The sequence below is a fragment of the Mesorhizobium sp. STM 4661 genome (assembly GCF_000359125.1).
GTDB lineage: Bacteria > Pseudomonadota > Alphaproteobacteria > Rhizobiales > Rhizobiaceae > Mesorhizobium.
Genome location: NZ_CAAF010000038.1, coordinates 112,937 through 170,607 on the forward strand (window position 1 = coordinate 112,937; position 57,671 = coordinate 170,607).

Below are 57,671 nucleotides of genomic sequence, written 5' to 3' on the forward strand. Positions count from 1 at the left end.
ACAGAACCGTTCAGGTCGACGCTGGCGGGCAGATTTCGCTTGCACTTATCGGAACCATAACCGCGGCGGGAAAGACCGTCCGTCAATTGGAGAAGGAAATCGAAACGGCCTACGGCGCCAAATATTTGCAGTCGCCCGATGTGTCGGTTTTCGTCAAGGAGTCGATTGGCCAGCGCATTACTGTCGACGGTGAAGTCACCAGGGGCGGCATCTTTCCTGTATCGAGCAACTCCTCTCTCATCGATGCGATCGCCCTTGCTGGAGGGTTCAATGCCGTTGGAGATGCAAGAAAGGTCTTTGTCTATCGCAATATCGGCTCGAATACGCTGGTTGCTAATTACAATGTGGAGGAAATTCGTGCCGGCAAGAGCCGCAATCCGCGCATCTATGGCGGCGACAAGGTTGTCGTCTTCGCCTCGAAATCGAAAATTGCGATGAACAATCTCAAGGACGCCCTCGGTGTCGCCTCGAGTGCAGCCCGAATTGCGGTGGTTCCGGGACTATAGCCGCAGTCGGTCAGAATTCAGTCTACGGACGAACTCAGGATTACCTCGCGCCATGCTCGATCGTAACAGACAGCATCAAATTGCAGGCCCAGGACACGGTCAGGCCTTGTCCGCGGACCTGTATTATGACGGTGCTCAAAACTATAACCCGTACGGTCGCGATCAACCGGAGCAGGAAGAGGGCTTTAATCCGCTCAAGCTGTTTTTCTACGTCGTCCAGTATCGGTGGCTGATCGTCATGATGGCGGCGGCGGGGCTTGTCGCCGGCGTCATCGTTACCATGATGCAGACGCCAAAATATCAGGCGACAACGCAACTGGAAGTGCTGGTTCCCTCGGCAAAGGTCTTCCAGGACATTGAAGTGGTTTCCGAAAACAGCGACGTGCGGGCTTTTCTAACGGCCCGCGAGAAGCTGAAAAGTCGCGCATTGGCGCAGCGCGTGGTGTTCCAACTGGGTCTCAGCGAAAAGCCGGACTTCCTGTTTCCAACGCCTAACTTCTCACTCAGCAATATTTTCTATCGTGCGTTCGGGATCGCCAAATCCCCCTCGGTTCAGGAGAAAACCCCCGAGGAACGCGAGTCGATTGCGATCGATCGCGTTCTAAAGGACCTTACGGTCAGTCTGGTCACCAACACAAGCCTGCTGTCGATTACGTTTGCCGACCAAAACCCGAAATATGCAAGTGATGTAGCCAATCAGGTCGCGCAGAGCTTTATCGACCAAAGGCTCGACCAGACCAGCGAGACATCAGACCTGGCACGGCAATTCATCCAGGAACAGGTTTTGCAGGTGAAGCAAAAGCTTCAGAAGTCCGAAGAGGAACTGGTCGCCTATGCAAAGGATGCAGGCATCACGGTAACCGGCGACGACAAATCACTGATAGGGTCGAACATCGAGGCTCTGAACACCGCGCTGGCGACGGCCATCCAGGAGCGTCTCGACGCCGGACGGGTCGTGGAACAAATCGACAAAGGTCGCGGCTCGAGCCTTGGCCCAGTGCTGGAAAGCGAAGGTCTGCAGAAGCTCAGCGACAAGCTGGCGGATTTGACCAGCCAGTATCAGCAAAAACTGGGCATTCTGAAGCCTGGTTTTCCGGAAATGCAACAGCTTCAGTCGCAAATTAAGGAATTGCAACGGCTCTATAACAACGGCGTTTTGACGATAACCGATTCTCTGCGGCAGAGATACCAGGAAAGTCAGAACAAGGAGGCCGACCTTAAGACCAAACTTGCTGAGATGGAGAAGCAGCAGGTTATCTTCAACGACAAAAACATCAAATACACGATCCTGAAGCGCGAAGTCGATTCGAACCGGTCGCAGTATGATAACCTTATTGCCAAGCTGAATGAAGTTGGCGTGAGTTCTGAGCTAAAGACACAAAGCGCTGCAATCGTTGATTTCGCGACACTGCCCGTTCGTCCTTATTCTCCGCGCCTGACTATCAATCTTGCGATCGCCTTGGCTCTTTTCATGGCTCTGAGCGCGTCAATAATCTATATCATCGAGTTGTTGAACAACACCTTCACCAACCCCGAGCAGATCGAAAAGGAATTGGGATTGGCGATGCTGGGCATCCTGCCGCTCGTCGACGACCGGGAACTCATAGCCAGCATCGCCGATCAGAAGTCAGGACTGTCCGAAGCCTACCGATCGCTTCGAACATCGTTGCAGTTCTCCGGCGCCGAGGGCGCGCCGCGATCACTGCTGGTCACGAGTTCGGAGCCCTCGGAAGGCAAGTCGACCACGTCGTTCAAGCTTGGGCAGGATTTTGCCGCGCTTGGTGCAAGAGTTCTCATTGTCGACGGCGATCTTCGCAAGCCCAATCTTCATCGGCTGTTTGGGCTCGACAACACGATCGGGCTCAGCAACCTCCTGACAAACACCGTTCGCAAGGAGGATCTTGCGAGTATTTTCCGGGCGACGAAATATCCGAATGTGACCGTTTTGACGTCCGGAACGATCCCGCCGAACCCTGCGGATCTGCTCTCCTCGCCCAAGATGGCACTGATCATCACCAATCTCGGCAAGCGCTTCGACCTTGTCATCATCGATGCTCCGCCGGTCGTCGGCCTTTCGGATGCGCCTATCCTCAGTCGGCTTGCCGAAGGCACGTTGATGGTCATCTCCACCAATCAGGTCACACGCAAGTCGGCTAAGACAGCGTTGAAGCGCCTGCGAGCCGCCGGAGCGAATGTGGTCGGAGCCGCGATGTCGAAATTTGCGGTGAACAAATTCGACTACAACTACGCCTACAAATATATGAACTACCAGTATTACGACTACGGCACGAGTACCCCGAAACTTGAGGGCAAAGTGGATGACGGAGCAGGCCAACCCGCTTATGCAAAATCTCCGGCGTTCAAGCGTTTGGTTCGTCGCATCCGTTCTAGTGTTGGCGGCTTCGTCGATCGGTCTAAGTCGGTTTCTTGAGACCGAAACGCCGGCCGTTTCGCTCGCGCTGGATCCGTTGAATGTCGACGCGGTGATCGGTGAAATTACCCACGACCTGAACGACACAAACAATACTCCTGACCTTGATGCCTTGCTTGCCAAGGCCGAAGGCGCGCTTCGCTTTGATCTGGTGGACGCTCGCCTCTACAGCCTGATCGGTGAGATCAAGTATCGTCAGGGTGAAAAAGACCAAGCCTATGAGCTTTTTGATCAAGCTCGGAAATTGTCCAAGACGGAGATTCATGCGCTTCAGAGATCAATCGGCCACTCGATTGAAACGGGCGATCTGTCAAAGGCTGTTGGCGAGATCGATATATTGCTGCGGCGATGGCCGGATCGGTTTCCTGAGATCGCCGAGGGCCTGCCGACAATCCTCTCGAACCCCGATGGATACCAGGCGGTGCTGGCAGCTATCAAGGCGGAGGCGCCCTGGCGAGCCAGTCTGTTCGTCGCTCTTGGCAACGCCCCCGAGGGGCTCGTTTTCGCGAATCGGCTGCTGCTCGATTTGATCGGGTCAAGCGCACCACCGAAACCGGGCGAGTTGTCCTTTGTAATCAACGGCTATATTCGCCAAAAGCAATATGAGCCAGCATACCGGTTATTTCTTTTCAGCCTTTCTGATGAAGAAAGGAAGTTGGGCGGGTATATTTTCAACAGTACCTTTGAACCGGTGTCCAGCGGCAAGCCTTTCGATTGGCAGATCCGCGATCAGTCGGGGATGGAAGTCTCGTTCGCCACATCCAAGGATGCGGTCGAAGGTGAGGGCGGGGCGACGGTCCGTTTCCTGAATACACCGGTCAAGAACTCCGCTCTTCAGCAGTATATTGAGCTCCCGCCGGGATCCTACAAGGTTTCTCTGATTGCATCCGCAAGAAACCTGAAGCTTCCAAAGGAGTTATTCTGGTCCCTAAGATGTCCGGCTGGCGAAATTGCACGGTTCAATATTCCAGAGGGTACATTCAATCGTCAATCCCTGAGTCAGGATTTTTTGATTGGTCCGGAGACCTGTCCCATGCAATTGTTGAGACTGGACACTGCCACCATCGCTGACAGTTGGCGGTTTCGGTATGTCGGCACGTTGGTAATGCACAAATTGAGCATCGAGAGACTTCCATCTTGAGCGACCGGCCAGCGGAATGGGATAAATATCTCCTCGGGTCGGTCTTGTTTGTATCGCTGCTGATCGGTGGGGGGACCGCAGCCGGCCTCTACACGGACACATTGATTGAAGTCGCGGCGATTGTCTCGGCGGCGGCTGTCCTTTCACAGCCATTTGGCCAACGGGTTCCCCGTTCTGTGTTGTGGCTGCTTGTGTTCGCCGTGGCCTTGGTGATTTTGCAAATAGTCCCGCTGCCGGCATCCATATTCAACGGCTTGCGGCCAGAACTGTTGCTCGCCGATTCCTCGTTCGTTGGAGAAACCCGATTTCGCTTCGTCAGCCTCGGCGTGGGACGCACGATCGAATGCCTGTTGTATCTGGTGGCGGTGGTAGCGTTTTTCCTGAGTGTTTTGCGTTTGCGAACCGAGCAGATCCAGGCGCTTCTGCCGTTCTTTTTCATGGGCGTCATCTGCAATGGGCTGGCGGGAGCGATTCAATATTCGCTCTCCGACGACATCGCCATCAAGGGGTTGCTGCCGTTTACAATCAACGCCGGGCTGTTTGCCAACCGCAATCATTTTGCAGCCTTGCTTTTTGTCTCTATTCCCTTCGTCGTCTATCACGGGCTGTTTCGCGGAAATCTCTTGTCTGGATTGCTCGGACTGGTCACGCTTTTGCTGCTTCTTTTGGCAGCCGGTTCGCGTGCTGGTGTGCTGATTGGGTTGGCGATTACAGTCCTGTCCGTTGTCTTTCTTTCAGCGCGCTCCAGGGCGAGCGGATGGGGCATCCTGCTGGTTTTCATAGGGATTTCAGCCTACACGATAGGCGTTTGGACGAAGATCGATGTTGATGCGATTGATCCGGCTTTTGGGCGCGGAGAATTTGCGCGGACCACTATTGAGGGAATTAAGGAGAATTGGGCGACTGGCGTCGGATTTGGAAATTTCCAAAAGGCCTATCAGATATACGAAAAGGAAGGAATGATTTTCAAACAGTTCGTAAATCATGCCCACAATGACTATCTGGAAATAGCCTTCGAGGGCGGAGTTCTCGCCATTCTGCTGATGGCATTATATTTTGTGTTGCTTTTTGCTTCGTTTGCCAGAATCCGCCGCGACCCACTTCAGAAGGCGGCATTTCTGTCGGTATCCTTTCTTCTCATCCACTCACTGGTTGACTATCCGCTACGGACCGCAGCGCTTGCAATGACCTTCGCCTATATGAACGCCATTATCTTTCACAAGGGATTTGCAGACCGTTTGCGTCAGAAGAGCGAAATGATCGAGATCGACCACAACGGCGACAAGTTGTTTGTTCCCATTGGAAAGTCGTCGTGATGCTTGTAGAAGCCTGCCTTCGTGCTTGAATCCGGACGCGTCGCGCTTTAGAGGCATCGTCGCGACGATCGAGGTCGTTTGAGCGAAACCGCTCTGGCTACGATCAGCTGCCCAGCCCAGAACTTTCCAACCTGTGAAAAGCCGGCGAGCCCCTTGCCCGCCGGCTTTTTCATGCCGTATCGAATGTCTCTGCCTTAGCACGAACCATTGACCTTGGATTTCAGCTGTTTCGAGCCTGCGCGAGCTATTTGGGCCCACGTCGCGATCTCATTTTGACAGGTTGATGTCCCCATCTCGCTCTACCAGAGGATGCGGCAGCGATTGACAAGCTGCCTTCCGAAACATAAGCACGCTCAAATCGCGCCGGGGGGAGCGAAGGCAGTTTAGGAGAGCTTGTTGAAAGGCATTATCCTGGCCGGGGGCAGCGGAACCCGGCTCTATCCGCTGACACTGGCGGTTTCCAAGCAAATCCTGCCGATATACGACAAGCCGATGATCTACTATCCGCTGAGCGTATTGATGCTCGCGGGTATCCGTGAGATTCTGGTCATCTCGACCCCGCGCGACCTGCCGGTTTTTAGGGATTTGCTCGGCGACGGTTCGGAGTTCGGGCTGGACATGTCCTATGCCGAGCAGCCGCATCCCAACGGCCTCGCGGAAGCCTTCATCATTGGCCGCGACTTCATCGGCAACGACAGCGTCTCGATGATCCTCGGCGACAACATCTATTTCGGCGAAGGGCTATCGCAGCTCTGCCGCAAGGCGGCCGTGCGCAAAAGCGGTGCCTCGGTGTTCGCCTACCATGTCGAGGATCCGCAGCGCTATGGCGTGGTTTCGTTCGACAAGGTCAGTGGCTCCGCTTTGACGATCGAGGAAAAACCGCAAGCGCCGAAGTCGAATTGGGCTATCACCGGCCTCTATTTCTACGACAACGATGTCGTGAACATAGCCCCGACGATCCGGCCCTCGGCGCGTGGCGAGCTCGAGATCACGGCGGTCAACAACGTCTACCTCGAACGCGGGCAGTTGCAGGTTCATCAACTTGGCCGCGGCTATGCCTGGCTCGACACCGGCACCCATGACAGTTTGCATGAAGCCTCTTCCTTCGTGCGCACCATCGAACATCGCCAGGGCATCAAGGTCGCCTGTCCGGAGGAGATCGCTTTCGAGCAGGGCTGGCTGACGGCTGACAAGGTTCTGCAGCGCGCTGCCCGCCTGGGAAAGAACGACTATGCCGCCTATTTGCGCCGGCGCGTCGTCGAACTGACGGAGAACTAGGTGCTGGAGATCAGGCCGCTCGGTCTCGATGGCGTGCTGGAGATCGTCCCGAAGCGCTTCGGCGACGCCCGGGGGTTCTTTGTCGAAACCTACAATGAAGAGCGTTTTTCAGAGGCAGGCATCGATCTGCGTTTCATCCAGGACAATCACTCCTATTCCGCCGCCGCCGGTGTTTTGAGGGGGCTTCACTATCAACTTTCCCCACGCGCCCAGGACAAGCTGCTGCGCGTTGTCCGCGGCAGGATTCTTGATGTCGCGGTCGACATTCGCCGCAGCTCGAAGACATTCGGAAAATGGGTCGCCCTGGAGATCTCCGCCGAAAAGGGCAATCAAATCCTGGTGCCGAGAGGCTTCGCGCACGGTTTCGTCACGCTCGCACCGGATACCGAGGTGCTGTATAAGGTCACCGAACTTTATTCGCCGCAGCATGATCGATCCATCCGTTTCGACGATCCCGCCATCGGCATCGAATGGCCATCGCTATCGGGCGGATTTCAACTGTCGGACAAGGACCTCAAGGCGCCGACACTCGCTGCCGCGGAGGTGTTTGCATGAGGGGTGCTCGCCCTCCTAATGCATGTCGCGCAAAAGTGCGCAGCGGTTTTGCGATAACGACATGCATAAGAACAAGAACTTAAAGCGCGTCGCATGAATCCGTTCAATCGCGACGCGCTTTAGGGTGATGGCATGAGGAGTGAGGTATGAATTTTCTGGTGACCGGGGGTGCCGGTTTCATCGGCTCGGCCGTGTGCCGGCATTTGTGCGCCAATCCGGCCTACCGCTTGACCAATCTCGACAAGCTCACCTATGCCGGGAACCTCGCCTCGCTGCGGTCGATCGAGCGCGCGCGCAATTACAGATTTGAACACGCCGACATCTGTGACGACAGGACGATCCTGGAGGTGCTGCATCGCGACGATATCGACATCGTCATGCATCTCGCCGCCGAGAGCCATGTCGACCGGTCGATCGACGGGCCGGGAACATTCATCGAGACCAATATCGTCGGCACCTACCGAATGCTCAACTCGGCCCTGGAATATTGGCGCGGACTTCCCGACGCTAAGAAAGGCCAGTTTCGCTTCCATCATGTTTCGACCGACGAGGTGTTCGGCGACCTGCCTTTCGACGGCGGCGTCTTCACCGAACAGACGCCCTATGCGCCATCTTCGCCCTATTCGGCGTCGAAGGCCGCGTCCGATCATCTGGTGCGCGCATGGCACGACACCTACGGCCTGCCGGTCGTCCTGTCGAACTGTTCCAACAACTACGGTCCGTTCCATTTCCCCGAAAAACTGATCCCGCTCGTCATTTTGAACGCGCTCGACGAAAAACCGCTACCGGTCTACGGCGCCGGCGCGAACGTCCGCGACTGGCTTTTCGTCGAGGACCATGCGCGCGCCCTGGCCATGGTCGCGACGCGCGGCGCGGTCGGCGAGAGCTACAATGTCGGCGGCGGCTCGGAACGCACCAATCTGGCGGTGGTGGAGGCGATCTGCGATAGTCTCGATAACAGGCGGCCGCGCTCCGCCGGCCGGCGCTATCGCGATCTCATCACCTTCGTCGCTGACCGCCCGGGCCATGACCGGCGCTACGCGATCGACGCCTCGAAGATCGAGCGCGATCTCGGCTGGACGCCGCGCGAGAGCTTCGACAGCGGCCTCGCCAGGACGGTCGACTGGTACCTGCAGAACGAATGGTGGTGGGGCCCGATCCGCCGCGAGCGCTATGCCGGCGAGCGGCTGGGCGACGCGCGCAAGGGTGCCGCGTGAGGCTTGTCGTCACCGGACGCGACGGGCAGGTCGTAAGAAGCCTCGTCGAGCGTGCGCACGCGCACACGGAGTTCGAGGTTATTGCGCTCGGCAGGCCTGAACTCGACCTGGCGAAGCCGGAGACGATCGCACCGGCGCTGGCAATCGCCAGGCCCGACCTGGTCGTGTCCGCCGCCGCCTACACCGCGGTCGACCATGCCGAGGACGAACCGGACCTTGCCTTTGCCGTCAACGGCGCCGGCGCCGGTCATGTCGCCGAAGCCGCGGCAGGGCTTGGCGTTCCCGTCATCCATCTGTCGACCGACTATGTCTTCGACGGAAGCGGCGAGGGGGCCTATAGCGAAGATGATGAACCCGCTCCGCGCAACGTCTACGGCGCCTCGAAGCTGGCTGGCGAGCAGGCGGTCGCCAAGGCCAACCCGCGTCACCTCATCCTGCGCACGGCATGGGTCTACAGCCCGTTCGGCAGGAATTTCGTCAAGACGATGCTGAAGCTGGCAGCGGATCGCGACGAGATAGCGGTGGTGGCCGACCAGTGGGGAAATCCCACTTCGGCCCTCGATATTGCCGACGCGCTCCTGCATTCGGCGGCGATGCTGCGTGGCAACAAGGGCTTTGCTTCCTTCGGCGTCTATCATCTGGCGGGAACCGGCGAGACCAACTGGAGTGGCTTCGCCCGTCATATCCTGGACACAAGCCAGGCGTTTGGCGGCCCCTATGCGCGGGTTCGGGATATCGCCACTGTGGATTATCCGACCAAGGCGCAGCGCCCCCGAAATTCGCGCCTGGCGACGCAAAAATTCGCGACCGCATTTGGATGGGTAGCTCCGGGCTGGCGCGAGTCGACAGAGGAGGTGGAACGATGTCTTCTTCGGCCTGCTTGAGAATTGCCCGTTGTGGCAACAATGCGCTTACCGGGGCCTGAAAGACAGCGATGATTCCTTTCACTTCGACGACATTCAGATTTCCTGACCTCGTAGCTCCGTCTGCATGGGTGGAGCATGTTCCATTCATGTTCTGGCTGATCGATGCGCTCCGACCGCTCCGGTTTGTCGAGCTTGGCACGCATGCAGGGGTCTCCTATTGTGCCGCCTGCCAAGCCATCGAGCTGTTGGGTCTCCACTGCAGTAGCTATGCAATCGACACCTGGAAGGGTGACGAGCATGCTGGGTTTTACGACGAGGAGGTCTACTCCAATCTGGCCGCCTACCACGCTCCCAAATATGCGGCTTTCTCCAGTCTCGTACGGTCGACTTTCGACGCGGCCGTTGACCATTTCGAGGACGCCAGCATCGACCTGTTGCACATTGACGGTCTCCACACTTACGACGCTGTTCGCCATGACTTCGAGACCTGGCGGCCAAAGTTGACGCAAAACGCCATTGTGCTCTTTCACGACACGAATGTGCGCGAGCGCGATTTCGGCGTCTCTCGTCTCTGGAGCGAAGTCTCGGCGGGTCGGCCGCATTTCGAGTTCCTGCATGGGTACGGCCTGGGTGTGCTGGGAATTGGCGACAGCTACCCAAAGGCGATCGAGGCGTTATTCGCTGCCGGCGACCAAGATGATGCTCGCGAAGCTGTACGAACCGCTTTCGCCCATCTCGGGCAGGCAGTCGCCCGACGCGGGGATACGGCCTATGCGCTAAGGCAGGCGGAAGCGCAATTTGCGTTCAGCCGCGAAGAATGGCAGCGAGAGATCGAGCAGCGCGGCATCGAGATCGCTACGTTGGAGACCGAGCGCGAGCAGGTGACCGCACAGGCGCGCGAGCGCGAGGCCCAGTTTGCACTGGATCGAGAAGAATGGCAGCGACAGGTCGAAGGCCGCGACAACGAGATTGTACGGTCGCAAGCGCTGGCGAGCGCTCTTGAGGCAAAACTAACGCAAAGCGAGCTCGCTGCCCAGGAACTCAAGGACTCAACGAGTTGGCGAATTACTGGCCCGTTGCGAACGCTTTCAATGAATATCAGGTGGTTACTGCGGAATGTACGTCGGGCGGGTGGCTAAATTTAGAATAAACATCTAGGAGGTCTTTCGCCTTTCCAGAAACCGTTCGAAAAAGTACCGGACAAAGGTAGTCAATCGCGGATAACGGCGCACAAGGTGGCTCAGATATCTCGCCGTTCTCCAGCTTTTCGAAGCCCTGATCGCCCTCAATCGGCTTATTTTTGCATTGATGATAGAAGCGAATTCTCGCGCCTGATCGGTCAAATTTTTGCTGTGGATTCGGGCTTGCTCGGCCAGCGCCTCGCGTTGTTGCGCCAGGGCGGTTTCAAGTTCGCGAAGACGATCCTCCAGTGGCATCAGCGACGCGAAGGGGAGCCGCATGCCATTCTCGAGATCGCGATCGTTGTCAAGCCAACGTCCATGGAACCAGGAGTCCAAATTGTCGATGTGCATGACCTCTGGTTTCAGTTCAGCTTTTCGAAACGCGTAGTTCATCGATAACTGATCGCGTCGAGCATATCGTTGAACATGCGCGTTCCATATCTCCAGCATGTTGCACACAGTCGGGTCGGTATGGTCGCGCAATAGGATTCCGCCCCAAAACGGCTTTTCCAGCAGCACTTCCGGACACTCAATCTGATAGTGATTGAGCTGTTCAAAGATTCGGCTCTGATCGTCCAGACCAAGCCGAGACACCTCGACAAATTCGTCCAGTACAGTTTCTCGAAAACTGTGAGCGGCAACGCTGAACCCGGATTCACTCCAATATCGTTCAACGATCGTTTCCGGCGTTTCCTTGAGAATTACGGTGTTATCGATATAGAGTGACCCGTCGAAATCGGGCAAGTGGAGGTGAGGGCGAAGCTTTAGGTCACGCTGGCTTCGAATTGGGTCCATCCCGAAGGTGGGCAAAACCAGTCGAATTTGCCATGTATCGCTCTTCAGATCGGGATCATCGGTTAAGCACACAAAGGGAATTTTTGAACACGACGCGACCGGCTGATCGTTGAGCTGCTCGTACTTTCCTATCATCGTCATATAGACACAAAATGACTTTGTGACTTGACGTTTCATCGAGCCACCTTCACCGAGCCGGAGTGATCGGAATCCTCTGAACTTCGATCAAGCCGAATCGAAACCGGCGTTGGCGAGACGCGCACTGGCGAGACACAGATCAAAATGTTCTCCCTTCTCGTCGGTTCTGGATCTCTTCCAAGGGACATGGGACATGCTTATGAGCGACCGACAGGCTCCGCTCAAGCGCATAGGCTCCGAAGCGGGTTTGTATCTGGTGATGATCATTGGCCATCTTGGCGTAAAGAGCCATATCCGGTCGATCAACAGGTCGGACGCGCCCACCGATGCCTATGTCTTGGAAACCGCCGAATGCTCAATCACCCCGGACTTGCCTTTGCCACTGCCAGCGTCGATACCGGTCGCGTAGCCGTTGCGGCCGCAAGCACCCGCGCGCCGGCGATCCTCCGCCATTGTATCTTCGCCGAAGTGAGGAAGTCCTATCTCGGCCCTTGATATTGCCTTCAAAATCCTCCATGTCGCCGCGACCATGCAAGACGACGCGAATTTTGGCCGTTGCGGCTCCTGCCGCCTGGCGGGAGCGGTGAGATCAACTTGAGCGGATTCACGTGTCATATCCTGGACACAAGCCAAGTGCTTGATCGTCGTTACTGCGTCGTGAAGGACATATCCACAGGCGACCATCCGACCAAGGCACGCAGCCCCGCAACTCCGGCCCGTCAACGGCGAAATTTATCACGACATTCGGATGAAATGCGCTCGATCGGCGGCAATCGTCGGAACAGGTTGTATATCGTCGCCTCGTCGAGGAGGCTTGGCAGGCTTCGAACATGAACAAGCTTCAGTCACCGGAAAATCTGCCCAATCCTGCACCCTGCCCGCAAGCAGCTAGCGTAGCGGCGCCGAAAGCGAAGTCGCTGGCTTCCAGGGTTTACGCCTATCCCAGGGTGTTCGTGGTTTCCGTTCTGCACAGATTATATGTTTATTATCGTCGCTTGCCGATAGGTATTGAGAAGCGCCGAGCAATACATAAGATTATATCGTTCGTATCTCCCAAGATACACACAAGACTTGGAAATATTGTATTCAATTATTGGGATTCTGGAAAAATAATTCCTTTAGTAAGGTCGCATGGCGATCAATTGGAGGTAGGTCAGACGGTTTTTTCGGTCGTCATCCCAATTTACGATCGTACTGATTTACTACGTGAGGCCATCGACTCTATATTGAATCAGTCATATCAAAGCTTTGAGCTTATTCTTGTGACAGACGGATCTCCAAAGTCAACATTGGATATTGTAGATAGATATAAATCGCTATCGAAGGTTAGAGTTTTCCACTTTCCAAAAAGCTCCGGCACCGCAGTGCGTGGTCGAAATAAAGGGATATTGGAATCGAGGGGTGAATATATCTCATTTCTGGACAGTGATGATATTGCTGATCGAGACAGGCTTGAGATAACGCTTTCAGCCATGAGTAATGGTAACGATGTCGTATATGGCGCGTGGCGTGCTAAAATCGATGGATCGAGAATTGTTGACGGATTGAGTGACGGACAAGTTGTATTCAGCCCGCAATCTACCCCCGAAGAGCTCAAAAACATTTGCTTCCCGTGCCAAAGCACGGTGTCCGTTCGACGCGCGTATTTTATTAAAGCTGGCTTCCTGAAACCTGCCATGCGTTATCGTGAGGATCACGAACTGTGGGCGCGGCTGGCTTTTTACGGTGCAAAATTTATTGCTCTGCCTAATATTCTTACAACGCTGCGATTACACGCAGGCAACAACGAAATCAACTTCAAGAAAGATGACCAGAAGTGGGCCAAGGAGGTTTTAAGCCAGTATTCGATCAAAGGACCTGTGCCCAAGAAGATAGTTTTCCTGATTGGTGGCGTAGGTGTTTCAGGCGGATTGTCGGTTGTAATGCATCATGCACAAAATTTGATGGCTTTCGGCCATGATGTGACTATTATTAATTTTGGTTTGAATGCCGTTGCAAACTCTTGGACAGAAATGTGGCCTGTTCCCATCATTAATGGGTTTGAAGATTCAAATCAGTTTCTAGAGAACGTAGATATAGCTATTTCCACCTTTTGGACAACGGCACATATATTGAAGAGCCTGAAGGCAGACCGGAAGATATATTTTGTTCAATCGGATGAGCGTTTTTTCTACGATGACACCGAAACCAAGGCGATGGTTGCCTCAACGTATCGTCAGGACTTCGAGTTTGTGACAATAGCGTCGTGGGTTCGTGAATTCCTGGATCGGGAGTTCGGTCAGAAAGCTGCCTTGGTGGCAAACGGTATTGATCTCGATGTCTTTGTGGAAAGTAGGGGTCTGCGCTCTGTAGGCAGGCCCCGTGTGTTGATTGAAGGACCACTTTCCGTGCCTTGGAAAGGCGTGGCGGACGCTTACGCTGCCGTAAGAGACCTCGATGTGGATATTTGGCTGGTGGCCAGCGACGGAATAGTTCCGGTGGAATGGCGTTTGGACCGCGTCTTCAAGGCTGTGCCTCAGAACGAGATGCCGGAAATCTACTCGTCCTGCGATATCTTGCTCAAGATGAGCCACGTGGAAAGTTTTTGCTTGCCGGCGCTGGAGGCGATGGCTTGTGGGTGTGCGGTGGTGGTCGGCAAAGTCAACGGCGCGACGGAGTTTGTTCGACACGAGCACAACAGTTTGGTTGTTGAACGCGGCGACATTGCTTCGGCAAAGAACGCAGTCATGCGCCTTCTTGAGAATCCTGTGCTTCGGAAAAGGTTGGTCGAGGAGGGACGCCGAACCGCACAGAGCCTGTCAGTCAAAGCTTCTTTTTCTGCGATGGAAGAGGTCATTGGTGCGCCAGTTTAGGTTTTGCAACGGTCGCACATTGGGTCGTTTGGAAAGAATGATTCCGGATTTGTTGCCACGTTTGGCTGCCGGGGCTGGTACCCTCCGCAATGGTGCACAACTTTCACGACGGCACATTCGAGGCCGCCTATGAGGAGGTTGATGGACACATCCGGCGCAATTGATGACATTGGTGAGGGATTGCGTCGCTATCATCTGGCGACGACTTTCGGGTGGCAAGACATTGCTCAGAGGTATCGCCGCTCGCGGATCGGGGCATTCTGGCTGACCATCAATATGGGCGTGCTCATTGGTGCGCTCGGTCTGATATTCGGGACACTTTTCCGGTCCCCAATGCAGGAGTTTCTGCCATTTATATGCGCGGGATTGATTGTATGGGGATTTATCTCATCTTCTCTAAGTGACGGATGTACAAGCTTTATTAGCGCGGAAGGAATAATTCTACAAATCAAGATGCCGTTGTTCACGCATGTGATGCGCTCTATTTGGAGAAACGCGATAATATTTGCTCACAATCTTGTGATTTTCCCGGTAATAGTTCTGATGGTCCAAGCGCCCTTGTCTTGGTCTGCCCTATGGGCTCTTCCTGGATTCTTACTGGTATCAATAAACATCCTCTGGATGATGCTGGTACTCGCGGTGGTTTGCGCACGGTTTCGAGACATGACGCTCATCGTCCAAAATCTGCTTCAGGTCACGTTCTACCTGACGCCGGTTATGTGGGCCGCAAAAACGCTACCGGAAGGCGCACCGCGATACATCATCGAGTTCAATCCTTTCTTTCATTTGGTGTCGCTGGTGCGCGATCCGCTGCTTGGCCAGATGCCTGAGGCAAGAAGCTGGGAAGTTGCGATAGTGCTGGCTCTTGTCGGGTGGCTGTTGGCGGTTGTTTTTTTCGGGCGGTTCCGCGCTCGTGTCCCATACTGGCTTTAACCGATGGCCAATATCCAGTTAAGTGACGTTTCAGTCGAGTTTCCGGTTTTCAACGCGGCCAACCGCTCATTGAAAAATCGCGTGATCAACGTGGCAACTGGCGGCGCCATCGAACGGCAGAATGGGGGCCATGTTGTTGTCCGAGGGCTGCAGGATGTCAGCTTTGAGGTGGTTGATGGCGAGCGAATCGGACTGGTTGGTCACAATGGATCGGGAAAGACCACCTTGCTCCGCGTCCTGTCCAAGATCTACACCCCAAGCTCAGGACGCGCCACGATCGATGGCGAATGCGTTTCACTCATAAACATTGGACTAGGGATAGATCCTGAAGCCACAGGACGGGAAAATATCCGTCTCAGGGCGGCGATGATGGGAATGACGCCATCGTCACTGCGTGAGCGTTTTGATGATATTGCAGAGTTCTCTGGTCTTGGTGAATTTCTGGACATGCCCGTTAGAACCTACTCGTCGGGTATGCAATTGAGGCTCGCCTTTGCAACGTCGACGTCGATTCGACCGGAGATATTGGTCATGGATGAGTGGCTCTCCACGGGGGATGAAGATTTTAAGACCCGCGCAAACAAGCGCCTCAGTGATATTGTGAATTCGACCAAAATCTTGATCCTGGCAAGCCACTCAAAGGACCTGATTTTACGGAACTGCACTCGAGTAATTTGGCTTGAACATGGTCATATTCGAATGGATGGGCCTGTTGAAACTGTCACAGAACAATATTTCTCGAATGGGGCGCAATGAAAACATCGGCTCGAAGGCGCCATCCTCTAACCGGATAGCCTTCAAAAAAATCTCTGGCGATGACTGCGACTCCGCAGTATGCGATACAACCGGTGGGAGGGGATTGGCACGACAAACCAACGTGATCAGCGGCGAAATGAACTTCGTGGTTGCATCACGCTGGCGGCCGGTCCTCGATCCTGGAGTGTAGTGCCGCGCAATGAATTCATACCTGGAAGCCGTATTCGGACTTCGGCCGGACATGCGGCGCTTTTTTATCATGATCCAGGACGCAGTCATGGTCCTGGTCGCGGTCGCGCTCAGTCTGGTTTTGTCGCGGTCCAACCTCTCTTTCGAGGCTTTTTCCTATGAGGGCCTGACCACCTGGGCGTGCATCGTCGTTTTCAGCCATTTGCTGTTCAGATATTGCGGCCTCGACAACACGGTCTGGCGCTTCGCCTCGACCCCTGACTTTTTCAACATCCTGAAGAGCTGCGCGATTTTGACCGTCGCGCTCTATTGCGCCTTGCTCACGTTTCGTTTCTTCAAGCCGGTGACGGGCCTCAACGAGCGCCAGTTCATCGTCTTCTTCCTTGTGTCCTTCACAATCATATCGGCGCCTCGGCTCTTCTACCGGTTTCTTCGCGATGGAGCGAGTTGGGGCATCATGAAGAGGGCCGCCGACAAGGGGTTGACCAGGCAAGCCCTCTTTGTCGGCAGGCTCGGCGAGGCGGATCTGATCATCCGCTTTACGCGCGCGGCGGAGCCTGGGGATTATTCCATAGCGGGCATCATGGCGATCGAGAACGACGCGCCGTTGCGCACCCGAATCCAGGGGGTTCCGGTGGTGGCAATCCGGCCTCGTTTGACGGAATTTCTGGAGGACTACATAAGGGGCACGAAAAGTCTCGACATGCTGATCTTCGGCAATGGAGCCGGGCGGGAGATCGAGGAATATTCGGAGCTGGTCCGTGTCGCCCGGCATAGTGGCATAGCCGTCCTGCAGTTCTCAGGGTTTTCCGAACTGGGGCAGGGAGGAAAGCTGGTTCTCGACGCCGTCGAGATGGAAACCATCCTGCGTCGTCCGGCGGTGCCTTCCGACATTGAACGCATCGGCACTTTTATCCATGGCAAGCGTGTCCTGGTGACGGGCGGCGCCGGTTCGATTGGGCGAACGCTGGTCAGACGGTCGCTGGAACTGGGCGCCGAGGCGGTTCTGGTTGCCGACCTCTCCGAGTTCGGAATTTTCCAGTTGAGCCAGTATATCGACGAGAAGGAGCACCATCGTCTCAAGGCCCGCATCATCGACGTGGCGGACCGGCGGCAGATGACGCGTGTCGTCAGCGAATTCAAACCCGACATCATCTTTCACGCCGCCGCGCTCAAGCACGTCCCCTTGCTCGAGGAAAACTGGGACTCGGCGATCCAGACCAACGTTTTCGGAACGCTTGTCTGTGCGGAGGTCGCGGCCAAGTGCGGGGTTCCGCAATTCGTGCTTGTCTCGAGTGACAAGGCAGTGGATCCGTCGTCGGTGCTTGGCATGACAAAACGGGCCGCCGAGCAGATCGTGAGCGCCCTGCACGAAACGCACGCGACCCCGCCAAACGGGCCTCGCGCCGGTGGGCTTCACTCCGGCACCAAGTTCATTGCTGTCCGGTTCGGCAACGTCTTTGGCAGCAACGGATCGGTGGCGACCATATTCCAGGCGCAGATCGAGGCTGGTGGGCCGCTCACCATTACGGACCGGCGCATGACGCGCTATTTCATGACGGTGGCCGAAGCCGTCGACCTCGTCATCATGTCGGCGGCCGATGCGGCGTTGCGGCAGGGCAGGGACGACTATGCCGTCTATATGCTCGACATGGGCAAGCCGGTGCCCATCCTTGAAGTTGCCGAGACGATGATCCGCATGGCCGGAAAGAACCCCTATACGGATATTCCCATCCGGTTCACCGGGATCAGGCCAGGCGAAAAACTCCATGAAACGCTTCACGGCGAAAATGAGGAGGTCGTCGAACTCAGCACCTCGAAGATTTTTGGCCTGAGGACCGATGTCATCGAATGGCCGCGGGTCAAGGCTGCTCTCACGGCGCTGGAGACGGCGGTGAGGAACCAGGACAAGGCCTCGGCCCTTGTAGCGCTGTGCGGCTTTCATGAGGCGGAAAAATCACCGGGCGAAGGATATCGGCAAACAAGTCCGAAAACAGTTGGACACGCTGGGTGAAGCGAACAATCCCATGATCGCTCTCAGGCATTTGCAGACGATACCAGGCTCGTGAGCAAGCAAGATCAGCGCGTGGCCGTGTTGATGGGCACGAAGGACGGCGCGGCTTTCATTGAAGAACAGCTGAGCTCTCTGCTAGCGCAGTCGCATTCCGCCATCGACCTGTGGGTCTCCGACGATGGGTCGATCGACGGCACGACCGCCATCGTCGACGCATGGAAAACCCGCTGGGACAAGGGTCGCTTGACGCTGGTTGACGGGCCCCGCCAAGGTTTCGCCGCCAATTTTCGCTCGATGATCGTCGATCCGCGGATCGAGGCGGATTGCTATGCCTTTTGCGACCAGGACGACATCTGGGAGCCTGACAGGCTGGAGAGCGCGCTTCGTTGGATGCAGACGCTGGATGCAACCATCCCGCTCATGTTTTGCTCCAGAACCGCGACCATGTCCGAAACCGGAACCATGGTCGGCTGTTCGCCGCTGTTCCAGCGGCCGCCGTCCTTCCGCAACGCTCTCGTGCAAAGCATTGCTGGCGGCAACACGATTCTGCTCAACCGGGCGGCGCGCGACCTGCTGGCCAAGGCCTCGTCAAGGACGCATTTCGTCAGTCACGATTGGTGGGCCTATCTCATCGTAACAGCTGCCGGCGGCGTTGTTCGCTATGAGCGGCGCCCTCTGGTGCGCTATCGCCAGCATGAGGCGAATCTGGTCGGAGCCAATGTTTCATGGCGGGCACGATTTTCCCGGCTCGATCATCTGCTGAATGGCGGGTTTGCCCGTTGGACAGATGAGAATCTCAATGGCCTGGCCGCCAATCGGGATCTTCTCACGACAGATGCGGCCGCCTGTCTCAGCCTGTTCACACAGTCACGAAAAGGCAATGTTTTGAACCGCCTGAGCCTGTTGCGCAGGAGTGGCGTCTATCGGCAGACGTCTTTTGGAACATTCGGACTTTATCTGTCAGTCGTCGCGGGCCGGATTTGATGCATGTCGCCCAAAAGTGCGCAGCGGTTTTGGGGCCACGACATGCATAAAACAAAGGTGCGTCTTTTCCAAAAGCCTCCCTTGTTTTAACCCGGGCCGGGCCACAGCGTTTCTGGAATGAAGCATTTATCTTGGGCAGGGAGCATTGTCGGGCATCCATGAAGGCGGCGAAGCGGATCTTCGACTTCGTGGTGGCGGCGCTGTTGTTGCTGATCACCTCGCCGGTCCTGTTGCTTGCCGGCCTGGCAATTCGGTTGTCGTCGCCAGGGCCGGCGCTCTTTTCTCAAACGCGGGTCGGCCGCAATGGCAGGCTTTTTCGCTGTCATAAGCTCAGAACGATGGTTCTGGGAACGCCGTCATTGCCCACGCACGAGGCGCCGGCAAAATCAGTCACGACGGTCGGCAGGTTCCTGCGGCGGTTCAAGGTCGATGAACTGCCGCAGCTCTGGAATGTCCTGAAGGGCGAGATGAGCCTGGTCGGGCCACGTCCATGTCTGCCCACGCAGACGGAACTCATTGAACGTCGCCGGGAATTGGGCGTGTCGTCGCTGCTTCCGGGCATAACCGGCCTGGCCCAGATCCGGTCCATCGACATGTCCGATCCGGCACTCTGTGCCGAAACCGATGCCGCCTATCTCAAGGCATCGTCGTTCGGCCTCGACCTCCGGATCTTGCTGGGAACGTTCTATCGAGGTTGAGCAGGTCGAAGTTTGGAGCTCCGCGCCACTTCGCTCAGCCGTTGGAATGTATCGGTTTCAGGCGACCAGGCTTCCGAAATGAGCAACGACGGATCGCATATCTGCGTCGCGCTCAAGCTGTCCCAGAATGTGCGTTTTCCCAGCAACGACGCGACCGGTTGCATCAGGCCGGCAGGCAAGGCAACCAGGCGCTTCGGTCGCCCAAAGCCTTGCCGAAAGGCTTCGATGATGGCCGCGATCGAAATCGGCGACAGATCGCTTGCGACATAGACCGGGCGAAGCGGGCCTGGACGGCTCAGCAGGTGCAGGACCGCCCGTGCCGCCGCCTCGGACGATATCAATAAACGGACGCCCGCCAGGGTAGCTGCGGGCAATGGCAGGGCGGTGTCGGCCAGGCGCATCAGCATCGCCAGAGTTCCCCCCATGCCAGATCCGTAGACCTGCGGCAGGCGCAGCGCTGTGGCATCGCGACGGCCGGACGATGCATAGGCCTCCAGCATCCTGATCTCGCCTTCGCGTTTCGAACGCCCATAGGCGCATTGCGGGGCAGGGGCCATCTTTTCGTTGATCGTTCCGCTGAAGCCGGCGCCGACCACGGCCCGGATCGACGACAGGTAAACCAGGCGTCCGCTGGCCTCTACCGCTGCGGCGCGTGCGAGCTGGCCGGTCAATTCGGCATTGGCATTCAAATAATCGGCTTCGGTCGCATTGCCCCGATCATTGTTCAGCCCGGCGCAATGAACGACATGCGTGACGTCTTTCGTGATCGCCAGGAAGGTCTGCGCGGGCGCGTCGAAATTCGGCAGCTGGACGACGTCGTGTGCCGCGCCGGGCTGCGGGTGTCGGGAGGCGATCCGGACCTCGATCTGGGCCTGGCGAAGCTGTTGCACGACAAGGCTCCCTATGAACCCCGTGGCGCCTGTCACCAACACCTTCATCGCCTTAGCCAATGACCGTCGATGCCGCGGGAGGCGTCTGCTCTTCCATGACCGGAAGGGTGCGTCCTGACGCAAGATAGGTCCCGGACACCAGGAAGATCATCAGCACCGAATCCAGAATATCATGACCGACCAGAATGCCGACCATTCCGCCTGTGAGATAGGTGATCACTACAATGACGATCATGGTGGCGCCGAACCGCTCGACCGGATCGGCACTGATGCGCAGCACCCTGGCTGCGTTTCTGGCGGCAACGACAAATATCGACGCCAGCGCCACGGCTCCCAGGATTCCCGCCTCCACCAACGCGGTCAGAAAGCCGTTGTGGAAGTGGCTGAAGCCTTTGTCCATGCCGAATTGGTCATGGAAGCCCTGCTTTATCAGGCGCGAGGTCGCTCCCACCCCATGTCCGAAAAACGGCATTTCGCGAAATGCGTCGAGGCCGATTTGCCACATGGCAACGCGAAATCCCAAGGCGGTGTTGTGGTCGCCATGCGCCGCGAGTGCTTCCCAGTCGGAGCGGAGGAACTCGGCTCGATCCAATATGATGTGGAATCCAAGGGCAGCGATCGCGAGACCGACCGCGCCCGATATCAGCAACAGGCGACGAGCGTTTCTGCTCCTGAGCTTCCGCCGGTGGATCAGCAGTACCGCGATGCCCGCGATCAGTATCGCCAGCCACATGATCCGCGAACCGGTATAGAGGATGGCGATTGTCCCGGCCAGCGCCGCGCAGACGAGAAGGCTGCGGTTCCTTTCGATGCCCGACAAGGCGCCAGCCATGCATACCATGACGCTGAGGCAGGTGACCGTCGCGAACACGATCGGATTTCCAGCCGCGCCTTCAACCCTTACCATGCCAAGCCAATAGTACTGGATGCCTGTCAGCAGCAAGGCGCCGAAGCAGGCGGCCATGCTGCTGAGTATGATGATGCGTGCAAGGGTGGTTTTCTGCGAAATGCTCCAGACCGAGTAAGAGAAGGGGAAAAACAGGAAGGTGATCAGCGGCACAAGATGCGCCGCATCCCTCGCGATCGAGTTGTTGACGATCGAAGCAAGAATAATGGCCCCGCAATAGGCATAGATCGCTGCGGTAAGGGCGACCATCGGCTGATCGACATTGAAGCGCCGTCTCTTCAGGGCAACCAGCAAGGTCGACCACAGGCCGCCGCCATTGAATACGAAGCTAACCACCGATCCCAAAACGGGAGGAGAAAAGAAACAGAGAACGGAAAAGTAAATATTGAGCCGCGAGGGTGTGAATTGCTGTTTTATCGATGAAAGCCAGCTCAAGGTTGTAGGTCGCATTCCGCAAGGGGTCTTTAGGACAAGTATCTGGTTTGGCCGTGGCTGGTGCGATGATCTTCAGGATGTCGCGCACGTGATGCCACGCGCGGTGGTTGAATTCCGGGGACCGGTATAGCGGCTGAGGCTGATTTTCGATAGTCCGGCAGGACGGGCTACCGTCAAAAATTGGCAGTGTCGTTCATGCGTCAGTGCAGGCCCGGAACCGCCCGGAACCGATTGACGATCGTACCGCCCATTCAGGCAATATTTTTCTCGGCCTACCAAGCTTGTCAGTTCGGTGAGTAGGAATTTCCGAGTTCCGGGTCTTGAGTAGAAGATTCATTCCCGAACCACTTTGCGGCAGACCTGTCTTGCATTGTTATAAACAATGGCGATCTGCTAGAACGCCTGCACGAAAACAAGATTGTCCAGAAGTGAAGCTGAACCGGGCGGCCGCGAACTGCGCCCGATGCAAGGTCTGGATGGCACGAGAGAACGCTCACAGTCCATGAACATCGCGCTCACGCATCTTCAGCGGCTTGAAGCCGAATCCATCCATATTTTTCGCGAAGTTGCGGCAGCCTTCGCCAAGCCCGTCATGCTCTACTCCGTTGGCAAGGATTCATCCGTGCTGATGCATCTGGCGATGAAGGCGTTCTACCCAGCCAAGCCGCCCTTTCCCTTTCTCCATGTCGACACGACCTGGAAGTTCCGTGAGATGATCGCCTTTCGCGATAAGATGGCGCAAAAGCTCGGCTTCGACCTGCTGGTCCATGTCAACGAAGATGGCGTGCGCGACAACATCAATCCCTTCGACCATGGCTCGAACACCCACACCCATGTGATGAAGACCGTGGCGCTGCGGCAGGCGCTCGACAAGTATGGCTTCGATGCAGCCTTTGGCGGCGCCCGCCGCGACGAGGAGAAGTCGCGCGCCAAGGAGCGGATCTTCTCCTTCCGCAACGCCCAGCACGTCTGGGATCCGAAGAACCAGCGGCCGGAGATGTGGAAGATATTCAACACCCGCATCGCCTCTGGCGAATCGATCCGGGTGTTTCCGCTGTCCAACTGGACCGAACTCGACATCTGGCAGTACATTCTGCAGGAAGACATCCCGATCGTGCCGCTCTATTTTGCCAAGGAGCGCCCGGTCGTCGAGCGCGACGGCATGCTCATTCTCAAGGACGACGAGCGCATGCAATTGCGACCCGGCGAGACGGTCGAGAACCGGCTGGTGCGCTTCCGTACCCTCGGTTGCTATCCGCTGACCGGCGCGATCGAATCGGATGCCGACACGCTGGAGGCGATTGTCGGCGAAATGCTCACCGCACGCACCTCCGAGCGGCAGGGTCGTCTGATCGACCGCGATGAAGCCGGCTCAATGGAGAAAAAGAAGCGCGAGGGGTATTTCTGAGCATGCGCCACATCATGGCCAAGAGCCTCGCCCCCACCGACGGCGTCCGCGACTATCTGGCGGCGCAGGAGAAGAAGTCGCTGCTGCGCTTCCTGACCTGCGGTTCGGTCGACGATGGCAAGTCGACGCTGATCGGCCGCCTTTTGTCCGATACCAAGCAGATTTTCGAGGACCAACTCGCCGCCCTCGAGCGCGACTCGCGCAAGCACGGCACGACCGGCGACGACATCGATTTCGCGCTGCTGGTCGACGGCCTCGAGGCCGAGCGCGAGCAGGGCATCACCATCGACGTCGCCTATCGCTTCTTCGCCACGCCGAAACGCAAATTCATCGTTGCCGACACGCCCGGCCACGAACAGTACACGCGCAACATGGCCACCGGCGCATCGACCGCGGATCTGGCCATCGTGCTGATCGACGCTCGCCAAGGTGTGCTGCGCCAGACCAGGCGCCATTCGATCATCGCCTCGCTGCTCGGCATCCGGCACGTCGTTCTGGCCGTCAACAAGATCGATCTCGTCGGCTTCGACAAGGCCGTCTTCGAACGCATCATCGAGGACTATCGGCAGTTCTCGCACAAGCTCGGCTTCGAGACCATCGTGCCGATCCCGATGTCGGCCCGCTACGGCGACAACGTCACCGGCCGCTCCGACAACACGCCATGGTACTCCGGGCCGACGCTGATCGAGCACCTCGAAACCGTGTCGGTCGACGAAGCCGCGGCCGAGCTGCCGTTTCGTTTTCCGGTGCAGTATGTGAACCGACCCAACCTCGACTTTCGCGGTTTTGCCGGCACGATCGCGTCCGGTTCGATTTCACGAGGCGATGAGGTCGTTGTCGCCAAATCCGGCAAATCTTCTCACGTCAGGCGCATCGTCGCGCATGGCGGCGATCTGAACCAAGCGGTGGCCGGCCAGGCCATCACCCTTGTCCTCGATGACGAGGTCGAGGTCTCGCGCGGCAACATGCTGGTGTCGCCGACAGCGCGGCCGCAGGTCGCCGACCAGTTCGCCGCCAACATCGTCTGGTTCGACGAGCACGCGCTGTTGCCGGGCCGCTCCTACATCCTGCGCACGGAAACCGACCAGACCAGCGCCACCGTCACCGACCTGAAATATCGCGTCAATGTCAACGACTTCGCCCATGAGGCGGCCAAGTCGCTCGAAATGAACGAAGTCGGCATCTGCAACCTCTCGACGCGGGCGCCGATCGCCTTCGACACGTTCGGCGAGAACCGCACGACCGGCGCCTTCATCCTGATCGATCGCATCACCAACGCCACGGTCGGCGCCGGCATGATCCTGCATTCGCTGCGCCGCGCTGAAAACATCCACTGGCAGTCACTCGATGTCGGCAAGCGCGGCCGTGCCGACATGAAGAACCAGCGGTCCGCCGTGTTCTGGTTCACCGGGCTCTCGGGCTCGGGCAAGTCGACCATCGCCAACCTTTTCGAGAAGAAACTTTTCGCCACCGGCCGCCATACCTACATCCTGGATGGCGACAATGTCCGTCACGGGCTTAATCGCGATCTCGGCTTCACCGACGCCGATCGCGTCGAGAACATTCGCCGTGTTGCGGAAGTGGCGCGCCTGATGGCCGACGCCGGGCTGATCGTCATCGTTTCCTTCATTTCGCCGTTCAGCGCCGAGCGGCGCATGGCGCGCGAATTGATGGCTGACGGCGAATTCGTCGAAGTCTTCGTCGATACGCCCTTCGAGGAATGCGCCAGGCGCGATCCCAAGGGCCTCTATGCGCGGGCGCTGAATGGCGAGATCAAGAATTTCACCGGCGTCGATTCACCATACGAGGCTCCGGAAAATCCCGAAATCCATCTCAGGACACTCGGCAAGTCGGCCGAGGAGATGGTAGAGGCCCTGGAACTCTGGCTGAACGAGCGTGACATTGCAGAAGACCAGTACGACAACGGCGGCGGCATCTGACGACGGGCAGATGCTCGACCTTTTCGAGCATCTTGCCTTGGCGGCAGGACGCGAGGTGATGCGCGTTTTCAATGCCGGCTGCGCGGTCGACCGGAAATCCGACTCCTCGCCGGTGACCGAGGCTGATCGCGAGAGCGAGAAGATCATTCTCACCGGGCTGCGCGCCGCATTCCCCGACATCGCTTGCGTGGCCGAGGAAGAGGCGGCGGCCGGCATCATGCCGCCGGATCTCGGCGACGCCTTCTTCCTGGTGGACCCGCTCGACGGCACCAAGGAGTTCGTCAACCGCCGGACCGACTTCACCGTCAACATCGCGCTGGTTCGCCACGGCGTGCCGGAAATCGGCGTCGTCTTCGCGCCCTGCACCGGACGTTTCTTTTCCGGCCGGTCGGGCAGGGCGGAATCGATCGAAGTCAATGACGACTATCAGATCACAGGCCGCCGGCCGATTTCGGCCAGGAAGGGTCTGGTGCCACTGACCATCGTCGCCAGCCGGTCGCACAACACGCCGGAGACCGACGCCTATATCCGTGACCTCGGCGCCGCCGAGATCGTCTCGATCGGCTCGTCGCTGAAATTCTGTCTCGTCGCTGGTGCCGAGGCCGACGTCTATCCGCGTTTCGGCCGCACCATGGAGTGGGACACGGCGGCCGGCGATGCAGTGCTGCGCGCAGCCGGCGGCATGACGCGCACTCTGGATGGCAAGCCGCTCACCTATGGCAAGCGCGACCAGAGCGACGATGAGGATTTCGCCAACCCGCATTTCATAGCCAGCGGCAAGGCAGCCGGGCCAACCTGACGACTATAGCGTGGGGCAATCAGGCGATGGCCCCAAGAACGGGTTCTTCTTTGGCAACGTTCCCGTAATCCGCCGCCGATGCTCTCCTGACGGCCCGATTGCCATCACGTGTTGGCGTTGTTATATTTACGTCTACACGCAGGAGAATTCGCTATGCCGCTCAACATTCGCAGTGAAGAGGTAAACGCGCTTGCCGAAAAGCTGGCGGCGCGCACGCGCTTGAACAAAACGGCCGCCGTGAAGTTGGCCCTGGAGAACGAATTGCGCCGTGCCGAGGAGGCGATCCCTCTGTGGGAGCGACTGAAGCCTTTGCGCGCGAAAATCGCGGCCTATCCGGACACCGGCCTCGCGGCGGACAGGGCGTTTTTCGATGACCTCAGCGGTGACCACTGATGTTCGTCGATGCGTCGGCAATCATCGCAATTCTGACCGAAGAGCCTGAGGCCGAGGGCCTTGCGGCGGCGCTCGATGCCGCGCGCTCGCCGCCGCCGATCACATCGGTCGTGGCTGCATGGGAAGCGACTGTTGGGCTGTTTCGCAAAAAGCGCATTCCGATGGCAGAAGCTGAAGCGCGAGTGCAAGAGTTCCTTGAAGCGGCTGGGGTCCAGGTTCTGGCGATTTCGAGCCGTGAGTTGACCGCCGCGCTGCAAGCCTTCGATCGCTATGGACGGCACCGCTATCCGGACGCTGAACGGAATAGTGCGCTCAATCTTGCCGACTGCTTCCATTATGCCACCGCGAAATCCTACCGGGCGCCGATCCTGACCATAGATGCGGGATTTGCGCTTACCGATGTCGCGACTGTGGGTGCCAAGACCTGAGATCTCGGAAGAGAAGGGCGGCTTCCGCCATGCGCTGGCGCCGAGGAAGCGCGTCGTCGCAACAAGATGTCAACGAACTCGTTGGAGTATCACTCGAACGCTCACGCGTAGCTCTACGCGGCGGCGACGTGCGCCGAATTCGAGCCGATATAGTTGCGGATCGTCTCGATGATCCGGTCCTGGTCGGCCTCGCTCAGATAAGGATGCATGGGCAGGCACAGAATCCGCTTCGGCAGGTCCTCCGAAACGGCAAGGCCGGTCGGCGAGCGCGGATAGTCGCGATAGGCGACTTGGGCATGCAGCGGCTTCACGTAATAGATGACCGAGGGAATGCCCTTTTCGCCGAGATGCGCCTTCAGGCCGTCGCGCTTCGGCGTTTCGATCGCGTATTGCGCCCAGGCGGAGCGGCCTCCATCGCTGTTGCGCGCCGCCTTGACGATGTCGCCCAGGCCCTCGCCATAGCGCTTCGCAACCGCTTGCCGGGCAACCATCTCGTCTTCGAGAATGGCCAGCTTCTCGATCAGGATCGCCGCCTGCAGCGTGTCGAGCCGCGAATTGATGCCGACACGGACATTGTCATACTGCGTTTCGCCCTTGCCATGGAAGGCGAACGACCGCAACTGCTCGGCCAGCGCATCGTCATTGGTGAACATCGCGCCGCCGTCGCCATAGCAACCAAGCGGCTTGGCCGGGTAGAAGCTGGTCGAGCCGACCGTGCCGAACGAACCGCACATCTTGCCGTCGATGGAGCCACCGATCGCCTGGGCGGCGTCCTCGATCACCATCAGCCCTTCGCGATTGGCGATCGCCATGATCGCCTCGTAGTCGGCGGCAAGGCCGAACAGGTCAACCGGAATGATCGCCTTCGGCTTAAGCCGGCCTTCCTTCTTGATCATCGTGATCGCCGCCTCGAGGCTGGCGATATCGATATTGTAGGTAACCGGGTCGACATCGACGAAGACCGGTTCGGCCTTGGCCAATGCCACCACTTCCGCCGTGGCGGCGAAGGTGAAGCTCGGCACGAACACCGCGTCACCTGGGCCAATGCCGGCCGCTAACAGCGGCAAGAGCAGCGCGTCGGTGCCGTTGGCGCAGGCAACGACATGCTTGGTGCCGATATAGGCGGCAAGCTTGTTCTCGAATTCGGTGACCTCTGGCCCGAGTATGTAGCGGCCGTCGTCGACGACGCGGTCGATCGCGGCTTTCAGCCGGTCGCGAATGCGTTCGCGCTGCGCGCCAAGATCGATGAACTGCATGTCGGCCTCGTTCTAGCCAGATGGTCGGCGGGTTAGCCAGATAATTGGCCGCTGGTACCAGACTTGGCGCAACCGAGAAAGCCGAACCGGCTAAACGGCGAATTGCCTAGGCGTCGCAGCCTGTTACCTCTGGTTTCGAGCCTGTCTTGGCAAGATGGCGGAAATCCGGCCTTTGCAAGCCGTTGCCAGCCCTTTCAATCGCATCCTTCCGATCCTGCGAAACATAAAGTGATCGTAGAGCCGGCGCTGCTTCGGGGGTTCTCAGCCAGCTCAGGCGATTTCATGCCGCCAGGGCGGATTGGCGCCGGCTCGCGCCACCGTCACCGCCGCGGCCTTGGCGCCGAGCTCCAGCGCCTGGCGGATGGCATCTTCCGAAAGCGTGGCAATTGCCGTCTTCGACTGCATGCCTTGTTCATGCAGCGAGGCCAGGATGCCGGCGTTGAACGTGTCGCCGGCGCCGACCGTGTCGACCACCGTGACCTTGTCCGGCACGACCGTGACCTTGTGCTCGCTGGTGTAACCGACGGCGCCTTCCGCGCCATGGGTGACGACGATCAGCTTCGGGCCACGATCCAGCCAGTTGCGGACAACGTCCTCGTGCGAGCCGGCTTCGCCGAACCAGTTGAGATCCTCATCGGAGAGCTTCACGATATCGGCCATCGCCATCATGGAGCGGATGCGCCTGAGGTGCCTGGCCTTGTCGGGGATGAAATTCGGCCGGATGTTGGGATCGAGCATCATCAAGCGGCGCTCGTGCTCGCGCCGCATGAACTCCTCATAGGTCGATCCAGCCGGCTCCGAGATCAGGCTGATGGCGCCGAACAGCATGGCTTCGATCTCGCTGCCGAGCTCCGGCAGGTCGTCGGTGGTCAGCATGCGACCGGCCGTGTTCTCGTCGTAGAAAGTGTAGGTCGCCTGGCCGTTGGTGAGTCGCACGAAGGCAAGCGTCGTCGGCCGCGGCGACGTATGCGCATAGGTGGAACTGACCTTGCTCGCCCCCAGCGCGTCCCGGAGCTGACCGCCGAACAGATCCGACGACAGGCCGGAAAAGAACCCGGCCGGCGCACCGAGCCGGCCAAGCGCGATGGCCGAGTTGAACACCGCGCCGCCAACATAAGGGGCAAAGGCCGGCTCCCCATCGGTGGTGGCGCGAGGCAGCATGTCGATGAGGGCTTCGCCGCAGCAAAGGATCATGATTTCCTGTTCTCCGGCGGATAGATCACGCCCTTGCGGATGATGATGTTGGCGTAGAGCCTGGGCTCGCTCGTCGCGACGATCGCGTGCGCGGACCTGACGCGTGCATAGAAGTCGGCGCCGGCCAGCGCAACCACATTGCGGCCCGGCGCGCGTCGGGCGCAGGTCGCCTCCATCTCGTGATGAACGGGATCGGCAAGCGAGGGGTCGCCCTTGACCGAGGCGCGAAACAGCGCCTCCGGCACGGTGTCGTCCACTGGCAACACGCTCAATATGGCATCGAGCATCGGAACGAGATGATGGCCATCGGCGCGGATGAGCCGGTTTGCCTGCTCTTCCGCCGGGTAGTTGCCATCGACGAGCGCGATCTCGTCGCCATGGCCCATGGCACGCAGCGTCGCCAGGAGCTCCGGCCCGAGCAGCGCCGGGATGCCGATCAGCATTCAGGTGCTCCTGGAAATCGTGGTCGATCCGATCAGGAAGCGCTCGGAAAGCGGCAGGCTGGCGCCGCCCAGCGCACGTGCATGAATGCCGACCGTACCCTCGCGCACGGCTGGCAGCTTCAGGCCTTCGCAGTCGATCTTGACGACGGCCTCGACGACGGCCTCGACGAGGCGCCGTCGCACCGCCAATGGCATCCATCCGTCGATCACCGCCGCCTCGAAATCGATGACCGAGGCCGCCGCCACAATGGCATAGGCGAGCGCCTCGGAGGCGCTGGCGATCCAGTCGTCGAGTTCGACGCCGATCTCGCCCCAGTCCTGCGGCGATGTCCACAGATGCGAGGCCTCGACGCCGCGCGCGTTGAGCGCCTTTTCCAGCATGGCGATCGATGCCACGTCGATCAATTGGGTCGGCTTGCCGTCCGGTCCGGGCACCGGCATCGAGCCGAGCGCGCCGGCATTGCCGGTCGGCCCGCCGAAAAGCCGGCCGTTGAGCACGATGCCGCCGCCGGCAAAGGCGCCGATGTAGAAATAGACGAAGTCGCGCGCCGCACCCGCCTGGCCGAAGACCAGCTCGGCGCCGCAGGCCGAAGTGGCGTCGTTCTGCAGGTAGACCGGAAATTCGCATTGCGCCTGGATGTCGGCGCGGATGTCGCGGTGGCGCCACTCGTCCATGACGTCGCGTGGCGCACCGGCGGTGTCGGCCCAGTTCCACAGCTCGAACGGCATGGCGATGCCAAGTCCGGCAATGCGCTTGTCCTGAGCCGGGGTCAGCTCCCCGCGCATCTTCTTCATGCCGGAAGTGACGAACTCCACCGTCTCGCGCGGTGCCGGATAGCGGTAGGAGTGCTGCAGCATCGAGCGCACATTGCCAAGGAAATCGATCAGTACGAGTTCGGCGCTGCGGCGGCCGATCTTCAGGCCGATGAAAAAGGCGCCTTCAGGATTGAGCGCCATCGGGATGGAGGGCTGGCCGATCTTGCCGCGCAGCGGCGCCTGGCGCACCAGCAGGCTATCCTGCTCGAGTTCGCGCATGATGACGGAAACCGTCTGCGCCGAAAGCCCGGTCATGCGAGCGATGTCGGACTTGGCCAGGCTGCCGTGCTGGCGCACCAGCGACAGCACCAGCCGCTCATTGTGGTCCCGCATGCCACTCTGATTGGTGCCGCGGTGAATTTGGCTTTCGGCTGCCTCGGGCGAACCGTGCCTCGCAATGCCGGTCTCCACCCTGTTCCTCCCGTCGTTTCCCCTCAATGCTTTTGGTCCAGAATGAGTGAACGATGCAAGGCTGTCAATAATAAATAAGAGTGATTTAATTATTGACAGAAACCCCGGGCTGGTGTCTGTTGGCAACGGCGCCCGCGCTGGGAGAATTTCGTCGGGTGCCTGTGCGGAAACCGGTTGGCCGGTGTCCGAAATGGTTCCACTGGGAGGAAAATCGTGACCAAGACAAATCTATTGAAGTCCACCGTTTTTGCGGCGGCTGGGCTGAGCCTGATGGCGTTCACCTCTGCTGCATCGGCCGCCGGCGTCGGCGCCTGCCTGATCACCAAGACCGACACCAACCCCTTCTTCGTCAAGATGAAAGAGGGCGCCACCGCCAAGGCCAAGGAGCTTGGCGTCGACCTGAAGTCCTATGCCGGCAAGATCGACGGCGACAGCGAGAGCCAGGTGGCGGCGATCGAGAGCTGCATTGCCGACGGCGCCAAGGGTATCCTGATCACCGCCTCGGACACCAAAGGCATTGTGCCGACGGTGAAGAAGGCGCGTGACGCCGGGCTGCTGGTTATTGCGCTCGACACCCCGCTTGATCCTATCGACGCCGCCGACGCGACCTTTGCGACCGACAATCTGGAAGCCGGCAAGCTGATCGGTGCATGGGCCGCCGCGACGCTCGGCGACAAGGCCAAGGATGCCAAGATCGGTTTCCTCGACCTGACGCCCTCGCAGCCGACGGTGGACGTGCTGCGCGACCAGGGCTTCATGATGGGCTACGGCATCGACGTGAAGGACCCCAACAAGATCGGTGACGAGGACGATCCGCGCATCGTCGGCCACGACGTGACCAACGGCAACGAGGAAGGTGGCCGTAAGGCGATGGAGAACCTTCTGCAGAAGGACAACACCATCAACGTCATCCACACCATCAACGAACCCGCCGCCGTCGGCGCCTATCAGGCGCTCAAGGCTGTCGGTCTCGAAAGCCAGGTGCTGATCGTCTCGGTTGACGGCGGCTGCCCCGGCGTGAAGTCGGTCGCGGAAGGCGTCATCGGTGCGACCTCGCAGCAATATCCGCTGCAGATGGCGGCACTCGGGATCGAGGCGATCGCTGCTTTCGCCAAGGATGGGACCAAGCCCAAGCCGACCGAAGGCAAGGATTTCTTCGACACCGGCGTCAACCTCGTCACCGACAAGCCCGCCAACGGCGTGAAGTCCATCGACACCAAGGAAGGCCTCGCCAAGTGCTGGGGCTGATGCTGGTCTGACCGGCAATAGAACCGATCGGCCGGGGGGACTTGATCCCCGGCCGCTTCGGGTGGACGATGGACCATTATAAACGCGAAATAATCCCGGCGGCAGACCGGAAGGGCGTGGACGGGTGTCAGCGCGTGGCTGAGGCCCAGACGGGGAGGAAGAGCATGGCTCAGGCTCAGGAATTCGAGAAGGTTCTCTCAAGCAGCGACACAAGCGTTGCCGCTTTTGACGAGCACAAATCGGCTGTCAAGCGCATCCAGCACTTCCTGCATTCAACGCCGGCCGCGGTGCCGCTGATCGTGCTGGTTCTGGCGATCATCATCTTCGGCATCACGATCGGAGGGCGGTTCTTTTCGTCCTACACGCTGACACTGATCCTGCAGCAGATCGCCATCGTCGGCATTCTCGGGGCCGCGCAGACGCTGGTCATCCTTACCGCCGGCATCGACCTGTCGATCGGCGTGATCATGGTGATCTCGGCGGTGATCATGGGAAATTGCGCGGTCAGCTACGGTATGCCGGCCGTGCTCGCCGTGGCAATCGGGCTTGCCGCCGGAGCAGCCTGCGGGCTGCTCAACGGGGTTCTGGTGGCCTATATGAAGCTGCCGCCCTTCATCGTCACGCTCGGCACCTGGAACATCGTCATGGCCACGAACTTCATCTATTCGGCCAATGAGACGATCCGCGACACCGACGTCAACACCCAGGCGCCGCTGCTGCACCTCTTTGCCTTGAGCTTCAAGGTCGGAACGGCGGTGCTGACGCTCGGCGTCATTGCCACGGTCGTGCTCGTTTTGATCCTGTGGTATGTGCTCAATCACACGGCATGGGGCCGCCATGTCTACGCCGTTGGCGATGATCAGGAGGCGGCGAAGTTGTCGGGCATCCAGACCAAAAAGGTCTTGATGACGGTCTACACCCTTGCCGGGTTGATCGCCGCCTTTGCCGCCTGGGTCTCCATCGGCCGCAACGGCTCGATCTCGCCGTCCGCCGCCGTCACCGACTACAATCTGCAGGCGATCACCGCGACGGTGATCGGCGGTATCTCCCTGTTCGGCGGGCGCGGTTCTATCCTGGGCACGCTGTTCGGCGCGATGATCGTCGGCGTCGTCTCGATGGGCCTCAACATGCTGGGCGCCGATCCGCAATGGAAAGTGCTGCTCACCGGTGTGCTGATCATCGGCGCCGTGGCGATCGACCAGTGGATCAGAAAGGTTTCGGCATAGCCATGACCCAGGAACCCATCCTCACCGCGCGCGGCCTGGTCAAACGCTATGGCCGTGTCACCGCCCTCGACAATGCCGACTTCGACCTTTATCCGGGCGAAATCCTGGCTGTCATCGGCGATAATGGCGCCGGCAAGTCATCGCTGATCAAGGCGATTTCCGGTGCGGCCGTGCCCGACGAAGGCGAGATACGGCTCGAAGGCAAACCCGTCGCCTTCAAATCGCCGATGGAGGCCCGCGAAGCCGGCATCGAAACCGTCTACCAGAACCTTGCCCTGTCGCCGGCGCTGTCGATCGCCGACAACATGTTCCTCGGCCGCGAGATCCGCAAGCCGGGCTTTCTGGGAGAATGGCTGCGCATGCTCGACCGGCCGGCGATGGAAAAGCGCGCCCGCGACAAGCTCACCGAACTTGGCCTGATGACCATCCAGAACATCAGTCAGGCTGTCGAAACGCTTTCGGGCGGCCAGCGCCAGGGCGTGGCGGTGGCGCGCGCCGCCGCCTTCGGCTCCAAGATGGTGATCATGGACGAGCCGACCGCCGCGCTCGGCGTCAAGGAATCCCGCCGCGTGCTCGAGCTGATCCTCGACGTCAAGAAGCGCGGCCTGCCGATCGTGCTCATCTCGCATAACATGCCGCATGTCTTCGAAGTGGCGGACCGCATCCACATCCATCGTCTGGGCCGTCGCCTCTGCGTCATCGATCCCAAGCAATATACGATGTCCGACGCTGTCGCCTTCATGACCGGAGCCAAGCTGCCGCCGGAGGCGGCACTGGCGGCCTGATGCATGTCGCCCAAAAGTGCGCAGCGGTTTTGGGATAACGACATGCACAAAAACAGGAACTTGAAGCGTGTCGCGGAGTGATGCGCTTTAAGTTGCCAAATTGCCGCAGGGTTACCTTGCCCCGTGGTTGTCTAAATCGATTGAAGATATGGCGATATGCGCTAGCATGGGCTGGGAGGAATGGTGAAAGCCGGTATGATCATGGCAACCGCACGAGAGGCGACATGACACGCGCGATGACAACCGAAGCCCCCATTCTCGACATCCCCGATCCCAAGACACTTGCTGACGAAGTTTTGAAGGCGCTCAAATACAGGGTCGGCAAGGGCACCACCGTTGCGACTCAATACGACTGGCTCACCGCCTCGATCAAGGTGGTGCGCGACCGCATTGTCGATCACTGGATGCAGGCGACGCAGGAGGCCTACGCCCAGCAGGAAAAGCGCGTCTACTATTTGTCGCTCGAATTCCTCATCGGCCGCCTTATGCGCGATGCCTTCTCCAATCTCGGCCTGATGGACAATATGCGCGAAGCGCTGTCGTCGCTTGGCGTCGACCTTGATCTCATCGCCGCGCTCGAACCGGATGCGGCCCTTGGCAATGGCGGTCTCGGCCGCCTCGCCGCCTGCTTCATGGAAAGCATGGCGACTGTCGATATCCCCGCGCATGGCTACGGCATTCGCTACGCCAACGGCATGTTCCGGCAGGAAATCCACGACGGCTGGCAGGTGGAGCTGCCCGAGACCTGGCTCGATCACGGCAATTCCTGGGAGTTCGAGCGGCGCGAACGCTCCTTCGAGGTCGGCTTCGGCGGCTCGGTGGAATCGATCACCTCGAAGGACGGCCGCCTCGAGCGCCACGTCTGGAAGCCGACCGAACATGTTCTGGCCGTCGCCTATGATACGCCGGTGGTCGGCTGGCGGGCCAAGCGCGTCAACACGCTGCGCCTCTGGTCCGGCATGCCGATCGATCCGATCCTGCTCGACAAATTCAACGCCGGCGACCACATCGGCGCGCTCGCCGAAAGCAACAAGGCCGATGCCTTGTCGCGCGTCCTTTACCCCGCCGATTCCCACAAAGCCGGGCAGGAGCTGCGGCTGCGGCAAGAGTATTTCTTCTCCACCGCCTCGCTGCAGGACATTCTCCAGCGCCATCTCAGCCAGTATGGCGACCTGCAATCGCTGCCCGACAAGGCGGCGATCCATCTCAACGACACCCATCCGGCCATCGCGGTGCCTGAGCTGATGCGCCTGTTGATGGATGTCCACGGCATGGATTTCGACCAGGCCTGGAGCGTCACCAGGCGTACCTTCGGCTACACCAACCATACGCTGCTTCCCGAAGCGCTCGAAAGCTGGCCGGTGCCGCTGTTCGAGCGGTTGCTGCCGCGCCACATGCAGATCGTCTACGCCATCAACGCCGAAGTGCTGCTGGAGGCACGCGCGACCAACCAGTTCTCCGGCGAGCAGATCGGCCGCATCTCGCTGATCCAGGAGAACGGCGACCGCCGGGTGCGCATGGGCAATCTCGCCTTTGTCGGCTCGCACTCGATCAATGGCGTCTCGGCGCTCCATACCGAATTGATGAAGCAGACGGTGTTTGCCGACCTCCACAAGCTCTACCCCGACCGCATCAACAACAAGACCAACGGCATCACGCCGCGGCGCTGGCTGATCCAGTGCAACCCCGGCCTGACCGCTTTGACCCGCGAGGCGATCGGCGACCGCTTCATGGACGACATCGACGCCATCAAGGGTCTCGACGCCTTTGCCGACGACGCCGCGTTTCGCGAGAAATTCGCCGCCGTCAAGCGGGCGAACAAGGTCAGGCTCGCCAATCTCGTTGCCGACCGCCTCGGCATCAAGGTCGATCCCTCGGCGCTGTTCGACATCCAGGTCAAGCGCATCCACGAATACAAGCGCCAACTCCTGAACATCCTCGAAGCGGTCGCGCTCTACGACCAGATCCGCTCTCATCCCGAGCGCGACTGGATGCCTCGCGTAAAATTCTTCGGCGGCAAGGCGGCGCCGAGCTATCACAACGCCAAGCTGATCATCAAACTTGCCAATGACGTCGCCAAGGTCATCAACCGCGACCCGGCCGTTCGCGGCCTGCTGAAAGTGGTGTTCCTGCCGAATTACAACGTCAGCCTGGCCGAGATCATGATGCCGGCGGCCGACCTTTCCGAGCAGATCTCGACTGCCGGCATGGAAGCCTCGGGCACCGGCAACATGAAATTCGCGCTGAACGGCGCGCTGACCATCGGCACGCTCGACGGCGCCAATGTCGAGATCAAGGAGTGCGTCGGCGACGACAACATCTTCATCTTCGGCCTGACCACTGTCGAGGTCGCCGAGCGGCGCGGCAACGGCTACAATCCCCGATCCGTGATCGAAGCGTCGCCGGAGCTCTCGCAGGCCATTGCCGCCGTTTCATCGGGTGTTTTCTCCCCTGACGATCCGCAGCGCTACCGCGACCTGATCAACGGTCTCTTTCAGAGCGACTGGTTCATGGTGGCGGCCGATTTCGATGCTTATGCCGACGCCCAGCGCGACGTCGACGCGGTCTGGCGCAACAGCCCGGACTGGTACGCCAAGGCGATCCGCAATGTCGCCCGCGTCGGCTGGTTCTCTTCCGATCGCACGATCCGTCAATATGCGAAAGAAATCTGGAACGTGCCCGTTTGATATGATTGCATGAGGCCACGAACAAGTGGAGTGAATTTGACCTTCGCACCGCAGAGAGTGCGCCAGGCGACAACGCGAATGTTGAATTCAAAACTCCACTAGAAACAGACACTTGGTGCCCGGGGAGGGACACTGCCTGATGAGGAAGCCGCGCGTGACCGCTGCGACAAGCGGGCCGGACGGACTGGCGCCAGCCGGCGATGTCGCTGCGATTGTCGCCGGTACGCATGGCGACCCGTTTGCTGTCCTCGGCGTGCAGGAGGCAGGGAAGGGATTTGTCGCCCGCTGCTTCGTTCCGCATGCGGAGTTCATTACCGCGTATACGCTGACCGGCAAGAAGGTGGGCGAACTGTCGAGGATTGTCGACGGCGGTTTCTTCGAGGGCAGGCTGTCGCTCAGGAAACGCCAGCCGCTACGCTATCACGTGAGAAACGCCGGCGGCGACTGGTGGCTGACCGACCCATATTCATTCGGTCCGGTGCTTGGGCCGCTGGACGATTACTATATCGCTGAAGGGTCGCATCTCAGGCTGTTCGACAAGCTCGGCGCGCATCTCATCGATCACGAGGGTGCATCCGGCGTGCATTTTGCCGTCTGGGCGCCCAATGCGAAGCGCGTCTCGGTGGTCGGCGATTTCAACGAATGGGATGGCCGCCGGCACCCGATGCGCGATCGCCGCGACACCGGCATCTGGGAATTGTTCATTCCTGATATCGGCGCCGGCCGGCCCTACAAATACGAGATCATCGGCCCCGACGGCGTGAGGCTGCCGCTCAAGGCCGACCCGTTTGCCTTCAGGTCCGAACTGCGCCCGGCCACCGCTTCGGTGACAGCGCTTCCGCCGGCGCATGAATGGGGCGACGAGGCGCACCGCAATTTCTGGCGCAACGCCGACCACAGGCGCGAGGCGGTGTCGATCTACGAGGTCCACGCCGGCTCCTGGCAGCTTCACGACGACGGCAGCTTCCTGTCGTGGGACGAACTCGCCAAGAGACTGATCCCCTATGTCGTCGATACGGGCTTCACCCATATCGAATTCATGCCGATCTCCGAACATCCCTATGATCCGTCCTGGGGCTACCAGACGACCGGTCTCTACGCGCCGTCGGCCCGCTTCGGCGATCCGGACGGGTTCGCCCGTTTCGTCGACGGCGCCCACCGCGCCGGTATCGGCGTCATCCTCGACTGGGTGCCGGCGCACTTCCCGGTGGACGAGCACGGTCTGGCAAAATTCGACGGCACCGCGCTCTACGAGCATGCCGACCCGCGCAAGGGCTTCCATCCCGACTGGAACACCGCGATCTACAATTTCGGCCGGCGCGAGGTCGTCTCCTTCCTCGTCAACAATGCGCTGTTCTGGGCCGAGAAATACCATGTCGACGGCTTGCGCGTCGATGCGGTCGCCTCGATGCTCTACCTCGATTATTCGCGCAAGGCCGGCGAATGGATCCCCAACGACAAGGGCGGGCGCGAAAACCTCGAAGCCGTCAGCTTCCTGCAAAGGATGAACAAGGAGGTCTACGGCCACCATCCGGGCGTGATGACGATCGCCGAGGAATCGACCTCCTGGCCGAAGGTCTCGCAGCCGGTGCACGAAGGCGGGCTGGGCTTCGGCTTCAAGTGGAACATGGGCTTCATGCACGACACACTGGAGTACTTCTCCAAAGAGCCGATCTTCCGCAAGCACCATCACAACGACATCACCTTCGGCCTGGTCTACGCCTTCTCCGAGAATTTCGTGCTGCCGCTCTCCCATGACGAAGTCGTGCATGGCAAGGGCACGCTGCTTAACAAGATGGCCGGCGACGACTGGCAGAAATTCGCGACATTGCGTGCCTATTACGCCTTCATGTGGGGCTATCCCGGCAAGAAGCTGTTGTTCATGGGACAGGAATTCGCCCAGCGCCGCGAGTGGAGCGAGGCGCGCGCGCTCGACTGGAACCTGCTCGATTTCCGGCTGCACCGCGGCGTCTGGCAGACGGTGCGCGATCTCAACTATCTCTACCGCTCGCGCCCTGCCCTGCATGGGCGCGACTGCGAGCCGGAGGGCTTTTCCTGGCTGATCGTCGATGACAGCGCGAACTCGGTGTTTGCCTGGCTGCGCAGCGCGCCGGACGGAAATCCGGTTGCCGTCATCTCCAACTTCACGCCGGTGCCGCGCGACAATTACCGCGTGCCGCTGCCGCATTCCGGCAAATGGCGCGAGATCATCAACACGGACGCCTCGGATTATGGCGGTTCCGGCAAGGGCAATGGCGGCGTCGTCGAGGCGCGGGCGGATGGAGGAAGCATATCGGCGACGATGCTTTTGCCGCCGCTGTCGACGATCATGCTCGAATTTGCTCCGGACTGAGTAAATTGGGAGGGTAAAAATGGCAGAGATAAAACGAACCCAGCCGCTGGCGCGCGATGCCATGGCCTATGTGCTGGCCGGCGGGCGCGGCAGCCGCCTCAAGGAGCTGACCGACCGGCGCGCCAAGCCGGCGGTCTATTTCGGCGGCAAGACGCGCATCATCGATTTCGCGCTCTCCAATGCGCTCAACTCAGGCATCCGCCGCCTCGGCGTCGCCACCCAGTACAAGGCGCATTCGCTGATCCGCCATTTGCAGCGCGGCTGGAACTTCCTGCGCCCTGAGCGCAACGAGAGCTTCGACATCCTGCCGGCCAGCCAGCGCGTATCGGAAACGCAATGGTACGAAGGCACAGCCGATGCCGTCTACCAGAACATCGACATCATCGAGGCCTACGGGCCTGAATACATGGTGATCCTTGCCGGCGACCACATCTACAAGATGGACTACGAGCTGATGCTTCGCCAGCATGTCGACGCCGGCGCCGATGTCACCGTCGGCTGCCTTGAAGTGCCGCGCATGGAAGCGACCGGCTTCGGTGTCATGCATATCGACGCCAAGGACACCATCATCTCCTTCATCGAAAAACCTGCCGACCCGCCCGGCATTCCCGACAAACCGGACTTTGCGCTGGCCTCGATGGGCATCTATGTGTTCAAGACCAAGTTCCTGATGGAGCAACTGCGTCGCGATGCAGCCGAACCGGGCTCAAGCCGCGACTTCGGCAAGGACATCATCCCCTATATCGTCGAGCACGGAAAGGCGATCGCCCATCGCTTCGCCAAATCCTGTGTGCGCTCGACCGCCGAGAACGAGGCCTACTGGCGCGACGTTGGAACCGTCGATGCCTATTGGGAGGCCAATATCGACCTCACCGACGTGACGCCGGAACTCGACCTCTACGACCGCGACTGGCCGATCTGGACCTATGCCGAGCTGAAGCCGCCGGCAAAGTTCGTGCACGACGAGGATGGCCGCCGCGGCTCCGCCGTATCCTCGCTCGTCTCGGGCGACTGCATCGTCTCTGGTGCGTCGCTGAAAAGAAGCCTGATCTTCACCGGCGCGCGCATCAATTCCTATTCGACGCTGGAAGAAGTCGTCATGCTGCCCGACTGTCATGTCGGGCGGAACGCAAAGTTGAAGCGCGTGGTCATCGATCATGGCGTAAGGATACCGGAGGGTCTGGTGGTCGGCGAGGATCCCGTTCTCGACGCCAAGCGCTTCCGCGTTTCCGAAAAAGGCATCTGCCTCGTCACGCAGGACATGGTCGACAGGCTGGGATCGTAGTCGCATGCAGGTTCTGTCGGTCACGCCCGAAATATTCCCCTTGATCAAGACAGGCGGGCTTGCCGACGTGACCGGCGCCTTGCCCGTCGCGCTTGCCGGCAAGGGCGTGACCATGCGCACGCTCATCCCCGGCTATCCCCAGGTGATGGATGCCTTCAAGAAAAAGAAGGCCGTTCACCAATATCCGCTGCTGCAGGGCGGCAGAGCTTCGGTCCATGCAGTGCAGATCGCCGGGCTCGACCTGTTCGTGCTCGACGCGCCGCATCTGTTCGACCGCCCCGGCGGTCCCTATGGCAATGCGACTGGTGCCGACTGGCCGGACAATTGGCGGCGTTTCGCGGCGTTGAGCCAGGTCGGCGGCGACATCGCCGGCGGCGCCATCTCCGGCTACAAGCCTGACATCGTCCATGCCCATGACTGGCAGTCGGCGATGACGCTGGCCTATATGCGCTACGGCAAGGCGGTCGGCACGCCGTCGATGATCACCGTCCACAACCTCGCCTTCCAGGGCCAGTTCGGCGCCGGCATCTTTGGCGAGCTTGGCTTGCCCGCGGTGGCCATGGCGCTCGACGGCGTCGAATATTATGGCGGTGTCGGCTTCCTCAAGGCCGGCCTGCAGGCTGCCTGGGCGATCACCACGGTCAGCCCGACCTATGCGCAGGAAATCCGCTTGCCGGAGTTCGGCATGGGCCTCGACGGCCTGATCAACATGCGCTCCACCGATCTCCATGGCATCGTCAACGGCATCGACACCGATATCTGGAATCCGGAAACCGACAAGCACCTGGTCTCCAACTACACAGCCAAGACATTGCAGGCGCGAACGCCCAACAGGACCGCCGTCGAGGATCGTTTCAGCCTTGACCGCGACGACAGTCCGGTCGTTTGCGTCATCAGCCGGCTGACCTGGCAGAAGGGCATGGACATATTGGCGGCCGTCGTCGACGGCATTGTCGCGGCGGGCGCGCGGCTCGCCATCCTCGGATCCGGCGACGCCGGCCTCGAAGGCGCGCTGCTGGCCGCGGCAGCCCGCCATCGCGGCCGTGTCGGCGTCGTTATCGGCTGGGACGAAGGGCTCTCCCACACCATGCAGGGCGGCTGCGATGCCATCGTCATCCCCTCACGCTTCGAGCCTTGCGGGCTGACGCAGCTTTACGGCCTGCGCTATGGCTGCGTGCCGGTCGTCGCCCGCACTGGTGGCCTCGCCGACACGGTGATCGACGCCAATGAGGCCGCCGTCTCGGCTGGCGTCGCGACCGGTTTCCAGTTCGCGCCTGCCAATGGCGGCGCACTCCTGCACGCCATGCACCGCCTCGTTGAAGCGCACGCCAATCCCGCGGTCTGGACGTCGATGCAACAGCAAGGCATGAAGGCCGATGTGTCGTGGGACAAGAGCGCCGAAAAATACGTTGAACTCTATCGCTTGCTGCTTTCGAAAAGGGCTGCCTGACGCATGATACGCACCATCGCCACCAAACCCTATCCCGACCAGAAACCCGGCACGTCCGGACTGCGCAAGAAGGTACCGGTGTTCCAGCAGGAGCACTACGCCGAAAACTTCATCCAGTCGATCTTCGACGCTTTGGACGGCTTCAAGGGCAAGACGCTGGTGATCGGCGGCGACGGCCGCTTCTACAACCGCGAGGTCATTCAGAAGGCCATCGCCATGGCTGCGGCCAACGGGTTCGGCAAGGTGATGGTCGGGCAGGGCGGCATATTGTCGACGCCGGCGGCCTCGCATGTCATCCGCAAATACAAGACCTTCGGCGGCATCATCCTGTCGGCCAGCCACAATCCGGGCGGCCCGCACGAGGATTTCGGCATCAAGTACAATGCCGGCAATGGCGGCCCGGCCCCGGAAAAGCTGACCGACGCCATCTTCGCCAGGACCAAGGCGATTTCGAGCCTCAAGATCGCCGACATCGAGCCGATCGACATCGACACAACAGGCACGATCAAGGCCGCCGGAATGACGGTCGAGATCATCGACCCGGTCACCGACTATGCCGAGCTGATGGAAAGCCTGTTCGATTTCGACGCGTTGCGCAAATTGTTCAAGTCGGGCTTTCGCATGCGCTTCGACGCCATGCATGCGGTGACCGGTCCCTACGCCAAGGAAATCCTCGAGAACCGGCTTGGCGCGCCCAACGGCACCTGCCGCAATTTCAAGCCGTTGCCGGATTTCGGCGGCCACCACCCGGACCCGAACCTCGTCCATGCCAAGCACCTTTATGACGAGATGATGGGACCGGACGCGCCGGATTTCGGCGCCGCTTCCGATGGCGACGGCGACCGCAATCTGATCATCGGCAAGGGCATTTTCGTCACCCCATCGGATTCGGTCGCCATGCTTGCCGCCAACGCCCGCCTGGCGCCCGGCTACAAAGACGGCCTCAAAGGCATAGCCCGCTCGATGCCGACCAGTGGTGCCGCCGACCGCGTCGCGGAAAAACTCGGCATCGGCATCTATGAAACGCCGACCGGCTGGAAATTCTTCGGCAATCTGCTCGATGCCGACATGGCGACGATCTGCGGCGAGGAAAGCGCCGGGACCGGCTCCAACCATGTCCGCGAAAAGGACGGCCTGTGGGCCGTGCTGTTGTGGCTCAACATCCTGGCCGCGCGCGGCGAAAGCGCCAAGCAGGTCGTCACCGAGCATTGGGCCGCCTATGGCCGCAACTATTACTCGCGCCACGACTATGAAGAAGTCGAGACCGAGCGCGCCAATGCGCTGGTCGACGAGTTGCGAGCCAAGCTTGGTTCGCTGCCGGGCACCAGCGTGCGCGGCATGACAATCGCCAGTGCCGACGACTTCGCCTACCATGACCCGGTCGACGGTTCGGTGAGCAAGAACCAGGGCATCAGGGTGCTCTTCGAAGGCGGATCGCGCGTCGTCTTTCGCCTCTCCGGCACCGGCACGTCTGGTGCGACGCTGCGCGTTTATATCGAGCGCTATGAGCCGGACAAGACCCGGCACGATCTCGACACCCAGGCCGCGCTTGCCGATCTGATTGCGGCGGCCGATGATATTGCCGGGATTCGCAGCCATACCGGCCGCGCCAAGCCGAGTGTGATTACCTGACAGAAAAAGCTTCCATGGCTCCCTCGAAGCGTTCTGGAATGGGTGCCAAGCCGTCGTTCAATGTTCTCGGGAAAGGCGTTTTCTTTGCCTTTGCTTCGAACAGTGCGACGCGCGGTTGGGTCTGCTTGTTTGACCCGGCCGGAGCGGTAGAGACACAACGGATAGAGCTTGAGCGAACTCCGCTGCAACCCGCTATGGATGTGGCGGTTTTCCAGGGCTTCGTCCAGAATATTGAAGCCGGCACGCGCTACGGCTTTCGCGCCGATGGGCCTTACGCTCCGGAGGAGGGCCTGTGGTTCGATCCCGACAAGCTGTTGGTCGATCCCTACGCCGCCGAGATCGATCGCCCCTACGCCTATGACCCGCGCCTCGCGGCGCGGCGCGGGGAAAGCGGCGACACCGCCGCGCTTGTGCCCAAGGCCATAGTGGCTGCATTGCCCGAACCGGCCGCACCTTTGCCGCCGGTCTTTTCTCCCGGCGGCTTAATTTACGAGCTCAACGTTCGGTCTTTCACGAAGCTGCACCCGGATATCCCTGAGAAGCAGCGCGGCACCATTGCAGCAATTGCCCACCCGGCCATTGTCGAACATCTGCGAAAGCTTGGTGTCTCCGCGGTCGAACTCATGCCGGTGATCGCATCGATCGACGAGCGGCATTTGCCGCCGCTCGGACTGCGCAACGCATGGGGCTACAATCCCGTCACCTTCATGGCGCTCGACCCGCGTCTTGCGCCGGGCGGTCTGGCTGAATTGCGGGGTACGGTGAAGGCATTGCGCGACGCCGGCATCGGCACCATTCTCGATCTCGTCTTCAACCATACCGGCGAAAGCGACAGGTTGGGGCCGACACTGTCGCTGCGCGGCCTCGACAACCACGCCTATTACCGGCACGCGCCGGACGGGGGACTGGTCAACGACACCGGCACCGGCAACACGGTTGCGTGCGACCATCCGGTTGTCCAGGAAATGATCCTCGACACGCTTCGCCATTTTGTCAGCCATGCCGGCGTCGACGGCTTCCGTTTCGATCTGGCGCCCATTCTGGGCCGTGTCGAAGGGATTTTCGATGCCGATGCGCCACTGCTCAGGGCTATCCGGAACGATCCGGTTCTTGGCGACCGGGCGCTGATCGCCGAGCCCTGGGATATCGGGCCGGACGGCTACCAGCTCGGCAATTTCCCCCCGCCCTTCCTCGAATGGAACGACAAATATCGCGACGATATCAGACGTTTCTGGCGCGGCGACCGCGGCATGGTCGGTGCGCTGGCGACAAGGCTTGCCGGCTCGTCCGATGTGTTCGGCAGGGCAGGGCGGCGCACCAGCCGCTCCGTCAATTTCATCGCCGCGCATGACGGCATGACGCTGGCCGATATCGTCGCCTACGAGCACAAGCACAATGAGGCCAATGGCGAACAGAACCGGGACGGTCACAGCGAGAACCTGTCATGGAACAACGGTATCGAGGGCACCACATCAGACGCGGCTATCGCCAAGGCCCGCTTCGATGATCAATGCGCATTGCTGGCCACGCTCTTTGCCTCGCGCGGCACCATCATGCTGACGGCAGGCGACGAATTCGGCCGCACGCAGAAGGGCAACAACAATGCCTATGCGCAGGACAACGGGATCACCTGGCTCGACTGGGCTGGACGCGATCGGGCGCTGGAGCGCTACGCGGTCTTGCTCGCCGCGCTGCGCCGCGCCGCGCCGGCGCTCTCGGATACGCATTTTCTGACCGGGGAGGCGGCAGATGCGTCGGACATTCCCGACGTCGCCTGGTTGACCGAGACCGGCGTGCCGCTTGGCGAAGCGGACTGGAACGATCCCTCGCGACATCGACTGGTCATGCTGCTCGGCGATGACGGCGGCGGCCGCCTTGCCGTCATGGTCAACGGGGACCGCCGCCAATGTGTCTTCACTTTGCCGGCGCGCGAAGGGTTCGAGTGGCGCCCGGCGATCGAAACGCAGGCGATCGGCTTTGCGCGGCCGCAGCCGGGCCGCAGTGTGAATTTCATGATTGAGCGCAGGGCCGGCACGGCCCGTGCCGGGGAGGGTGCGTGATGGCCGATGAGAAGACCGAGTGGTGGCGCGGCTGCGTCATCTACCAGATCTATCCACGCTCCTTCCAGGATACGACAGGGGACGGCAGCGGCGATCTCAATGGCATCGCGTCGAGGCTCGCTCATGTCGCCTCGCTGGGCGTCGACGCCGTCTGGCTGTCGCCTTTCTTCAAATCGCCAATGGCCGACATGGGTTATGACGTGTCGGATTACCGCGCGGTCGATCCGATGTTCGGCACGATCGAGGATTTCGACGCGCTGATCGCCGAAGCGCACCGGCTCGGCCTGAAGGTCGTCATCGACCAGGTTCTGTCGCATTCATCCGACAAGCACGACTGGTTCGTCGAAAGCCGCGCCAGCCGCGACAATCCCAAGGCCGACTGGTACGTGTGGGCCGATACGAAGTCCGACGGCAACGCGCCCAACAACTGGCTGTCGGTGTTCGGCGGCCCGGCCTGGGAGTGGGATTCGAGCCGCCGGCAGTATTACATGCACAATTTCCTGGCCTCGCAGCCGGACCTGAATTTCCACAATCCCGAGGTGCAGGATGCGCTTCTGGACACGGTACGGTTCTGGCTGGAACGAGGCGTCGACGGCTTCCGGCTGGATACGGTCAACTATTATGTCCATGACCGCTGGCTGCGCAGCAATCCGCCCTTGGCGTCAAGTGTCGCCGGCACCAACACTGAAACCAACACCTATCTCTATCAGGAGCATCTGTTCGACAAGACGCAGCCGGAAAATCTCGCTTTCCTCAGGCGGTTCCGCGCGCTGCTCGATGAATATGAGGGCCGCGCCGCCGTCGGCGAGGTCGGTGACGAAACCCGCTCGCTGCAAACGCTCGCCGCCTATACCTCCGGCGGCGACAAGCTCAACATGTGCTACACTTTCGACCTGCTCGGGTCGCAATTCTCGGCCGCGCATGTGCGCGGTTGCGTCGAGGCGTTCGAGGCCGCAGTCGCCGACGGCTGGGTCTGCTGGGCCTTCTCCAACCACGATGTCGTGCGCCATGTCAGCCGCTGGACAAGGCCCGGCGGCGATCCGGACGCCGTGGCGAGGTTCTCGATCGCGCTGCTGTCTTGCCTACGCGGATCGATCTGTCTCTACCAGGGTGAGGAACTCGGACTGGAAGAGGCGGAACTGGCCTTCGAGGATCTGCGCGATCCGGTCGGTATCCGCTTCTGGCCAGGGGTCAAGGGCAGGGATGGCTGTCGCACGCCGATGGTCTGGGAAGCCGGCGCCGACAATGCCGGCTTTTCCCTAGGCAAGCCGTGGCTTCCGGTCCCGGCAGGCCATCGCAGCCGCGCCGTCGATGTGCAGAACGGCGAGCAGGGTTCCGTGCTCGCCGCCTACAGGGCGATGCTGGCGTTGCGCAGGCAGCACCCGGCGCTGGTTCGGGGCTCGATCCGGTTTCTCGATGCCGAGGGCGATGTCCTTGCCTTCATGCGCGAAGGCGGCGGGGAGAGGCTGCTCTGCGTCTTCAACTTCGCCGACGCGCCGGCCGACTGGCCCTTGCCACAGGATGCTGGCTCGGTGGCGGTGATCGATCTTGGCGGCGGCGCGGCCTTGCAGGAAGAGGGACTGTCGCTCCCGGCGGAGGGCTGGTTCCTCGGACGGCTTGGCTGATCCGCCAATGCATGTCGCGCAAAAGTGCGCAGCGGTTTTGCGATAACGACATGCATAAAAACAAGAACTTAAAGCGCGGCGCCTGAATCCGTTCAAACGCGACGCGCTTTATTGGATCACCTCACTGGACGAGCACGGAGCGCCCGCAAGTCGCGCCGACGACCCGGACATCAGCCTCGCCGACCCGCACGCCGAGTGCCGCAAGCACGTTGTAGACCAACTCGTCGACTGGTGCTGTCACGCCGTTCAGCAGCGTCACCACCGCTGGCTTCACCGCTCCGAGCAGGGCGGTTACGTCAAGCCCGAGGCCCAGCGCGCTGACCGAGAGCGACAGATTGTTGACCAGCGACGTGGTGAGCGATTGTGTCAGGTTTTTCGTGGAGACGGTCTTGATCGTCTTGTTGGCGATTTCGGTGCTGTTGAAGGTCAATGTCGTTGGATCGTTGTTGGCGATCTCAACCGCCGAAGAACCGTTCACTCCCAGCAGATTGAGGGTAAGGAACAGAAGCTTCACCTCTACCGCCGCGATCGTGGCATCGGAGAACGACTGCGGATTGCTGAAATCGGCGAAGGCGGCGGGGCTGCCGTCGGCGTCGCTATTGGCAAGGCGCAGCGCGGCGACGCCCGGCCGTGCTTCTATGGTAACCTTCAAACTGTCCGGACGCCCCGTTGGACAACTTATGTCGGTCAGTTTCGCTTCGGCGTAAGCCACTTCCACATGCAATGGCAGATTGACGGACAAGAGCTTGACGCCGCCGCCGAGGGCGGCGTTGCCGATGCCTACGGACGCCAGCAACTTGATCCGCGTCTGCGCGGTGCGCACCACGGCGCCTTTCTCGCCGATCGTCAACCATGGCGAGAACTGCATGGGTTCGCCGATTGCGATGGCAAGGCTAGTGGAGGTAAGTCCAGGGACGGTGGCTCCGAGGTTGACCTGGACCTGGTTCGAGCCGTTGGCGAGTGCCGCGGCGGCGCTCAGCATTCCCATGGCGCTTGCATCGACCGAAAGACCGGCCGGCTTTTGCCCGAGACCCAACTGGCCGACCGAGCCGAGATCGACGAGATGGCTGAGGGGGATCTTGACCGTGCTGGTGGCCTTCGACGCGATCGTCAGCAGAGCGAACTTGCTGGTGCCGCCAAGTCCCGGAACATTGGCCATCGCGGTGGCGATCTGGCCCACCGTCGCTTTCGACGCCAGCACGTCGGAATAGCTGACGCCTGTCAGGTTCAACTGCACCGCAAGGGCGTCGACAAACGAAAGCACATTGATATCGGCCGAGATCAGCGCGTTGTAGTCCATGACGCTGAGCGAGATGTTGCCGCCCAGGAGCCCGCTGAGAAGCGAGTTGAGGATGCCGCCATTGACGCTGAGAAGCCGGGACCCGATCGAGAACATCGCCTGCGGCGTCAGGCTGGCGATGGCCTCGGTGCCGATGACCGGGGTCGGAATAAGCGAACTCGCAAAATAACGGGCGGGGATCTTGTTGAGAGCGACATGGACGGCGTTGTAGGGCGTCTTGCCGGCCTCGAAACGTTGTCCCACGCTGAGCGACGATGCCGCCGAATATCGGCCGGGGGTGACCGATACGACGGTCTTTCCCAGAGTGGGAACGACTGTCTGGCCTGCCTTCTCGACAATTATGCCCGGCATGCCGTTGTCGCCGAGCGTGGTCACCACCGCGGCCTCGATGTTGTTCATGTTCGAGGCGGCCGTGATTGCCGCGAGGTCGGTCATTGCCTGGGCTTCCCGGCGCTCCACATAGATCGAGCCTTCGTCGATGGCGAAAGCCGCCGCCGCCAGCGCGACCGGCGCGCTCAGCGCCGTCATGATGGTGAAGTTCGCCTTCAGATCGCTGAGCATCGATCGTGCGATCCCACCGATTCTCCGCTGCAAGGACTTCGACATTCAGATGCCTCCGATTCTTATCGTCGACTTGCGTGATATCGTGGTTCCCGGCATTGGCAGGGCAGGCAACAGGTTCCAGATCGGCAGGTTGCGGGCGTCGTATTGGATGGACACGACGAACTGGTTTCCATCGGCGGTGCTGTCCTTGGCCTGATAGGTGAGCTTGCTGGAATCGACGAACGGATATCCGCTTGCATTGTTGGTGACATAGCTGGTCACCAGCGCCTGACGCTCGGTTTCGTTAAGCCCGGCAATTGCCGTGCGGGCGGCGTCCGCAGCGATTTGCTGGACGGAGTGGCTGGCGCCGAAATAGACACCGTATGCAACCATTCCGAGCAAAAGCAGGATAAAAATTGGCGAAAGCAACGCGAATTCGACCGCGGTGGTCCCGGATCGTTCTCTCAATTGAAGTAGTTTTTCGCTAAATCCGCGTATCTTTTGCTTCATTTTGAAGTTTGTTTTACTGCCAATCTTATCCATGTCCTTCGCCCATCAAAGATGCGAGAGAGACGTACAGAGGTCAGTTAAAAATGTAACTCATGGTTGCTTAAGAACGCATTAAGGTTTTTGGCGAACTGCAAGTGAATGCAGGTGCCTTGCCCGAAGCGAAGGCTTCGCGGGTGAGAAGAGCAGGGATCGGGCTCATGGTTTCGATCGGCGTTTTGGCTGTCGTGCGGAGGCCTTACTCTGGGTGACCCCGAGAGTCTGTTGAAATAAAAAATCTCCGCGTTACTGTCTGGGCACCAAGCCGCCGGAAAGGGAACCGGCAGCGCGCTCGAAGAAGCCATCGATCGGTTTCGGGGCGTCAACACTCAAGAGGCGTCGCCAAAGGGCCGTCTCGACAGGGAGAACTTCATGCTGAAAAATATGCTGAAGGCGACGGTATTCGCCACAACCATGGCCTTGGCCGCCGGCACCTTGCTTACGCCGGCTTTCGCCGAGGTCGTCTATAACAGAGGCACCGCCGCCGAATCGGAGACGGTCGACCCGCACAAGACCTCGACGGTCTACGAAGCCAATATCTTGCGTGACCTGTTCCAGGGGCTGGTCATGCAGGACCAGAACGCGAACCTTATCCCGGGCGCCGCCGAGAGCTGGACAGTATCGGATGACGGCACCGTCTATACGTTCAAGCTGCGCAAGGACGGTCTCTGGTCGGATGGCAGCCCGGTGACGGCTGAAGACTTCGTCAACGCCTTCCATCGCCTGGAGGATCCGGCCACGGCCGCCGAATACGCCTCGATGCTCTATCCCGTGAAGAACGCCGAGGAAGTCAACACCAAGAAGGCGAAGCCCGAGGAGATGGGCGTCAAGGCGATCGACGCGACCACCCTTGAGGTGACGCTGAAGGCGCCGACCCCTTACTTCCTGGAGATGCTGACCCACCAAGCGACCTATCCAATCAACAAGGCCTCGATGGACAAGCTCGGCGCCGACTGGATCAAGCCGGGCAATCTGGTCTCCAACGGCGCCTATACGCTGGCCGAGTGGGTCCCCAACGACCATATGAAACTGGTCAAGAATCCGAAATTCTGGGACGCGGCAAGCGTCAAGATCGACACCGTCAACTACATCCCGACCGAAGATCGCTCGTCGGCGATGAAGCGCTTCGAGGCCGGTGAACTCGACAGCTACGACGATCTCCCGACCGAACAGCTCGCCGACCTCAAGACCAAGTTCGGTGACCAGATAAAAGTCGGGCCGTATCTCGGCACCTACTACTACGCGATCAAGACCGACAAGGCGCCGTGGGACAATGTCGAGCTGCGTAACGCCATCTCGATGGCGATAGACCGCGACTTCCTCGCCGAAAAGGTCTGGCAGAATTCAATGCTGCCCGGCTATTCGATGGTGCCTCCGGGCATTGCGGGCTATACGCCGGCGGTGGCCAAGTACGCGGACATGTCGCAGATCGACCGCGAGGACGCAGCCAAGAAGATCCTCGAGAAACTCGGCTATACGCCCGAGAAACCATTGAAGATGGAAATCCGCTACAACACCTCGGAAAACCACAAGAACACCGCCGTGGCCATCCAGGAGCAGTTGAAGCCGCTCGGTATTGAAGTCACCATGGTCAACACCGACACCAAGACCCACTACTCCTTCCTCGAGCAGAAGGGCGACTATGACGTGGCGCGCGCCGGCTGGATCGCCGACTACAAGGATCCGGAAACCTTCCTCGGCATCTCCCGCAAGGCCAGTGGCAACAACTACTCGGACTATAACAGCCCGAAATTCGAGGCGGCCATGGACAAGGCGGCCGCCGCCGGCGGCAAACCCGAGGAACGCATGAAGGAACTCGCTGACGCCGAGCGCATCCTCGTCGACGACGTCGGCAACATCCCGCTTCTCTACTATAGCTACAAAGATATCGTTTCTCCGAAGCTGCATGGCTTCGTCGACAACGTGATGGACGTGCATCCGTCGCGCTTCATCTCCAAGGAATGACAATCATCCTTGGCTGGATCGCCGCGCTCTCTTCAGGGGGCGCGATGGTCCGGTCGGTCGTCGCATCGGTCCGAAAGTCGTGGTCGATTTTCGGCAAACACGATGCGAAGATTTGAAGGCGCTGGAGCGTGGTTATGCGTCCGCATGGATGCGTGTCGCTCTAGCCGAAGCGGGGCGCCGATGCTGCGTTATGTATTCCGGCGGCTTCTGACCGCCATCCCGACGCTGTTGGTCATCGTGACCATGGCGTTCTTCCTGATACGCGTCGCGCCAGGCGGCCCGTTCAACCAGGAGCGGGGCCTGAGCCCCGAGATCAAGGCAAATCTTGATGCGCAGTTCGGCCTGGCCGATCCGCTCTGGCTGCAATATGTCCACTATCTCGGCAATCTGCTGCGCGGCAATTTCGGCCCGAGCTACAACATGCCGGACTTCACGGTTGGCGAATTGTTTGCCAAGGGCCTGCCGATATCGATCCAGCTCGGCGCCTCGGCGCTCATCCTGGCGCTGCTGCTCGGTAGTGTGCTCGGCACCATCGCCGCGCTCAACCAGAACAAGCTCGCCGACTATTCGGTGATTGCGCTGGCGACCGCAGGCAGCACCATCCCGACCTTCGTCATCGCCCCGGTGATCCAGCTCTTGTTCGGGTTGACCTGGAAGCTTTTGCCGATCGGCGGCTGGGGCGATGGCGCCTTGATCAACAAGGTCGGCCCGGTGCTGACGCTCGCTCTGCCGCAGATCGCCATCGTCGCCCGCCTGATGCGCGGCTCGATGATCGAATCGCTGCGGTCACATCATATCCGCACCGCGCGAGCGCTCGGCCTGTCCGACTGGTCGGTCGTCGTCAAGCATGCGCTGCGCGGCGCTATTCTGCCGATCGTCTCTTTCACCGGCCCGGCAGCCGCGGCACTGCTCACCGGCTCGGTCATCGTCGAGACGATCTTCTCCATCCCAGGCGTCGGCCGCTATTTCGTCGATGCCGCGCTCAACCGCGACTACACGCTGGTCATGGGAACAGTGGTGGTGATCGCCATCTTCACCATCGTCTTCAACCTGATCGTCGACGTCATGTATGCGGTCGTCGACCCGAGGGTGCGCTATGACTGACGTCGCAGCCATCGCTCCAGCCGTCGTCGGCCGCTCGCTGTGGGGCGATGCCTGGGCGCGCCTCAAGGCCAATCGCGCCGCCATGTTCAGCCTCTACTATCTCGCTTTCATAGCGGCAATCAGCGTCTTCGGCCCCTGGTTCGTGCCGCATCAATACACCACCATCTATGCCGACTATGTGCGCACGCCGCCAAGCTTCTCCGCCTATCCCAAGGCCGACATGATCGGCACCGCACTCGACGACGCGATCAAGCGCATGCGTGTCGACATCAAGGAGTGGCGACAGGAAGGCAACAAGGTCTTCGTCACCGTCAAGTCGACCAGGCCGATCGACGACCGCAACATCCGCTATCTCGACCGCTCGGATGCCTTTGACGACACCAAGATCGAGAGCAAATCGCCCGACGGTCTCGAAGTGACGATGAGCGCCTCGATCAAGCAGCAATATTTCCTGTTCGGCACCGACAACACCGGCCGCGATCTGTTGTCGCGAACGCTGATGGCGGGACGCATCTCGCTGGCCATCGGCCTGCTTGCCGGCGTCGTGGCGGTGGTGATCGGCGTGCTCTACGGCGCCACCGCCGGTTTTTCCGGCGGCAAGGTCGATGAGGTTATGATGCGCATCGTCGACGTGCTCTATTCGTTGCCGTTCATCTTCTTCGTCATCATGCTGGTGGTGTTCTTCGGCCGCAACTTCGTGCTGATGTTCCTGGCGGTGGGTGCCGTGCTGTGGCTCGACATGGCGCGCATCGTGCGTGGCCAGGCGCTCTCGATCCGGCGCCAGGAATATGTCCAGGCGGCCGAAGCCCTGGGCGTCGGCCAGCGCGGCATCCTGGTCCGCCATGTCATACCCAACCTGCTCGGGCCGGTGGTGATCTACATGACGCTGCTGGTGCCGCAGGTCATCATCCTGGAGAGCTTCCTGTCGTTCCTCGGCCTCGGTGTCCAGGAACCGATGACCAGCTGGGGCGTGCTGATTTCGGTCGGCGCCAAGAACATCGGCACGGCCAACTGGCTGCTGTTGTTCCCCGCCTTCTTCCTCGTCTCGACGCTGTTCGCCCTGAACTTCGTCGGCGACGGCCTGCGCGATGCGCTCGACCCCAGGGATCGCTGAGATGGCTGTTTCCGAAACGATTCTCAGCGTCAAGGACCTTCGCGTCCGTTTCCGCACGCTTGACGGTGCGGTCGAGGCCGTCAAGGGCATCAACATCCACGTCAATGCAGGCGAAACCGTCGCCGTGGTCGGCGAATCCGGTTCCGGCAAGAGCCAGACGATGATGGCGGCGATGAGCTTGCTGGCCTCGAACGGCGAAGCCACGGGGGTCGTCGACTATCGTGGCCGTAACCTTTTGACGCTGAGCAAGGCCGAGCTCAACCAGGTCCGCGGCCGCAAGATCAGCATGATCTTCCAGGAGCCGATGACCTCGCTCGACCCGCTCTATTCGATCGGTAACCAGTTGATCGAACCGATCCGCAGGCACCGCGGGCTGAATGCGGCCGCAGCGCGCGAAGAGGCGCTCAAACTCTTGCGGCTGGTCCATATTCCCGATCCCGAACGGCGGATGAAATCCTACCCGCACGAAATGTCGGGCGGCCAGCGCCAGCGCGTCATGATCGCCATGGCGCTGGCCAACGATCCCGACATATTGATCGCCGACGAGCCGACGACGGCGCTCGATGTGACGATCCAGGCGCAGATCCTCATGCTTCTGGCCGAACTGCAGCGCAAGCTCGGCATGGCGATCGTCTTCATCACCCACGATCTCGGCATCGTCCGGCGTTTCGCCGACCGGGTCTATGTCATGCGCTATGGCGAAGTGGTCGAGGAGGGCGAGGCCGAAGCGATCTTCGCCAATCCTCAGCACGCCTATACCAAGATGCTGCTGGCCGCCGAGCCGACCGGCACCAAGGCGCCGCCGCCGCCAAACGCACCTGTCCTGCTCGAAGGCCGGAATGTCGAAGTGACCTTCAAGATCGGCGGCGGATTCCTTGCCGGAGAGCCGCTGCTGCTGCGCGCGGTCGACCGTATTTCGATCCGGCTGAAGCGGAACCAGACCATCGGCATCGTCGGCGAATCCGGCTCGGGAAAATCGACGCTCGGCCGGGCCTTGCTACGGCTCCTGCCGAGCGATGGCGTCATCCGCCTCGGCGACCGCGACATTTCCAGGGCCGACCGTCAGGCGATGCGGCCGCTGCGGCGGGAATTGCAACTCGTCTTCCAGGATCCGTTCGGCTCGCTATCGCCGCGCATGACCGTCGGCCAGGTCATCACCGAAGGGCTTCTGGTTCACGAGCCGGCACTGTCGGGCAAGCAGCGCGATCAGCGCGCGGTCGAGGCCTTGCGCGAGGTCGGGCTCGATCCGAATGCGCGCAATCGCTATCCCCACGAATTCTCCGGCGGCCAGCGCCAGCGCATCGCCATCGCGCGCGCCATGATCCTCAAGCCCAAGGTGGTGGTGCTCGACGAGCCGACCTCGGCGCTTGATCGTTCTGTGCAGAAGCAGATCGTCGAACTGCTGCGCAAGCTGCAGGCCGACAACGAACTGTCCTATCTCTTCATCAGCCACGACCTCGCCGTCGTGCGCGCCATGGCCGACTACATCATCGTCATGAAGCAAGGAAAGATCGTCGAGGAGGGGCCGACCGAGGCGATCTTCAGCAATCCGCAGGCCGCCTACACCCAGACGCTGATGAATGCGGCCATCGATGTCACGCGGTTTCGGCTGAGCGCGTAGCGCTGCCGGTGAGTGCAAAGTCCACCCCTTCTATTCTCTAACGATAGCTACCTCTCGTGACCAATTGCCAGGGCAAATGCTCCGGAATGGGCCATCGACTCTATAGGTAAAGATTTTCCGCTTGGAGTCTTTGGGTGAAGGTCGCCAATCCAAAACGACGCCACCGTGCCAAGCCTTCTCCTTCTGTTTCTCATGCAGGAATACGCGGCCACGAGTGTGTTTCAATTCATCGGCAGTGTTGCCGGCAACTGTCCATTCCCCGGTTTCAAAGAGGCCATTTTCAAGTTTAATCCAGTTCATTTTGTGCTGGCAGATGACATGTAGGTTAGTCATCTTTTCATCCTCTTACGATGATCTCGACTCTGTGATCGCAGAGTCATTGGCATAATATGCCATAGTCCTGTATAATGGGGTTGATAGCTGGAGTACAGGTTCCAATGCCAACGCGCAATGTCGTCCTGACGGAGCACCATCAGGAGGTGATCGATCGGCTGGTGGAAACAGGCCGCTACCAGAACGCCAGCGAGGTTTTGCGAGATGGCTTGCGTCTCGTCGAACAGCGCGAGGCGCGGGAAAAGGCAAGGCTCGCAGCACTTCGAGAAGCGGCCCGCATCGGGTTCCAGGACATTGAGGAGGGTCGACTCCGGGACGTGCGCGACGACAGCCTGGAGGAATTCATGAGCAGCCTGGGAGAGCGGGCAAGCGTGCGCGCCAAAAATGCCGACCGGTGAGGCATGGCTGTCTATCGGCTTTCCGCAGCCGCCCAGGAAGATATCATCGAGTTGCTCGTCTACACGCAAGCCAATTTCGGTGAGATCGCGCGCCAGCGCTACGAGCGGCTGCTGATCACCGCCCTGCGCGACATCGCGACCGATCCTGAGCGGGCAGGTAGCGTTGTCCGTACCGAACTTGGCCATGATGTCCGCAGCTATCATCTGCGGCATAGCCGTGAGCGCGCGAGGACGGAGCACGGCATTGTCCTGCGCCCGCGTCATCTCTTGCTTTACCGCATAACCCTTGGCGTGATCGGCGTTGGCCGTATTCTTCACGACGTGATGGAGCTCGAGCGCCATCTTCCGGCGAATTACGGTGATGACTGATCGTCTGCCCGTGTGTTGAAGACGCTTGGCGGAATTGCGTGGGAGAAGGACGAGCCGGCCTGATGAACAAGCGGTTTCGGGAAGAACTAAACATTTGTTTTTCTGGTCGGAGTGGCAGGATTTGAACCTGCGACCCCATCGTCCCGAACGATGTGCGCTACCAGGCTGCGCTACACTCCGTGACCAGACCGCGGGCTTATAGCCGCCGCACCTCGTTCCTGCAAGCGCCAATGGCAGCGCTTCCGTCGCATTTCGTCGGCTTTTGCGGCAACGTCATACAGGTTTCAGTTTCCTGCTGGATAAACACGGCTTAAAGGCTTCTTGGGTTAAGCGACCGACCCACATTGCCTTCCCGATTCCAGCCACTTGGAGTTTTGCTGTCTTGCCCCTGAAGATCGTAAGCGAATCCCGTCCCAACACCTTTGAGTTTGAAACCTCGGCGCTGATCAAGCCGTCCGGCTTTCGCGAGTACGATGCGCGCTGGTGGTTCGGCCATCCGGCCTCGGCTGAGCCGCCGGAGCTCAATCTGATCGGTGTCCAGGCGCTCGGCATGGGGCTCGGCACGCTGATCCGGCGCCTGGGCGCGGGACCCGCTATCGTCACCGGGCATGATTTCCGCTCCTATTCGCTTGCCATCAAGCTGGCGCTGGTTTCCGGACTGATGGCCGCCGGCGCCCGCGTCAAGGATATTGGCCTGGCACTGTCGCCGATGGCCTATTTCGCCCAGTTCGCGCTCGATACGCCGTCTGTCGCCATGGTCACCGCCTCGCACAACGAAAATGGCTGGACCGGCGTCAAGATGGGGGCGGCGCGACCGCTGACCTTCGGTCCGGAGGAGATGAGCGCACTGAAGGCGA

General features: G+C 60.0%; 48 protein-coding genes and 1 tRNA gene (2 of these 49 running past the window's edge). 38 read left to right on the forward strand and 11 right to left on the reverse strand.

Annotation, left to right across the window (positions count from 1 at the left end; all coding sequences use genetic code 11):
- The 9 genes from MESS4_RS12545 to MESS4_RS12585 all read left to right on the forward strand — a co-directional run.
- Nucleotides 1-506, forward strand: the 3' portion of a protein-coding gene (locus MESS4_RS12545; protein ID WP_006330814.1) for a polysaccharide biosynthesis/export family protein. The gene continues 283 nt to the left of window position 1, outside the view; only the last 506 of its 789 coding nucleotides appear in the window; its start codon lies beyond the left edge, outside the window; it ends in the stop codon at nucleotides 504-506.
- 52 nt (nucleotides 507-558) lie between these two features.
- The gene (locus MESS4_RS12550; protein WP_006330816.1) at nucleotides 559-2,937 is read left to right on the forward strand and encodes a polysaccharide biosynthesis tyrosine autokinase; all 2,379 of its coding nucleotides are present in this window, start codon (nucleotides 559-561) and stop codon (nucleotides 2,935-2,937) included.
- The gene (locus MESS4_RS12555) at nucleotides 2,825-4,078 is read left to right on the forward strand and encodes a hypothetical protein (protein ID WP_036241131.1); all 1,254 of its coding nucleotides are present in this window, start codon (nucleotides 2,825-2,827) and stop codon (nucleotides 4,076-4,078) included. Before MESS4_RS12550 ends, MESS4_RS12555 begins: the two co-directional genes overlap by 113 nt.
- Nucleotides 4,075-5,394, forward strand: coding sequence for an O-antigen ligase family protein (locus tag MESS4_RS12560; protein WP_006330818.1), 1,320 nt, complete (start codon nucleotides 4,075-4,077; stop codon nucleotides 5,392-5,394). The genes MESS4_RS12555 and MESS4_RS12560 overlap by 4 nt, the downstream gene beginning before the upstream one ends.
- Before the next feature lie 396 nt (nucleotides 5,395-5,790).
- Nucleotides 5,791-6,672 (forward strand): glucose-1-phosphate thymidylyltransferase RfbA, encoded by an 882-nt coding sequence (gene rfbA / locus MESS4_RS12565; RefSeq protein ID WP_006330819.1) that lies wholly within the window; start codon nucleotides 5,791-5,793, stop codon nucleotides 6,670-6,672.
- A complete protein-coding gene (rfbC, locus tag MESS4_RS12570) occupies nucleotides 6,673-7,227 on the forward strand; it encodes a dTDP-4-dehydrorhamnose 3,5-epimerase (RefSeq protein WP_006330820.1) in 555 nt (184 codons plus the stop codon).
- 146 nt (nucleotides 7,228-7,373) lie between these two features.
- Complete coding sequence (rfbB, locus tag MESS4_RS12575) at nucleotides 7,374-8,444, forward strand: dTDP-glucose 4,6-dehydratase (RefSeq protein ID WP_006330821.1); 1,071 nt, start codon at nucleotides 7,374-7,376, stop codon at nucleotides 8,442-8,444.
- Nucleotides 8,441-9,328: a dTDP-4-dehydrorhamnose reductase gene (rfbD, locus tag MESS4_RS12580; protein WP_006330822.1), complete on the forward strand. Its 888-nt coding sequence runs from the start codon at nucleotides 8,441-8,443 to the stop codon at nucleotides 9,326-9,328. The genes rfbB and rfbD overlap by 4 nt, the downstream gene beginning before the upstream one ends.
- Nucleotides 9,329-9,456: 128 nt before the next feature.
- Nucleotides 9,457-10,449 carry a class I SAM-dependent methyltransferase gene (locus MESS4_RS12585; RefSeq protein ID WP_006330823.1) on the forward strand — a complete coding sequence of 331 codons (993 nt, stop codon included), beginning with the start codon at nucleotides 9,457-9,459 and terminating at the stop codon, nucleotides 10,447-10,449.
- 15 nt (nucleotides 10,450-10,464) lie between these two features.
- Here MESS4_RS12585 and MESS4_RS12590 read toward each other — a convergent pair whose 3' ends face one another.
- Nucleotides 10,465-11,463, reverse strand: coding sequence for a glycosyltransferase domain-containing protein (locus MESS4_RS12590; RefSeq protein ID WP_081609705.1), 999 nt, complete (start codon nucleotides 11,461-11,463; stop codon nucleotides 10,465-10,467).
- Between the two features lie 154 nt (nucleotides 11,464-11,617).
- Here MESS4_RS12590 and MESS4_RS12595 point away from each other — a divergent pair, with 154 nt between their 5' ends.
- From MESS4_RS12595 to MESS4_RS12625, 7 genes are all read left to right on the forward strand, one after another.
- Entirely contained in the window at nucleotides 11,618-11,833 is a 216-nt protein-coding gene (locus tag MESS4_RS12595; protein ID WP_157385564.1) for a hypothetical protein, read from the forward strand.
- Nucleotides 11,834-12,254: 421 nt separating this feature from the next.
- Nucleotides 12,255-14,276: a glycosyltransferase gene (locus MESS4_RS32120; protein ID WP_081609706.1), complete on the forward strand. Its 2,022-nt coding sequence runs from the start codon at nucleotides 12,255-12,257 to the stop codon at nucleotides 14,274-14,276.
- A 141-nt stretch (nucleotides 14,277-14,417) separates the two neighbouring features.
- Nucleotides 14,418-15,209 (forward strand): ABC transporter permease, encoded by a 792-nt coding sequence (locus MESS4_RS12605; RefSeq protein ID WP_036241170.1) that lies wholly within the window; start codon nucleotides 14,418-14,420, stop codon nucleotides 15,207-15,209.
- A gap of 3 nt (nucleotides 15,210-15,212) precedes the next feature.
- Complete coding sequence (locus tag MESS4_RS12610) at nucleotides 15,213-15,965, forward strand: ABC transporter ATP-binding protein (RefSeq protein ID WP_006330833.1); 753 nt, start codon at nucleotides 15,213-15,215, stop codon at nucleotides 15,963-15,965.
- A 199-nt stretch (nucleotides 15,966-16,164) separates the two neighbouring features.
- Nucleotides 16,165-18,168 (forward strand): nucleoside-diphosphate sugar epimerase/dehydratase, encoded by a 2,004-nt coding sequence (locus tag MESS4_RS12615; protein WP_006330837.1) that lies wholly within the window; start codon nucleotides 16,165-16,167, stop codon nucleotides 18,166-18,168.
- A 51-nt stretch (nucleotides 18,169-18,219) separates the two neighbouring features.
- Nucleotides 18,220-19,152 (forward strand): glycosyltransferase family 2 protein, encoded by a 933-nt coding sequence (locus tag MESS4_RS12620; protein ID WP_006330845.1) that lies wholly within the window; start codon nucleotides 18,220-18,222, stop codon nucleotides 19,150-19,152.
- A 158-nt stretch (nucleotides 19,153-19,310) separates the two neighbouring features.
- Entirely contained in the window at nucleotides 19,311-19,850 is a 540-nt protein-coding gene (locus MESS4_RS12625) for a sugar transferase (RefSeq protein ID WP_006330849.1), read from the forward strand.
- Here the strand turns inward: MESS4_RS12625 and MESS4_RS12630 are convergent.
- From MESS4_RS12630 to MESS4_RS34510, 3 genes are read right to left on the reverse strand one after another with little or no spacing between them, the layout of a single operon-like run.
- Nucleotides 19,838-20,788 carry an NAD-dependent epimerase/dehydratase family protein gene (locus MESS4_RS12630; protein ID WP_006330850.1) on the reverse strand — a complete coding sequence of 317 codons (951 nt, stop codon included), beginning with the start codon at nucleotides 20,786-20,788 and terminating at the stop codon, nucleotides 19,838-19,840. The two genes, MESS4_RS12625 and MESS4_RS12630, sit on opposite strands and share 13 nt — an antisense overlap.
- Nucleotides 20,789-20,792: 4 nt before the next feature.
- Nucleotides 20,793-21,983: an O-antigen ligase gene (locus tag MESS4_RS12635; RefSeq protein WP_006330851.1), complete on the reverse strand. Its 1,191-nt coding sequence runs from the start codon at nucleotides 21,981-21,983 to the stop codon at nucleotides 20,793-20,795.
- Nucleotides 21,976-22,170, reverse strand: a complete 195-nt coding sequence (locus MESS4_RS34510) for a hypothetical protein (protein WP_006330852.1) — start codon at nucleotides 22,168-22,170, stop codon at nucleotides 21,976-21,978. The genes MESS4_RS12635 and MESS4_RS34510 overlap by 8 nt, the downstream gene beginning before the upstream one ends.
- A gap of 414 nt (nucleotides 22,171-22,584) precedes the next feature.
- On the opposite strand from MESS4_RS34510, the gene cysD reads away from it, so the two are divergent.
- From cysD to MESS4_RS12660, 5 genes are all read left to right on the forward strand, one after another.
- A complete protein-coding gene (gene cysD, locus MESS4_RS12640) occupies nucleotides 22,585-23,490 on the forward strand; it encodes a sulfate adenylyltransferase subunit CysD (RefSeq protein WP_006330853.1) in 906 nt (301 codons plus the stop codon).
- A 2-nt stretch (nucleotides 23,491-23,492) separates the two neighbouring features.
- Nucleotides 23,493-25,430: a sulfate adenylyltransferase subunit CysN gene (gene cysN / locus MESS4_RS12645; RefSeq protein WP_006330854.1), complete on the forward strand. Its 1,938-nt coding sequence runs from the start codon at nucleotides 23,493-23,495 to the stop codon at nucleotides 25,428-25,430.
- Nucleotides 25,431-25,440: 10 nt separating this feature from the next.
- A complete protein-coding gene (gene cysQ, locus MESS4_RS12650; protein ID WP_006330856.1) occupies nucleotides 25,441-26,229 on the forward strand; it encodes a 3'(2'),5'-bisphosphate nucleotidase CysQ in 789 nt (262 codons plus the stop codon).
- Nucleotides 26,230-26,382: 153 nt separating this feature from the next.
- Nucleotides 26,383-26,622, forward strand: coding sequence for a type II toxin-antitoxin system VapB family antitoxin (locus tag MESS4_RS12655; protein WP_006330858.1), 240 nt, complete (start codon nucleotides 26,383-26,385; stop codon nucleotides 26,620-26,622).
- The gene (locus MESS4_RS12660; RefSeq protein ID WP_006330860.1) at nucleotides 26,622-27,050 is read left to right on the forward strand and encodes a type II toxin-antitoxin system VapC family toxin; all 429 of its coding nucleotides are present in this window, start codon (nucleotides 26,622-26,624) and stop codon (nucleotides 27,048-27,050) included. The genes MESS4_RS12655 and MESS4_RS12660 overlap by 1 nt, the downstream gene beginning before the upstream one ends.
- A 113-nt stretch (nucleotides 27,051-27,163) precedes the next feature.
- Here the strand turns inward: MESS4_RS12660 and MESS4_RS12665 are convergent, their stop codons facing one another.
- The 4 genes from MESS4_RS12665 to MESS4_RS12680 form a co-directional block, all read right to left on the reverse strand.
- Nucleotides 27,164-28,306: a DegT/DnrJ/EryC1/StrS aminotransferase family protein gene (locus tag MESS4_RS12665; protein ID WP_006330861.1), complete on the reverse strand. Its 1,143-nt coding sequence runs from the start codon at nucleotides 28,304-28,306 to the stop codon at nucleotides 27,164-27,166.
- Between the two features lie 270 nt (nucleotides 28,307-28,576).
- Nucleotides 28,577-29,500, reverse strand: coding sequence for a carbohydrate kinase (locus MESS4_RS12670; RefSeq protein WP_006330862.1), 924 nt, complete (start codon nucleotides 29,498-29,500; stop codon nucleotides 28,577-28,579).
- Nucleotides 29,497-29,943 (reverse strand): RbsD/FucU domain-containing protein, encoded by a 447-nt coding sequence (locus MESS4_RS12675; protein WP_006330863.1) that lies wholly within the window; start codon nucleotides 29,941-29,943, stop codon nucleotides 29,497-29,499. Before MESS4_RS12675 ends, MESS4_RS12670 begins: the two co-directional genes overlap by 4 nt.
- Entirely contained in the window at nucleotides 29,944-31,170 is a 1,227-nt protein-coding gene (locus tag MESS4_RS12680; protein ID WP_006330864.1) for an ROK family transcriptional regulator, read from the reverse strand.
- A gap of 231 nt (nucleotides 31,171-31,401) precedes the next feature.
- Between MESS4_RS12680 and MESS4_RS12685 the strand changes: the two genes are divergently transcribed.
- From MESS4_RS12685 to MESS4_RS12730, 10 genes are all read left to right on the forward strand, one after another.
- Complete coding sequence (locus MESS4_RS12685; protein WP_036241135.1) at nucleotides 31,402-32,418, forward strand: sugar ABC transporter substrate-binding protein; 1,017 nt, start codon at nucleotides 31,402-31,404, stop codon at nucleotides 32,416-32,418.
- A gap of 164 nt (nucleotides 32,419-32,582) precedes the next feature.
- Entirely contained in the window at nucleotides 32,583-33,644 is a 1,062-nt protein-coding gene (locus tag MESS4_RS12690; protein ID WP_006330866.1) for an ABC transporter permease, read from the forward strand.
- A 2-nt stretch (nucleotides 33,645-33,646) separates the two neighbouring features.
- Complete coding sequence (locus tag MESS4_RS12695) at nucleotides 33,647-34,429, forward strand: ATP-binding cassette domain-containing protein (RefSeq protein ID WP_006330867.1); 783 nt, start codon at nucleotides 33,647-33,649, stop codon at nucleotides 34,427-34,429.
- Between the two features lie 224 nt (nucleotides 34,430-34,653).
- Nucleotides 34,654-37,116 (forward strand): glycogen/starch/alpha-glucan phosphorylase, encoded by a 2,463-nt coding sequence (locus MESS4_RS12700; RefSeq protein ID WP_006330868.1) that lies wholly within the window; start codon nucleotides 34,654-34,656, stop codon nucleotides 37,114-37,116.
- A gap of 139 nt (nucleotides 37,117-37,255) precedes the next feature.
- Nucleotides 37,256-39,469 (forward strand): 1,4-alpha-glucan branching protein GlgB, encoded by a 2,214-nt coding sequence (glgB, locus tag MESS4_RS12705; protein WP_006330869.1) that lies wholly within the window; start codon nucleotides 37,256-37,258, stop codon nucleotides 39,467-39,469.
- A 19-nt stretch (nucleotides 39,470-39,488) separates the two neighbouring features.
- On the forward strand, nucleotides 39,489-40,754 hold the full coding sequence (glgC, locus tag MESS4_RS12710) for a glucose-1-phosphate adenylyltransferase (RefSeq protein WP_006330870.1): 1,266 nt from the start codon (nucleotides 39,489-39,491) through the stop codon (nucleotides 40,752-40,754).
- 4 nt (nucleotides 40,755-40,758) lie between these two features.
- Nucleotides 40,759-42,204: a glycogen synthase GlgA gene (gene glgA, locus MESS4_RS12715; RefSeq protein WP_006330872.1), complete on the forward strand. Its 1,446-nt coding sequence runs from the start codon at nucleotides 40,759-40,761 to the stop codon at nucleotides 42,202-42,204.
- A gap of 3 nt (nucleotides 42,205-42,207) precedes the next feature.
- Nucleotides 42,208-43,836 (forward strand): alpha-D-glucose phosphate-specific phosphoglucomutase, encoded by a 1,629-nt coding sequence (locus MESS4_RS12720; protein WP_006330874.1) that lies wholly within the window; start codon nucleotides 42,208-42,210, stop codon nucleotides 43,834-43,836.
- Between the two features lie 38 nt (nucleotides 43,837-43,874).
- Nucleotides 43,875-45,896, forward strand: coding sequence for a glycogen debranching protein GlgX (gene glgX, locus MESS4_RS12725; protein WP_036241138.1), 2,022 nt, complete (start codon nucleotides 43,875-43,877; stop codon nucleotides 45,894-45,896).
- Nucleotides 45,896-47,521: an alpha-glucosidase family protein gene (locus tag MESS4_RS12730; protein ID WP_006330877.1), complete on the forward strand. Its 1,626-nt coding sequence runs from the start codon at nucleotides 45,896-45,898 to the stop codon at nucleotides 47,519-47,521. Before glgX ends, MESS4_RS12730 begins: the two co-directional genes overlap by 1 nt.
- 121 nt (nucleotides 47,522-47,642) lie before the next feature.
- Here MESS4_RS12730 and MESS4_RS12735 read toward each other — a convergent pair whose 3' ends face one another.
- Nucleotides 47,643-49,382 carry a pilus assembly protein TadG-related protein gene (locus MESS4_RS12735; RefSeq protein WP_006330878.1) on the reverse strand — a complete coding sequence of 580 codons (1,740 nt, stop codon included), beginning with the start codon at nucleotides 49,380-49,382 and terminating at the stop codon, nucleotides 47,643-47,645.
- A gap of 45 nt (nucleotides 49,383-49,427) precedes the next feature.
- Complete coding sequence (locus MESS4_RS12740) at nucleotides 49,428-49,874, reverse strand: TadE/TadG family type IV pilus assembly protein (RefSeq protein WP_085987817.1); 447 nt, start codon at nucleotides 49,872-49,874, stop codon at nucleotides 49,428-49,430.
- A 408-nt stretch (nucleotides 49,875-50,282) separates the two neighbouring features.
- Here MESS4_RS12740 and MESS4_RS12745 point away from each other — a divergent pair, with 408 nt between their 5' ends.
- The 6 genes from MESS4_RS12745 (at nucleotide 50,283) to MESS4_RS12770 (ending at nucleotide 56,814) form a co-directional block, all read left to right on the forward strand.
- Nucleotides 50,283-51,875, forward strand: a complete 1,593-nt coding sequence (locus tag MESS4_RS12745) for a peptide ABC transporter substrate-binding protein (protein ID WP_006330880.1) — start codon at nucleotides 50,283-50,285, stop codon at nucleotides 51,873-51,875.
- 180 nt (nucleotides 51,876-52,055) lie between these two features.
- Nucleotides 52,056-52,979, forward strand: a complete 924-nt coding sequence (locus MESS4_RS12750; RefSeq protein WP_006330881.1) for an ABC transporter permease subunit — start codon at nucleotides 52,056-52,058, stop codon at nucleotides 52,977-52,979.
- Entirely contained in the window at nucleotides 52,972-54,093 is a 1,122-nt protein-coding gene (locus MESS4_RS12755) for an ABC transporter permease subunit (RefSeq protein ID WP_006330882.1), read from the forward strand. Before MESS4_RS12750 ends, MESS4_RS12755 begins: the two co-directional genes overlap by 8 nt.
- Before the next feature lies 1 nt (nucleotide 54,094).
- Nucleotides 54,095-55,714 carry an ABC transporter ATP-binding protein gene (locus MESS4_RS12760; RefSeq protein WP_006330883.1) on the forward strand — a complete coding sequence of 540 codons (1,620 nt, stop codon included), beginning with the start codon at nucleotides 54,095-54,097 and terminating at the stop codon, nucleotides 55,712-55,714.
- Nucleotides 55,715-56,151: 437 nt separating this feature from the next.
- Nucleotides 56,152-56,445, forward strand: coding sequence for a type II toxin-antitoxin system ParD family antitoxin (locus tag MESS4_RS12765; RefSeq protein ID WP_006330885.1), 294 nt, complete (start codon nucleotides 56,152-56,154; stop codon nucleotides 56,443-56,445).
- A 3-nt stretch (nucleotides 56,446-56,448) separates the two neighbouring features.
- Nucleotides 56,449-56,814: a type II toxin-antitoxin system RelE/ParE family toxin gene (locus MESS4_RS12770; RefSeq protein WP_006330893.1), complete on the forward strand. Its 366-nt coding sequence runs from the start codon at nucleotides 56,449-56,451 to the stop codon at nucleotides 56,812-56,814.
- 103 nt (nucleotides 56,815-56,917) lie between these two features.
- Here MESS4_RS12770 and MESS4_RS12775 read toward each other — a convergent pair.
- A tRNA-Pro gene (locus tag MESS4_RS12775) sits at nucleotides 56,918-56,994 on the reverse strand.
- Nucleotides 56,995-57,196: 202 nt separating this feature from the next.
- Between MESS4_RS12775 and MESS4_RS12780 the strand changes: the two genes are divergently transcribed.
- Nucleotides 57,197-57,671, forward strand: partial view of a phosphomannomutase/phosphoglucomutase gene (locus tag MESS4_RS12780; RefSeq protein ID WP_006330896.1) — the 5' end (the start) only. Its footprint extends 1,046 nt past the window's final position; only the first 475 of its 1,521 coding nucleotides appear in the window; its start codon is at nucleotides 57,197-57,199; its stop codon lies beyond the right edge, outside the window.

Excerpts from the sequence above, each read along its gene's own strand:
- MESS4_RS12550 (WP_006330816.1), top strand. The coding sequence starts at position 559 with ATGCTCGATCGTAACAGACAGCATCAAATTGCAGGCCCAGGACACGGT.
- MESS4_RS12555 (WP_036241131.1), top strand. The coding sequence starts at position 2,825 with ATGACGGAGCAGGCCAACCCGCTTATGCAAAATCTCCGGCGTTCAAGC.
- rfbB (WP_006330821.1), top strand. The coding sequence starts at position 7,374 with ATGAATTTTCTGGTGACCGGGGGTGCCGGTTTCATCGGCTCGGCCGTG.
- MESS4_RS12585 (WP_006330823.1), top strand. The coding sequence starts at position 9,457 with ATGTTCTGGCTGATCGATGCGCTCCGACCGCTCCGGTTTGTCGAGCTT.
- MESS4_RS12590 (WP_081609705.1), bottom strand. The coding sequence starts at position 11,463 with ATGAAACGTCAAGTCACAAAGTCATTTTGTGTCTATATGACGATGATA.
- MESS4_RS12595 (WP_157385564.1), top strand. The coding sequence starts at position 11,618 with ATGCTTATGAGCGACCGACAGGCTCCGCTCAAGCGCATAGGCTCCGAA.
- MESS4_RS32120 (WP_081609706.1), top strand. The coding sequence starts at position 12,255 with ATGAACAAGCTTCAGTCACCGGAAAATCTGCCCAATCCTGCACCCTGC.
- MESS4_RS12605 (WP_036241170.1), top strand. The coding sequence starts at position 14,418 with ATGGACACATCCGGCGCAATTGATGACATTGGTGAGGGATTGCGTCGC.
- MESS4_RS12610 (WP_006330833.1), top strand. The coding sequence starts at position 15,213 with ATGGCCAATATCCAGTTAAGTGACGTTTCAGTCGAGTTTCCGGTTTTC.
- MESS4_RS12615 (WP_006330837.1), top strand. The coding sequence starts at position 16,165 with ATGAATTCATACCTGGAAGCCGTATTCGGACTTCGGCCGGACATGCGG.
- MESS4_RS12625 (WP_006330849.1), top strand. The coding sequence starts at position 19,311 with ATGAAGGCGGCGAAGCGGATCTTCGACTTCGTGGTGGCGGCGCTGTTG.
- MESS4_RS12630 (WP_006330850.1), bottom strand. The coding sequence starts at position 20,788 with ATGAAGGTGTTGGTGACAGGCGCCACGGGGTTCATAGGGAGCCTTGTC.
- cysD (WP_006330853.1), top strand. The coding sequence starts at position 22,585 with ATGAACATCGCGCTCACGCATCTTCAGCGGCTTGAAGCCGAATCCATC.
- cysN (WP_006330854.1), top strand. The coding sequence starts at position 23,493 with ATGCGCCACATCATGGCCAAGAGCCTCGCCCCCACCGACGGCGTCCGC.
- cysQ (WP_006330856.1), top strand. The coding sequence starts at position 25,441 with ATGCTCGACCTTTTCGAGCATCTTGCCTTGGCGGCAGGACGCGAGGTG.
- MESS4_RS12655 (WP_006330858.1), top strand. The coding sequence starts at position 26,383 with ATGCCGCTCAACATTCGCAGTGAAGAGGTAAACGCGCTTGCCGAAAAG.
- MESS4_RS12660 (WP_006330860.1), top strand. The coding sequence starts at position 26,622 with ATGTTCGTCGATGCGTCGGCAATCATCGCAATTCTGACCGAAGAGCCT.
- MESS4_RS12665 (WP_006330861.1), bottom strand. The coding sequence starts at position 28,306 with ATGCAGTTCATCGATCTTGGCGCGCAGCGCGAACGCATTCGCGACCGG.
- MESS4_RS12670 (WP_006330862.1), bottom strand. The coding sequence starts at position 29,500 with ATGATCCTTTGCTGCGGCGAAGCCCTCATCGACATGCTGCCTCGCGCC.
- MESS4_RS12675 (WP_006330863.1), bottom strand. The coding sequence starts at position 29,943 with ATGCTGATCGGCATCCCGGCGCTGCTCGGGCCGGAGCTCCTGGCGACG.
- MESS4_RS12690 (WP_006330866.1), top strand. The coding sequence starts at position 32,583 with ATGGCTCAGGCTCAGGAATTCGAGAAGGTTCTCTCAAGCAGCGACACA.
- MESS4_RS12695 (WP_006330867.1), top strand. The coding sequence starts at position 33,647 with ATGACCCAGGAACCCATCCTCACCGCGCGCGGCCTGGTCAAACGCTAT.
- MESS4_RS12700 (WP_006330868.1), top strand. The coding sequence starts at position 34,654 with ATGACACGCGCGATGACAACCGAAGCCCCCATTCTCGACATCCCCGAT.
- glgB (WP_006330869.1), top strand. The coding sequence starts at position 37,256 with ATGAGGAAGCCGCGCGTGACCGCTGCGACAAGCGGGCCGGACGGACTG.
- glgC (WP_006330870.1), top strand. The coding sequence starts at position 39,489 with ATGGCAGAGATAAAACGAACCCAGCCGCTGGCGCGCGATGCCATGGCC.
- glgA (WP_006330872.1), top strand. The coding sequence starts at position 40,759 with ATGCAGGTTCTGTCGGTCACGCCCGAAATATTCCCCTTGATCAAGACA.
- MESS4_RS12720 (WP_006330874.1), top strand. The coding sequence starts at position 42,208 with ATGATACGCACCATCGCCACCAAACCCTATCCCGACCAGAAACCCGGC.
- glgX (WP_036241138.1), top strand. The coding sequence starts at position 43,875 with ATGGGTGCCAAGCCGTCGTTCAATGTTCTCGGGAAAGGCGTTTTCTTT.
- MESS4_RS12730 (WP_006330877.1), top strand. The coding sequence starts at position 45,896 with ATGGCCGATGAGAAGACCGAGTGGTGGCGCGGCTGCGTCATCTACCAG.
- MESS4_RS12735 (WP_006330878.1), bottom strand. The coding sequence starts at position 49,382 with ATGCTCAGCGATCTGAAGGCGAACTTCACCATCATGACGGCGCTGAGC.
- MESS4_RS12740 (WP_085987817.1), bottom strand. The coding sequence starts at position 49,874 with ATGAAGCAAAAGATACGCGGATTTAGCGAAAAACTACTTCAATTGAGA.
- MESS4_RS12745 (WP_006330880.1), top strand. The coding sequence starts at position 50,283 with ATGCTGAAAAATATGCTGAAGGCGACGGTATTCGCCACAACCATGGCC.
- MESS4_RS12750 (WP_006330881.1), top strand. The coding sequence starts at position 52,056 with ATGCTGCGTTATGTATTCCGGCGGCTTCTGACCGCCATCCCGACGCTG.
- MESS4_RS12755 (WP_006330882.1), top strand. The coding sequence starts at position 52,972 with ATGACTGACGTCGCAGCCATCGCTCCAGCCGTCGTCGGCCGCTCGCTG.
- MESS4_RS12760 (WP_006330883.1), top strand. The coding sequence starts at position 54,095 with ATGGCTGTTTCCGAAACGATTCTCAGCGTCAAGGACCTTCGCGTCCGT.
- MESS4_RS12765 (WP_006330885.1), top strand. The coding sequence starts at position 56,152 with ATGCCAACGCGCAATGTCGTCCTGACGGAGCACCATCAGGAGGTGATC.
- MESS4_RS12770 (WP_006330893.1), top strand. The coding sequence starts at position 56,449 with ATGGCTGTCTATCGGCTTTCCGCAGCCGCCCAGGAAGATATCATCGAG.